The following is a 57,671-nucleotide window of genomic DNA, read 5'->3' as shown; positions in this document are numbered from 1 at the left end:
TCGATCCTCAGACTGGGATCCGCCAGGTGGCGACAGTCCAATGGCTGCAGAGCGCCATCGCTTTCGGGGACTTCCAAGTCATCCGCAACGCAGACGGAACGCCCCACGAGACCAAGCGCGCCCCGTGCGCCGAGATGGACCGCGAGGAAATCCTCAAAACTGACGCGTTCGCCGAGGCGCGCCAGACGCTCCTGCAGAGGCTCTACGCTGCCGGCGCCACCCGCAACGATCCGAACCTCTCGTCCGCCATCGACAGCGCGTGGGCCGAGCTCGATGAGAGGTTTGGCAAGCGTCCCGCGACGAGCACCGTTCGTGAGTGGATGACGTGGACCGACCCGGAGCTGCCGTCGCTGTCGCAGCTCGTGAGCAACGCCGGTCGGGTGCCGCGCGCCAAACGTTTGGATTCGCTTGTCCGCGAAGTCATCGAGCAACGGGCGGACTGGTATTGGGCCGATCACGGGCGGCAGATCAAGGATGCGGAAGCTGCCGGACACGCCGACATCGTGAAGATTAACGTCGAGCGTCGTGAAGAAGGTCTGCCGCCCCTGAAGCAGCCCTCGCGCGAGGCATATCGGCGTGCGGTCCGCGCGTCGGAGTCAAAGGAGAACTACGAGCGCAAACACGGTAAAACGGCCGCTGAGCGTTACTGGCGACCGTCGATGGGCGGCAACTTAGCAAAACACGCGCTCGAACTCGTCTTCATGGACGACACGCCGCTCGACGTCGTCGCGTGCGTCCAGTCGCGCGCCGGCCAGCGGTTCCCAGCCGGGAGACCCTACCTATGCGTGGCGCTCGATCTCGCCACGAGGTGCGTGGTCGGGTTTGTCCTCAGCTTCAAACCGCCTACCACCCACACCGCTGCAGAGTGCCTGAAGCGTGTCGGCCGAGAGAAGATGCACCTCACGCAGGACTGGACGAGCCGCTACCCGGTGCTCAGGCAGGTCGCCGGGAAGCCGCAGAAGCTCTACTGCGACAACGGTGCGAACTACGTCTCGGGCGCGCTTCAGGACGCCTGCGCCGAGGCGGGCATCACCCTAGTCTTCGCGCCGGTCGACGCACCGAAGGCCAAGGCCGCCATGGAGCGGTTCTTCCGCACGCTGAAGACGTGGCTCCTTGCGAAGCTCCCAGGTCACACGCTGGACCCTCGGGCTCTGCGTGAGATGGGCATCAATCCCGAGGCCAGGGCAGTGCTTCTGGTGGAGGAACTGGAAGAACTCATCCAGGAGTTTATCAACACTTATCACATTTCGATTCACTGCGGCTTGAACGAACAGCCCGCCGCAGCCTGGCTCCGCTCGATCGAGTCCCGCCCGCGCTCCATCCTCGATGAACGCGCGTTGGACATGATGACCCTCCTGACGGTCCACGGCCGTCGCCTGACGACGAATGGAGTGCGCTGGCAGCACCTGAGCTATCGCGGTGAAAACCTGGAGCAGCTGCTCGCCTCCAACCTGCCGCGCGAGAAGATGTCAGGGCGGCTCAAGGCTACCGCCGCGGCGACGGTGAAGATCAAGATCGATCCCGAGAACGTCGGGCACATCTTTGTCTTCGATCCCGAGACCAGAACCTACCGGGAGCTGTTCGCCACGCAGCAAGACTATGCTGCCGGCCTGACGCTCGACCAGCACGAGCAGGCATTGGCCTGGGCGAAGCGTCGCAATCTCGCATTCAATTCCGAGGAGGAGCGCATGGCCGCGCTGAACAACCTCAACGAGTTCATCCAAAAACGGATGCCCTCGCTGGCAACGCGCGAACGTCGTGTGCTCGCTCGCACTACCGAAGGTCCGATCGCCCGAGACGAGGTCGACGTGCCCATCGGATACGCCGACCCGCGTCACGACGGCTTTGGCGAGACGATCGAACACGCCTCCACGGACAACGACCGAATCGATTGGGATCAGAAGCCGAGCCGACCGGCGAAGGGCAAGGTCGCCGACGGCGGCAGCCACGACGCCGATGGCCGGGAGGACTGGGATCAGAGCGAGTTCGACCCCGCCACCGGCCTCTTCCTCTCTCCGGCCGACGAGGACGAGCTCTTCGAGGAGGAATATGCCTGATGTTGAGGAAGTCGCCCAAGGCCAAGGTCATCCCGACCTTCGCCAACCAGGAGCTGATCCCCTCGACCGGTTCGCCAGTCGAGGACCTCAGCCTCGCCACAGCGCGGGTCACCGCCGCCAAGATCGTCGATTTCGACCAGATCTATCTGCAGCACCCCGCTCACAGGCGCCTGTTCGCGCAGTTCGACTATCTGCGGCAGGTGTGCAAGGCGCCCGGCCCCAAGCGGGCCATCAGGGTCGTCGGTCCGAGCAGCGCAGGCAAGTCGACGGCGATCGGCGAATACCAGCAGATCGTCGCGAGGCGTGGCGACGCGGAGCAAGGTGCCGTTCCGCTCCTCAGCGTCAAGCTCGATCGCGCCTGCACCACCAAGCGCCTCATGACCTCCATCCTCGACGAATATGGTGACGAGTATTCGGAGGCATCCGTGGAAAGCACGCTACGCAAGCGCGTCTACCTCTGCATCGAGCGACTCAAGACCGAGCTCATCTTCGTCGACGAGGTCCAGCACCTGAACTTCCGCGCCTCCGAACGCTCCGATCCCACCGACACCCTCAAGCGCATGCTGGATGACGGTGTCGTCGGTCTGGTGTTCGCGGGCGATCCGACCGCGCTCCCGCTGCTCAGTCGCAACATCCAGCTCGCCAACCGCATGATCGCACCCTGCGATCTGATGCCACTCGAGTTCGGAAAGCCGGAGGACAATGCCACGTTCAAGTCATTCGTTCAGCGCCTCGACGCCGCCATGGTCGAGCGCCGCATCACCGCACGCTCCTCAGGCTTTGACGATCCCCGCACGCTGCGCTGCATGTTCATCGTCTCGGCGGGGCTGCTGGGTCGGGTCGTGAACCTCGTCCGGGCGGCGCTCGAGGTTTCCACTCGGCGAGGCGCTGACTTCGTCGAACCCCACGACCTCTCTCGCGCCGTGCGCGATTGGGCGATGCCCCAGCTGATCTGCAAATACGATCCGTTCTCGGCGGGCGTGGTCGGTGGCTGAATTCGCTCCTTGGACGCGTCCCGAGCCTGGCTCGGGACGCGTGCTCTTCCCGCCGGAGGTAGACCCGCGCGAGAGCCTCATGGGTCTCGTCTTCAAGACCGCGAGCGACAACCACCACACCAACGTGTCCGCATTGCTGGAAGCAGCGGGCTATCCGCACGCCCGGGTCTTCGATCTGTCGATCAGACGCCATGAGCAGCGTGCGGGCCTGGCCCGAGTGCTCGGCACGTCCGAGCAGACGGTCCGCGCACTCGCTCATACCGAGATCAGATCCACGCGCGCCCTTCGGACCGTGCGCTTCCTCGATGCGGAGGTGCCCGACTACGATCTCACGTTCCGATGGCGCCGCATCTCGCCCGCGACCTTGCAAGCGGAGCCCTTCCACCGCGCGGCCTGGACGCACCGGCTCCTGCCGTTCTGTCCCCATTCGCTCGAGCTGCTCCTCGACACGTGCCCGGCATGCGGCGCCAAGCTCGACTGGTTCCGCGCCGAGGGTCTGACGCGCTGCGGGCGGAAAGGATGCGACGCCAGGCTCGACGGCGATTCCCAGCTCTGCCTTGAGGAGAACATCGACGCATATCGCAGAATGGCAGCGCTTGCCGCGCCCCGCGACGCGGCACGGGTCGCGTCGGAGCAGGTCGGCGAGCTGAAGCGCTGCGAGCCCGGCGCGATGTTCGAACTGGGCTGGCGGCTCGCTCGCATCGTCAATCTCGACCTCACGCCACGCAACGAGGGCGGCAAGCTCTCGCCGCAACGGATCGTCGCCACCCTCGCTACCGCCGACGATCTGCTGACCGGATGGCCGTCGCGCCTGCCCGCGCTCCTGCGGGATCGTCTGGGCCGCGACGGCACCTCGGTCAGTCTCGCGCAGCTCAAGGAACTGAGGCGAATGGTCAGCGCGATCGGCAGCTGGCCGCAGATCGCCGAAGTCATCCGGACCACATATCCCGAGCTCGTGGCAACCGGACGGCAGGCACTGCGACACCTCGCACCCAACATCATGACCGGATCACAGGCCGCGAAAGTCGCCCGGATCACGCCGCGCCTCTTCGCTCAAGTGAAGCGAGCCGGCCCGCTCGCCACCGTGACGCTGTCCGGCACCGAGCGCGCGTTCGCCGACTTCGAGCAGTCCGTTGTCGCTGAACTCGAAGCGGCGAAGCGCGGAAGCGTCCCGATCAACGCAGTCGTGGAAGAGCTCGGCATCGCCCAGCATGGCATCGAGCAGCTGATCGTCGGCGGTCTGCTGGAGCAGGAGCGCAATACGGTGCTGCGCGCGCTCTATCCTCAGATGCGGGTCACCTCCTCATCGGTTGATGCTCTTATCGCCGAACTGAATGCTCGCGGCAGCGCGCAGTCATCAGGTGAGGAGGTCCCGCTCAAACACGCCGTCAAGGCGCTCGCCGGCGAGAAGCCATGGGGTGCGATCATCGCCTCGATGCTGGATGGCGCGATCCGTTACCGCATCGCGCCCGGGACCGGCCGCCTTCTTCATCGCGTCCGGATCGATGTCGCATCGGTGCCGAACCTCGCTCGACTGAGCTTCGACCGGGCCGATCATCCCGAATTCGAGTTCGCAGGTCACATGACAAAGCGAGACGCAGAGGAAGCGCTCAACCTGGTTTCTGGCATCCTGCCGATGGCGCTCAGAGAGGAGCTCGGCAGGCGCGAGACCAGCCCGCTTCAGGTCACGGACATTCAGCGGATTGCCCGGATCCGGATCTCGCCTGCCGAGATCTGCGCCCGCACTGCGCTTGGTGCGAGGAAGCTCCCCGAGTTCCTCAAGCGATCGGATTTCCGCCGCGTCGGCGCAGCCGGTTGGGTCCGCAGCGAAATCGAACCGCTGCTCCGCGCCAAGCCGCCTCCTTGATCCGTGCGCCTGACGCCGACCTTATCGCAACACATGAAGGACATGGACGATGAACAAGACGCTCCACGAACTCCGCCACATCGAGCGCCTCTCCCGCTCGCTTTATTCCATCCTCGGCGACGAGCTCGGCGCACCCGTGCCACTAAAGGTCTGCTGCGCCACCGTGGCCGCCGGTCTGGCTCTCCAGCAGGATCGGCGCATCCTTCCGAAGGGCTATTGGTTCGGGCTCCCCTGGAACACGAACGCGGCCCTCTACTTCCTCGCGGGCCGCGGGTTCGTCTTCGACCCGCCGCTCGCGCTCGAGGCGCTCGAGCGCCTCGAGGAGCGGCACATCATCGACAGGCGGCGCATGCGCTGGGTCTCGAGGGACGAGAACTCCCTGCTGCATAACCAGCGCTTGGTCGAGACGTCGCGCTGATTAACTTCATCGGCTTGATGCCGAGCCCGGCCCCGGCGATCTAGTATCGCTTGCTGCGCCGAGTTGGCGCTGACTTACCTAAGGATATCTTTTATCGAGGCCGGTGACGCTAGTGCGTCGCCGGCCCTTTTTCTGGGCTTTTTCGGTGTTAGTTGTTCGTAAGCGTGTCCAACGAGCAAAAAGAAGTTCGTTAGCGTGTTCATCTTAGCTTGCACCGGTGTGCTTGTCAGAGGATCAAGGGGGGTCTGTAAACGTGCGCGATCAATTCGACAGCCATTGCCCATCGGCCGTTTCCGTTGGCCGAAAGAGGCGCGCCCGCGCATGTGATGCATTTTTGGCGCAGCACAGGCTTTGGCGCAGCACAGGCACGTTTACGCCGACCCGTGCGATTTGCTTGACAGTGAAGATATTTCGCCGCAATCCCCGCCTGGGAGAGGGTGCATGGGCAAAGCAAGCGTCCGTTGCGGTCTAATTATGGTAACGTTGTCATTCGCGGCAGCTGCGGCTTTTGCGAAGGACGAAGCCGCGCCTGCGGCGCGCGTCGATGTGCCGGCGTTCAGCCTTCCCTTTTCGGAATTCGCGTCGCCCAGCGCCCGTGAATGGTTCGTGCGCCGTGTGCTGGGGGACGGTCCCAAGCTCGGCCCGGATATCGCCCGGGTTCGCAAGGAGAATGAGGCGGTCGATATGGACCGCGTCGCGCGGATGCGGGCGCTGTTCGACGTGCGGATCGAGCGCAAGACGATCGCGGGCGTCCCGGTCCAGATCGTATCGCCGGCGCGCAAGGGCGATGCCACCCGCACGCTCGTCAATCTTCATGGCGGCGGTTTTCTGTGGGGCAGCGGCCCCGGCGCGCTGGTCGAATCGATCCCGATCGCGGCGGAATCGGGCATCACCGTGGTCGCGATCGATTACCGCATGGCCCCCGAAGCGCGTTACCCGGCGGCGAGCGAGGATGTGGCCGCGGTGTATCGCGCACTGCTGAAGGCACGGCCGGCCGGATCGATCGGTATCTATGGCTGTTCGGCCGGCGCGATGCTGACCGCCGAATCGATGGTCTGGTTTCAGCGGCATCGCCTGCCGGCGCCCGGTGCGATCGGCATGTTCTGCATGGGCGCGACGATGCCGGGCGGGGACAGTGCCTATCTGTCCACCGGCGCGTCGAACGGCACCCCGGGCAAGGGGTTCGATTTCAGCGCGCATCCGTATTTCGCCGGGGCCGATTTTCGCGATGCCGGGGTCGTCCCGGCCAGTTCCGATGCCGTCATGGCGGCGTTTCCGCCGACGCTGCTGATCAGCGGGACGCGCGACGGCGGGCTGAGTTCGGTACTTGCCACCCAATCCGCGCTGACCCGCAATGGGGTCGAGGCGCGGCTGCATGTCTGGGACGGCATGTGGCACTCGTTCATGTCCGACCCTGAACCGCGCGAAAGTCGCGAGGCGTATCGGGTCGTCGCCGAATTTTTCAAAGCGCACCTGAGACCGGCCAGCGCCGGCGGAAAACGGGGCGCCATCTCAAGGGGAGAGTGAGAATGAAGCGTGCAATCTATCTGGCGTCGAGCGCGGTCGTGCTGACGCTGTCGGCGACGCCGGCACTGGCACAGGACGCAGGCGCCGCTGCGGCTCCGGCGCCCGTTCAGGGTGACGAGATCGTCGTGATCGGTACGCCGGGCGGCAGCGGGACGAGCAAGCAGAAAGCGTCCTACGCGGTCACCACGATCAGCCCCGACACGCTGGAACTCGCCGCGCCCAAGAGTACGGCGGAGGTCTTCACCCTCGTCCCGGGCGTCTGGGCGGAAAGTTCGGGCGGTGTCGCCGGCGCGAATATCGACGTGCGCGGCCTGCCCGGTGGCGGCGACGCGCCGTGGGTGACGTTCCAGATCAACGGCGCGCCGATCTATGGCACCCAGTCGCTGTCGTTCCTGGAACAGAGCTCGATCTTCCGCGTCGATGAGACGATCGCTTCGACCGAAGCGGCGCATGGCGGCCCGAACGCGGTGTTCTCGAACGGCGAAGTCGGCGTCACGATGAACTTCAACCTGAAGAAGGGCGGCGATCGTACCACCGGTCGGGTGAAGCTGGGCGCCACCGACTATGGCCAGTATCGCGCCGACGCGGTGATCTCCGGACCGCTCGGCGAAGGCTTCTACTATATGCTGGGCGGCTATGTTTCGCGCTCGCCGGGTATTCGCGATGCGCAGTTCACCTCTGAAAAGGGGCAGCAGATCACTGCGCAGCTGACCAAGAAGCTCGACAATGGCGAGATCAATCTGTGGACCCGCTGGACCGACGATCACGGCCAGTGGTATCTGCCGATGGCGCTGGGTACGGGCAACAATCTCGGCACCTTCTCCCAGCTCGGCAATGCGACGCGCTATGAATCGCTGCGCATCGACCAGAACGGGACGACGGAAACCTTTGACTTCGCGCGCGGCCGCGGATGGAAGGGCAGCGTTTCCGGATTGAACCTCAATTTCGATCTGGGCGGCGGGTTCTCGGTCCGCAACAACCTGTCCTTCACCAAGGGGAGCGCCGACACGCTCGGCTTCGTGCCGGACGGCGCGCCGGTCACCGTGGCCCAGCTCAAGGCGGCGAACGGCCTGACCTCGGTCACCACGGCGGGCGGTGCCACGCTCGGCAACGCGGCCTATGTCCAGAATTACGGCCACTGGGTGGTGACGAAGGACATTCAGTCGCTGACCAACGACATCAGCATCAACCTGTCCTCCGGCGGCAACGATCTGACCGTTGGCTTCTATCATGCCGGCTGGTCGTCGGACGATTTCTGGACGCTGGGCAATTTCCGTCCGGTACAGAATGTCGCCAACGGCGACTGGCTGCGTAACGGCATCACCTGTGGCATGCTGCAAAATGCAGGTTCGGGTTCGGGCTGCTGGGCCTATGGCATCCGCTCGTCGGGCGATGCGACCAACAACGCGATCTACCTGGCCGACAGCTATGAGATCAACGATGCGCTGCGCATCGATATCGGCCTGCGGCAGAGCTGGCTCGACATCAACTATCTGCTCGACAGCGGGCCGGGTTATCCCGACGGCACCACCGATCTGAACGTCGATCGCAAGGCGAGCAAATTCTCCTACTCGGGCGCGGTCAATTACACCGTCAATTCCAATCTCGGCTTCTTCGCCCGCTATTCGAAGGGCTTCCGCCTCTTCAACTTCGACGATCTGCGCAACGGCGGCGGCGTCGCCCAGGTGTACAGCGTCGATCAGATCGAGAGCGGGATCAAATATCGCGGCGACATCTTCTCCGCCTATCTGACCGGGTTCCTCAACCATAATGACAGCTTTGACTCGGTGGTCGGCGGGGTGAGCAATGGCGCGTTCCGCACCCGCGCCTATGGTCTTGAGGTCGATGCCGCGATCCACACCGGCGGCTTCTCGTTCGGTGCGCTTGCGACCTTGCAGAACGCAAAGGTCACGGCGGCCACCAACACCGCGATCGTCGGCAACGAAGTGTTCCGCCAGCCCAGCTTCCAGATGCGCCTCTCGCCCAGCTATGAGGCCGATCTGGGTGGCGCGAAGGTGACGATCTATGGCGCGGCGCAGTTCGTCGGCGAGCGCTGGAGCGATCTGGCGAACACGGTCAAGCTGCCCGGCTACACCAAGCTGGACGCGGGGATCGAGGCGAAGTTCAACTCGGGCCTGTTCTTCCGCGTGGCCGCCGACAATCTGAACAACAGCCATGGCCTGACCGAAGGTGATCCGCGCGCTGCCGGATCGAACAACGGACGTCCGATCCTCGGTCGCTCGTTCACCTTCAACGTCGGGTTCGACTTCTAGGGGGCGGCGGGGCGGCCCATGGGCCGGGCGTGGCGCGTCGGCGTCCCGCCCCGGATCCCGGCGCCCCTACGCATCAGGATCCTCCGGACTGGCCGGCAGCTTCGGTTGCCGGCCATTTTTTGTCCGGTTGTCCGGCAGTTCCCCGGCCAGCATGCCGGTCGCCAGCACGGACGCATCGCGATATGCGGTCAGAAACCGGACCACCGTCGTCAGATCCGCGTCCGAAAAGCGCTCGACGATCTGCTGACCGCCCGCGATCGTCGTGGCATAGGCGGCAAGAAACTCGTCGACCCGATCGGCACGCACCGAAATGCGCACGCGCCTGCGGTCATTCTCATCGACCTGGCGATCGACCAGCCCACGCTTCAGCAATCGGTTGACCAGCGCGGTGACCGATCCGCTGGTCAGCGCCAGGCTGCGGCCCAATTCGCCGGAGGTCATGGACCCGCTCAGATAGAGCTGCTCGACCGCACGTACCTCGGTCACACCGATGTCGAGATGGCGCGCGGTGATGACCGCACGTTCAAGCAGGTGCGAAGCCAGTTCACGCGTCAGGCGCGCTACCTGAAGATGTGCATCGAGCAATAAGATACCCCTGGGGCGCGCAGCGCGCTGCAAAGCCCAGGGGCATTAGGCGAAACCGCCGCCCGAATAAAGTCAGGCGACCTTAAGGCGTTGATGGGGCAGGGGCGGCGGCCGGGCGATCCAGGTCGGGATATCGCGCGAGCAGGGCGCTGGCGATCCCATTGGTCCAGCCGAACCCGTCCTGAAGCGGATATTCGCCACCGCCGCCGGGCTTGCGCTCCTCGACGTCATATTTCTCAAGCATCTTGCCGGTTTCGGCATAGGTGCGCGCCACCGTGTCGAGCCAGCGCGCGGCGACGTCGTGCGCCAGATCCTTATGGCCGTAGCGGGCAAGGCCATCGATCGCGATCCATTGCAGCGGCGCCCAGCCATTGGGCGTATCCCATTGCTGGCCGGTGGCATTGCGGGTGGTGCGCAGCCCGCCCTGTGCGACCAGATCGCGCGTCGTCAGGGCCGCGACCGCATCAGCCTGTTTCGCGGAGGCCATGCCGACGAACAGCGGGTAGAGCGTCGCCGCCGACAGCACCGGGGTCGGCGCGCGCGTGACGCGGTTCCAGTCGGCATAGCGCCCGCCGCTCGACACCCACAGATAACGGTCCACCGCCCGCCGCCGCCGTTCGGCGCGCCCGGCAAAGTCCGCCGCGCAGCGCACGTCGCCCGCCGCGGCGCAGCCGGCGCCGATCCGCTTCTCCACGGCATAGAGCAACGCGTTGAGATCGATCGGTACGATATCGGTGGTGTGGATCGTCGCCAGCGTCGCGCCATCGGCGAACCAGCGCGAACTGAAGTCCCAGCCGCTTTCGGCCGCGGCGCGCAGATCGCGCCATACCGCCGGGGCCGGGCGTCCCTTCACCTGCGCGGCGGTGGCGCGATCCTCTGCGAAGGATTCATCGCGCGGCGTGTCGCGGCCGTCCCAATAGCGGTTGAGCAGGCTGCCATCCGGCATCGCCACCACGCGCTCGCACGCGCCGGTTCTGGCGACGCAGCCGCTTCCCGCCATCCAGAATCCATATTCGGTGCGCAACGCGGCCAGGCGCCGTGCCTTCATCGCCTTGTCCCCGGTGCGGCCAAGGTCCAGCATCAGTCCGAAAAAGGGCGGTTGCGACCGGCTGAGATAATAGGTGCGGGTGCCGTTCGGGATATGGCCGTATCGTTCGACCAGGCTGACGAAATCGTCGAGCATCGATTCGACCAGATCCTGTCGCCCATCGACCTGAAGGCCCAGCATCGTGAAATAGCTGTCCCAGTAATAGATTTCGCGGAACCGCCCGCCCGGCACGACATAGGGGGCGGGCAGCGGGATTTTCGATCCGCCGGCGACGGCGGGCTCGGGTTGGCGCACGAGTTCGGGCCACAGCGCGCGAACATGCGCACGCAGCGGCAGGCGCGGGTTCTCTTCCACACCGGGAACCGCGAAGTTTTCGAGGACGAAGCTGCGCAGCGCCTGGGCGTCGGCCGGGGGGCTTCGACGGTAATCGGCCATGATCGCGTCTGGCGCGCGCCGCGGAATCGCATCGACGAACGTCTTGTTGTCCCCGAACAACCGCCCTTCCTGCACGCGCACGAACAACTCGCCATACAGGTCGGAGGGGGAGGGCGGCGTCGGCGTCGGCGGTGCCGACTGGGCGGTCAGCGCCAGCGCGGCGATCACGGCGAACGCCGTTCGGAGCGAGAGTCGGACTCTGTTGCTCGGGGCCATCGGGTGGTTCCTCTTCTCTCTATTTTGCTGGCGGATTTTGGTTGGATAATCTTGACAGTCAAGATGAAGGGCGGCTCATCCCACGGCGAGTTTGATCGATGATCCCCCGTCCACGGGCAGGATCGCGCCGGTGATGAAGCCGGCCTCGTCGCTGGCGCGGAACAGGGCGGCGAAGGCGGTATCGGCGCCGCTTCCCATCCGCCCGATCGGCACGTTCTTCGCCCGCTTTTCGTGGATGACGATCTCGCGCTGGCGGCTGGTCAGGCTGTTCGCGCGTGAGAGGATGTAGCCGCCCCAGCTGCCGAATGGCGCCATCGCCGGCTGGTTGTGCAGCATCGTGCGGAACATGGCGTAATCGCGATCCCGCTCTGCATAGGGCGCGATCAGCGCGCGCTGATCCGCGTCCAGTTCGTCGTCCGTCAGGGGCGCAAGTACGACGTTGCTCATCGGACGTTGTTCCTGCCCTGTGAAGACGGGAACCCCGCACCGTCGCGGCGCTTTCGGATTGCTTTGACAGCCGGAGCCGCCGCGTTATGCGATTGCGGCCAAGAGACATGAAATCCGCAGATTCCGAGGGCGCCCCGAAACGCATCACGTTGAGCGACGTCGCGCGCGCTGTGGGGGTTTCGAAAATCACCGTTTCGCGGGCGATGCGCGACAGCCCGCTGGTGCGTGCGGACGTGCGGCAAAAGGTCCGCGAGACGGCCGAGGCGCTGGGCTACCGCGTCAATCTGGCGGCGCGCGACCTGCGCCTGCAACAGCGGCGGCGGATCGCCGTGATCGTCGAGATGAAGGTCAGCGAAGAGCGACCGATGTACGATCCCTTCCCCCTCGCACTGCTGGGCGGGATCGTGCAGCAGTGTGCAGCGGCGGGATTTGCCGTCGTGCTTGCCACCGGCGATCCCGAAATGGCCGCCGAAGCGCGGGACGCGAGCGGCATCGTCGTGCTGGGGCAGGGCGCAAACCACCAGATGGTGCGCTCGCTCGCCGCGCTCGAACTGCCGCTGGTCGTGTGGGGTGCGGATGATGGCACCGAAACGACGATGGGCGTGGCGGTCGTGGGCAGCGACAATCGCGAGGGCGGGCGACTGGCCGCCGCGCACCTGCTCGCGCGGGGGGCGCGGCTGATATTTCTCGGCGATACGTCGCACGCCGAAGTGGCCGATCGCCTTGCCGGTTTTCGAGAGTCGATCGATGGCAAACGGGGCGCCGCACTCGTCGATGTGCGAAGCTGTGACTTCACCCGCGAAGGCGGCCGATCGGCGATGGAGGCGGTGCTGGCGGGCGGCGCGGCGTTCGATGGAATCTTCGCGCAGAGCGACCTGGTCGCGATCGGCGCGATGGACGCGCTGAATGCCGCGGGGATAGCTTGGCGCGACCGGATCGCGGTCGTCGGCTACGACGATTCGCCGGCGGCGGCGGCGCATCGGCCGCAATTGACCAGCATCCGGCAGGACTGGACCGCCGGTGGCCGCTTGCTGGCATCGGCGATGCTCGCGCAACTCCATCCCGCCCGGCATCGCTCCCCCGAATCCCATATCCTGCCGGTATCCCTCACCCGTCGCGAAACGTGAAGTGGAAAATGACAACGATATCATTTTTCTGTGGCAACGGCTGGCGATCACTGATACCCGGAGCGTTCGCGCACCTGCAAACATGCAAGGGCGACGGGGAGGGGAAATTCCGATGTCTGGCGGTCTTCGAGCGTTGGGCGAGCGCGAGTCTTGCGCCCTCTGAGGTTGATGCCGACGCGATCCTGCGCGGTTTCCCCCAGTTCTGATCCCCGGTTCCCGCCGCACGTTCGGGCAGGGGGCGTCGCATGAGCGCGACGCTCCCGCGTCGGGAACGGCGCTGGCCGCTGGTGGCTGCACTGGCGCTGACCTATGTCACCTTCGCGATCCTGCTGAACAGTGTCGGCGCGGTCATCCTCCAGTCGGTCGCCACCTTCGGCATCGACAATGGCCGAGCCGCCGCGCTTGAGGCGTTCAAGGACCTGCCGATCGCCGTCATCTCGTGCATCGCGGCGGCGGCGCTCCCGCGGATCGGCTATCGGCGCGGCATGATGCTCGCGCTCGCGCTGGTGATCGCGGGGACGGCGGCGATGCCGCTTCTACCGTCCTTCGCGACGGTGAAACTGTTGTTCGTGCTCACCGGCATCGGGTTCGCCCTGGTCAAGACATCGACCTATGCGACGATCGGGCTGATCACGCCCGATGCCCGGTCCCACGCTTCGCTGACCAACGCGATCGAGGGGATCTTCATGGTCGGCGTGCTTGCAGGCTATTGGCTGTTCGCCGCCTTTATCGACCCGCGCAATCCGGCGTCGCCCGGCTGGCTCAACGTCTATTGGGTGCTGGCGGGGCTGGCGGCCGTCAATTTGATGCTGATCCTCAGCAACCCGTTCGACGAGAGCGATGCAATCGATCCGAACTCGACCGGCATTCGCGGCGATATGCGCGCGATGGCGGGCCTGCTGGGTCGGCCGTTGATTCAGGTGTTCGCGCTGTCCGCCTTTCTCTACGTTCTGATCGAACAGGGCGTGGGCAGCTGGCTCCCGACCTTCAATGCCGAGGTGCTGCACCTGCCGCCGGCGATGAGCGTGCAGGCGGCCAGCCTGTTCGCCGGGGCGCTCGCGGTCGGGCGGCTGGGCGCGGGGGGGCTGATCCGGCTGGTCGGATGGTTCCCGGTCCTTGCCGGGTGCCTGTGCGGGGTAGCGCTAGTCATCCTGCTGGTGGTGCCGCTCGCTGGCGCCGCGCCGCCCCAGGCGCAGATGAGCTGGGCGACGGCGCCGGTGTCGATCCTGGTGATGCCGATGATCGGCCTGTGCCTGGCACCGATCTACCCGACGCTCAATTCCGCCATTCTCTCGTCGCTGCCGCGCGCGCGCCATGCGGCGATGACCGGCCTCATCATCGTGTTTTCAGCGCTTGGGGGCGCGACCGGTTCCTTCCTGACCGGAAAGGTCTTCGCCCTGCTGGGCGGGGTCAGCGCCTTTCGGCTGGTGCTGATTCCGACCGTTTCGGTCCTGTTGCTGTTGCCAGTGCTGCGTATCCTGTTGGGCAGGGATCAAATGCCCGTTCAATCCGAATGATGTTGGCTTTGGGCTTCGCCAATCGCGGCGACCCGGGAAAAGGAACGACCACATGAACATGCTGACACGCTTCAAGACGACGGCTTCGGCGCTCTCGCTTGCACTGGTTCTGATTCCCGCGACGGCATTCGCCGCCGGCCCCGGCACGGCCGGCGAAGCCGATCCGGCCGCGCCGGCGCAGGACGGCACCGCGCCGGCCGATACTTCTTCAGGCTCGAATGATATCGTTGTCACCGGGACCGCGTCGAAGGGCCTCAAGCGGCTGGATGCCGGCTTTTCGATCACCACGGTCGATGCCGAGACGATCCAGCGCACGACGCCGCTGAGCACCGCGGACGTGCTGAAGACGGTGCCGGGTACTTACATCGAATCCTCCGGCGGCGTCGCGGGTCTGCGTGTCGGCGTGCGCGGCTTTCCGATGAATGGCGGCGGCCAGTTTTCGACCGTGCAGATCGACGGAACGACGCTGCTGCCGCCCAATACGCTGAGCTTTATCGAGAGCTTCAGCATGTTCCGCATCGACGATACCGTCGAACGCGTCGAGGTGCTGCGCGGCGGTCCCAGCCCGATCTTCTCGAATGGACAGCCGGGTATCACGCTCAACTTCATCCAGAAAACCGGAAAGGATACGCCGGAGGGCAGCGCGCGGGTGACCGTCGGGGCCGAGGGGCTCTACCGGTTCGACGGGTTCGTGGGGGGCAAGATCGGCGAGGGCTGGTACGCGACGGTCGGCGGCTTCTACCGGGTCAGCGACGGCGTGCGCGACCCGCAGTACAAGGCGGACCAGGGCGGCCAGATCAGCGGCACGCTCACCCGCCGGTTCGACACCGGCGAAATCACCTTCTGGGCGCGGCGGGTAAAGGATTCGAACATCTTCTTCACCGGCGCGCCGCTGCTGGTCGGCACCGACGGCAAGCTGCGGCCCTATTCCTATTTCGATCAGCGCAAGGACACGCTGGCGGGTGAGGATACGCGGCTGCTCACCTTCGAAACCTCGGCCGGGACCACGCCCGGTACGACCGGCTTCGACTTTTCCGACGGGCGCACGATCGACCTGACCCAGTTCGGCGGCAATTTCGAATTCACCCCCGGCGACTGGCGGATTTCGGGTAAGGTCGGCTATCTGACCGGAACCACCGATACGCGGGCGATCTTCACCAGCGCGGTGCCGACCACGATCAGCGCCTATATCGCGGGGCGCGTGACCGCGATCAACGCGACGCCGTCGATCGTCGCCGCCGGGGGCGTCGCGACCGGCGGCACCGCCAAATTCTCGTCCTCCGGCGCGACGATCACCGACGGCAACCAGCCGGTGATCGTCGCCGGCTTCTGGGCGGTGGACAAGAGCGTCGAAACCTTCACAACCGATCTGCGGGTCAGCCGCGATCTGGGCGATCATGCGATCACGCTGGGTTCCTATTTCGCCAGCCACCGGATCGGCGACCTGTGGTATCAGGGGAACAACGCGCTGCTGGCGTTCGAGCCGAATGCGCGGCGGATCGACGTGACGCTGAACAACGGGGCGCAGATCACCAAGAACGGCTTCACCGGCTTTGCCACCAACAATTTCAGCGACAGCTTCAGCGGCACCAACATCGCCGGCTTCCTGGCCGACGAGTGGACGGTGAACGACCGGCTGCGCATCGATGGCGGCCTCCGACTTGAACATTACAAGGTGAGCGGCAGCGTCGGGCTGGCGTCGAACAGCAATCTCGATGGCAACGTCCTGACGGTGTACAATAACAGCGTTTCGGTCCTGAACGGCCAGACCCGCAGCGCCGACTATTCGAAGACCCAGCTGTCCTACACCGCCGGTGCGAACTATTATATCACGCCGCGGGTCACCAGCTTCCTGCGCATCAATTCGGGCTTCCGCTTCCCGACCTTCGACGAGGTGCAGGGCGGGTTCCGTACCGTGCAGAAGATCAAGCAATATGAACTGGGCTTCAAGACGGCGAGCCGGTTCCTCGATGCGTCGCTGACCTTCTTCCGCAACGACTTTGTCGGGCAGACCTATTCGCAGCAGATCGTCAATCCGACGACCAATGCGATCACCACGGTCATCGCCGTCGCCGGATCGCGGACCTGGGGCGCGGAGCTGGAGGGGGCGATCCGGCCGGTGCAGAACCTGTCGATCGGGTTCAACGCCACCGCCTTCCGCGCGCGGTTCCGCGACATCGATTCGGGCGTCGCGAGCGGCGTGCAGAATGGCTACAAGGTTCCGCGCCAGCCCGATTTCCAGGCGCGGATCAGCCCCAGCTACACGGTGCCGTTCGATGGCGGCGACTTCACCCTGTTCGGCGCATATACCCATTCCGGGTCCCGCTTCTCCGACATCCAGAACCTCCAGAAGCTCCCGGCCTATGACACGCTCGACCTGGGTGCGGCGGTGAAGTTCGACAAGGTCGAGCTTCAGCTGACGGCCACCAACCTGACCAACACGCTGGCCCTGACCGAGGGCAATGCGCGCATCGTCGGCACGACCGGCGGATCGGTGATCGCGCGGTCGAATTTCGGCCGCTCGTTCCAGGCGACCGCCGTCTATCGCTTCTGACGCCCGGGGCCCCGCAGGGCAGGGATGTGCTGCGGGGCCGTGATCGCTAGGGTGCGGGCCAAGGAGCGGGAGGCGGATCCATGGGGAGTAGATCGATGAGAGAAGATAGCGGCGTTCGCCGCGCGGGGGCGCGCACGATGCTGGCCGCCCTGCTCGCCTGTATCGCGTCCGCCGCGCCCGCGCAGCAGGCGGCGGTGGTCGATGTGCCGGCGTTCGCGCTACCCGTCTCCAATCAGTTGAGCGCGGAGGCGCGGGCCGTGCTCGCCCGGATGAAGGGTGCCGCCGCGCCGGCAGAGATCGCCGGCGACGTCGCGAAACAGCGCGCCTTCTACCAGAGCTACAATGACGACCGGCTGGCAGAGATGCGGCGGCATTTTCGCACTCGGGAACGCCGGGAGAAGATGGGCGGCGTGACGGTGGACATTGTCGATCCCGCCGCCGGCATCGCGCCGCGAAACCGGGGCCGGGTGCTGATCAACATTCATGGCGGCGCGTTCATGTGGGGATCGGGAAGCGGTGCGTTGGTCGAGGCGATCCCGATCGCGGCGACGATGGGCGTGCGGGTGATCACCGTCGATTACCGGCTCGCCCCGGAACATCGCTATCCCGCCGCGTCGGAGGATGTGACCGCCGTATACCGCACCCTGCTCAAGCGGTACCGGGCGGCGAATATCGGCATCTATGGCTGCTCCGCTGGCGGCGTCATCACGGCCCAGGCAACGGCGTGGATTCGCAGCATCGGCCTGCCGCGCCCCGGCGCGATCGGAACCTTTTGCGGCACCGGCTCGCCCTATTCGGGCGATTCGCCCTATCTGGCCGGGCCGACGACCGGTGGCGCGCCGCTGGCCGCGCCGCGCCTGCCGGACACGCTGCCGACCGCCTATCTTGCCGGTGTGCCGGCCGCGGATGACCGTGCCTATCCCCTGCTGTCCGACGCACAGACGCGCGCGATGCCGCCGACCCTGATGCTCGCCGGCAGCCGCGACTTCGCGGTGAGCGCGCTGACGCTGGCGCACCGGCGGCTGTCGCGGATGGGCGTGGACAGCGATCTCTATCTGTTCGACGGCCTGCCCCACGCCTTTTTCGTGTGGCCCGACATGCCCGAATCGATGGAAGCCTATGCGGTGATCGCCCGCTTCTTCGACCAACATCTCGGCACACCGCGCCGATAGAAGGAAGCGCGTCTCCAGCGCTGGCGGAGGGCGGCGCGGGGCCGCCTGCGCGTCAACCGTGGCGACACCGGGTCAGCGCCATCGCAGGTTGCCCCGGCCGAGTTCATCGACGGATCGTTTCCCCATCAATTTCATGTCGCGCACCAGCTCGGCACGCAGGTTCGCGATCGCGCGCTCCACACCGGCCTGACCCGCTGCGGCGAGCGCATAAAGATAGAGCCGACCGCCGGAGCACGCCTTTGCGCCTACGCTGAGCGCCTTGAGCACATGCGTGCCGCGACGGATGCCGCCATCGCAGATCACGTCGATCCGATCACCGACCGCATCGACGATCTCGGCTAACTGGTCGAACGGGGCGCGGCTGCCGTCGAGCTGGCGACCGCCATGGTTGGAAACCATGATCGCCGTCGCGCCGATATCGACCGCACGCCGCGCATCATCGACCGACATCACGCCCTTCAGACAGAATTGTCCGCCCCATTCGGCGCGAATCCGCTCGGCGGTCGCCCAGTCCATCGACTGGTCGAGCATCGTGCTGAAATAGTCGGAGACCGAAAGGGCGATATTGGATCCTTCGCTCACATGATCCTTCAGGTTCGACAGTTCGAACCGCTCGCGCAGGAAGTAATTGGCGGCCCAGGCAGGATGCGCCGCGAAACTGGCTATCGATGCCAATGTCAGCTTCGGAGGCGAGGTGAAGCCGGTACGCAGGCACCGCTCGCGATTGCCGCCCACGATGGTATCGACGGTCAGGGCGATCGCGTCGAACTTCGCCGCCTTGCACGCGTCGATCATCGCCTGGTTCAACCCCTGATCCTTATGCACGTAGAGCTGGAACATCTTGGGGGTAGAGATGGTCCGGCCGATTTCCTCGATACCGACCGTCGCCAGGGACGAAATGCCGAACCAGGTGTCTGCTGCCTGGGCAGCGCACCCGACCGCCCGCTCTCCCTGCCAGTGGAACAGGCGCTGGAGCGCCGTCGGCGAGAGCATCAGCGGCATCGAAATCCGCTTGCCCATCACCGTGGTGCCGAGATCGATCTGCTCGACGCCGGCAAGGACATTGGGGACCAGGTCGCAACGGTCGAACGATTCGGTATTGCGCCGGCGCGTCACCTCGTCGTCGGCGGCGCCGTCGATATAGTGGAAGATCGGACCGGGCAGGCGACGTTTCGCCAGTCGCCGGAAGTCCTCGACATTATGGCAGTCGCTCAGTCGCATGCGATCCCCCTATCCCAAGTGAGAGCAAAGGTCGAGATAGTACGTGTGCGAACTTTCTCGACGGCGTTGCACCGAGTGGCTAGAGCGGATCCGTTGAACGCGGAAGGAATAGGATATGGCAGGCAGTGTGACCCTGGATCAGGCGGTGGCGATGATCGGAGCGGCGCTCGATGAGGCCGCTCGCCTGAAGCTGAACCCGGTGACCGTCGCCGTTCTGGATAGCGGCGGCCACCTGGTCGGTCTGCGGCGACAGGACGGCAGTGCGAACCTGCGCCCGCAGATTGCGATCGGCAAGGCGTCGGGGGCGCTCGCGCTTGGTGTCTCGTCGCGACGGATCGGAGAGATGGCGGCCGAGCGACCGAGCTTCATCGCGTCGGTTGCGGGTCTCGCCGCTGACGGCATCGTACCGGCGGCAGGCGGGGTGGTGGTCGAAGACGCCGCCGGCACGACGATCGGTGCCATCGGGGTGACGGGCGACACGTCCGACAATGACGAGGCGTGCGCGCATGCCGGCATTGCCGCAGCCGGACTTATCGCGCGCGCATGATGCCATCGTCCAAGGATGCGCTCGCGCGGCATCGGGCGGCAACGCCTGACAAGCTGGCGGTGCTCATGGCTGATGGCAGCGCGGCATTGACCTATGAGCAGCTTGACGCGGAGGCCTGGAGGATCGCGCACGCCCTGCGCGACCGGAACCTTCGCGACGGTGCGACGATCGCGCTCCTGCTCGACAATCACAGCCGGGTGCTGACCTGGTGGTGGGGCGCCCGGCGTGCCGGCCTTTACTATATCCCGTTGAGCACGAAGCTGACTCCGGCCGAGATCGCCTATATCCTCGACGACGCCGGGGTGAAGCTGTTGATCGCCGACGACGCCAATTCTTGTCTGGCGCGGGATGCAGCCGCCGCGGCGCGGGACACCGCGCACGTAGTTGAGGTCGATGCCGTCAGCTTGACGGGTCTCGGCGATTTCGGCGCTCTGGCTGCCGCGATGACCGGGCGCGAACTGATCTATTCTTCGGGTACAACCGGCCGGCCCCGGGGGATCAGGCGGCCGCTGGCTCCTGCGGTCGATGATGCGCCACTTCCTGCTCTGGAGCGCAGGATGCGTGCGCTGTTCGAAATCGATGCGCGGACCATCTATCTCTCGGTCGCGCCACTCTATCACGCGACCGGCCGCTTTCTGAACCGCGTCGTTGAAGAAGGCGGCACGGCGGTGATCCTGCCCATGTTCGACGCGCGCGATGCCCTGGCGGCCGTCGCGCGCCATCGGGTAACCCACACTCAATGGGTGCCGACGATGTTCGTTCGCCTGCTCGCGCTCGATGAGCCGGTGCGACACGGGTACGATCTGTCCAGCCACCGCGTGGCGCTTCACGCCGCAGCCCCCTGCCCCGAACCGGTCAAGCGCCGGATGATCGAATGGTGGGGACCGATCCTCCACGAATATTATGGCGGATCCGAAAATGCCGGCGTCACCTTCATTCGTGCCGAGGAGTGGCTGGCGCGCCCGGGGTCCGTCGGCCAATCGATCACCGGCGCGATCCACATCCTGGACGAGCGGTCGCGCCAGCCATTGCCACCGGGCGAGACTGGCGAAATCCTGTTCGAAGGAGGCGTCCCCTTCACATATCTAGGCGAAGAGCGTGGAACGTCCGACCTGCCCAATGGGCTTGCGGGATATGGCGACCTGGGCTGGGTGGATGCGGACGGCTATCTCTACATTAGCGATCGGCGGTCCGACCTCATCATCACCGGTGGTGTGAATGTCTACCCAAGCGAGGTCGAGTCCGTCCTCGACGCGGATCTTGAGGTGGCGGAATCCGCCGTGGTCGGTTTGTCGGACCCCGAATATGGTCAGCGCGTCGTCGCGTTTGTCGTACCGATGCGATCCCTGGCGGCTCGGCAGCCGCTGGCCGCGGCGCTTTTGGGCCGGTGTCGGGCGCAGCTGTCGGGGATCAAATGCCCGCGTGAGATTCGTTTCGTCGATCAGCTTCCGCGCAACGAAAACGGGAAGGTCCTGAAGCGTGTGCTTCGAGACCTTCCCGAATAGCGGCGAAGCGCCGCCGCGCCGGACAGGCGACAAGGCCGCCTGTCCGTCCCCCGGTTAGAAACGATAGCCTGCGGTCAGGCCATAGGTCCGCGGCGGAATGAGGACGCCGTTGACGATGCCGCCCAGGGCGTTCGATTGAAGCGAACGCTGACTGGCGGCATAGGTGTTGCCGATATTCCGGACGAACGCCGTGAACCGCCAGTGATCGCCGGTTTCGAGCGTCACGTTGGCGCCGAACACGTCATAGGCCGGCTGTACCATCGGCGCGTTGTTGTAGATGTCGAAATAGGTTTTGCCGGTCCGGCGCCAGTCACCGCGCACGGTTACCCGGTTGCCGTCGAGGTCCCACCCATATTCCGCGCCGAGATAGAAGGAGTAGAGCGGCGCCTGCGGCACCTTGTTCCCGCCGATATCGATCAGGCCGAGCGCGGACCGGTTGGGATCGATGGTCAGATAGGGCGAGAATTTGCTGTCGAGGATCGAGCCGTTGCCATCGACCCGGAAGCCGCCGAGCTTAAGCTCGAACTCAAGTTCGATGCCCTGGATCCGTGCGTCGCCGGTGTTGAGCACGAACGTCCCTGGCGTGGGCGCGCCGAGCTGAACGGTCTGCTGAAGCCGTGAATAGTCGTAGCGGAAGATTGCGCTTCGCAACGTCAACGCGCCGTTCATCGTCCGCGCGCGTAGCCCGGCCTCGTAGTTGGCGATCGTCTCGGGTCCATAGGGGGCCTGCACGGTGCCATAATTGTATCCGCCGCTCTTGAAACCCTGCACATAGGTCGCATAGGCGCTGACATAGGGGCTGAATTCGTAGTTGATCGCGAATTTCGGCGTCCAGGAGTCGAAGTTCTGCGAGCGGTTGAGCGGATAGCCCGCCCGCAGCGTCGTCGGAATGAAGCCGAAGTTCGACATATTCGCCGCCGGCCATGGCGTGGTCAGATCGATCGCCGAAATTTCATTGAGCGACCGCTTCGTTTCCCAGCTGTAGCGTACGCCCGCCGTGACCGAGAGCTGATCGGTGATGTTGAACGTTCCCTCGGCGAACAGCGCCCACGCGTCGGCGACGAGGTTCGCCTGCGACCATGTACCCTGAACCGGGAATGGCGAGCTGGTCACCCCGAACAGGCTGCCCTTGATCGCCGAGCGCAGCGACGGGGTCTGCGATTCGTAGAAATGCGTGGCGCCGACGATCCAGTCGAAGACCTTGCCGTCTCCTGCGAGCTGGAACTCCGCATTGTACGATCGTGAATTCTCGCGGAACAGGCTGCGCGCGCAGAAGGTTCCGCAACCCACGCCATCGACCAGCAGGGTCCCGTCTGCATGGCGATAGCCGCCGATCACGGTCGCGGTCAGATAATCGTTCGGGCTGTAGGTGGCGACGATCGAAACGCCGGTCGTATCGAGCTTGTTGATCGGGTCGGACGGCTGCGAAACATCGCGCGATCCGAACAGGAAGGGGATCGTCGGCACGACAAATCCCGGCTGGATGGGATTGACGACATAGTTGCGGTCGTCGGCCTTGTAATGTTCCGCGCTGAACCGCAGCGAGAATGCGTCGCTGGGCTTCCATAGCAGCGTCGCGCGGACGGCCGCAGTCGCCCGGTTGCCGTTCCGCGAACCGGTCTGGAAGTTATAGGCATAGCCGTCGTGATTGACCGTCTGGACGGCGATCCGCCCCGATAGTGTATCGGTGATCGGACCGGAGAGCGCGCCATCGACCTGGATGTGCTGATAATTGCCGATCGTGACATTGAGATAGCCAGACGGATCGGGCGTGGGATTGCCGGTCGTGATCAGCAACGCGCCGCCGGTCGCGTTGCGGCCGTACAATGTTCCCTGCGGCCCGCGCAGAACTTCGATCCGGTCGATGTCGAACAGGCTTGCCAGCTGTGCCGACGGGCGCGCGACATAGACCTGATCGACATAATAGGCGACACGGCCTTCATCGCCCGGACGGATCGGGTTGAAGCCGATGCCGCGGATCGAGATACGGCTACCGCCGAAGTTGGACCCGATGAGAAGGCCCGGGACGCGACCGCTGAGCGACGTCACTTCGGTGATGTTGTCGCGGGCGAGTATGTTCGAATCGACCACCGAGATGGCGACCGGCGCCTCGTCGAGCAGGACATTGCGGCGCAGCGCGGTAACGGTGATCTCGTTTTCGTTCTGGACGGGCGGTTTGGTCCCCGTCTGCGCCTCACTCGGTGTCGGCTCGGCCGCCGCCGGACTTTCTGCCGAAGCGGGTTCGGCCACGGCTGCATCGGCAGCCCGTTCCGCGGCGGATGCGGCTCCCGCATGCATCAGTACGACCGCCAGCAATGCCGATCCACCGGCCCGGCTCGTAAGCGAATTCAAGAAGCGAGCTTTCATGTCTACCTCCCCGTCGTGCGGCTTGCGCGTTCCGATTGCTGTTATGGTATGCTTCGCAACCGTATGGTACATATGCGTACTACTTACTGCGGGCGTGTCAAGGCATACGCCACGTAGGGGGAACGAGAGGAGGCAGATCGTTGCGAAACGACAACATTGCGCACAAAGATATGTGTGCGACGCCGGCATCGATAGCGACAAGCCCGGCTTCCCCCCGGGGCAACCCCGGCCCGCTCGCCTCTGGACACTGGCATGCGCGACTCGATCCGTCGCTGATCGACACGACGATCGGCGCGATGCTTCGCGATGCGGCGCTCCACGCGCCCGACGCCGTCGCGCTTGTAGAGGGTGATGCCGCGGGGCGCCGCCGCCGCTGGACCTATCGCGAACTCCTTGCCGATGCGGAGCGAGTCGCGGGCGGATTGCTGCGGCATTTCGCGCCGGGCGAGCATGTCGCGGTGTGGAGCCCGAACCGGCCGGAATGGGTGATCCTGGAATATGCCGCCGCGCTTGCCGGACTGGTGCTGGTCACGGTCAATCCCGGCCTGCACGGGAACGAGCTGTCGCATGTGCTGCGTCAGTCGCGGGCGGCGGGTCTCGTCTACGCGCATGCTCTCGGGCATGAATCGGGCGTGGTTGATCGCGTGGCGGCGCAAAATCCGCACATTCGGACGCGATTGCCGCTCGATACCTGGCGGGAATGGGCGACGGCGGCGCCCGCTTCGCTGCCCGCCGTCTCTCCTCAGGATATCGCGTGCATCATTTTCACCTCCGGAACCACCGGGCGGCCGAAAGGGGCGATGCTGCGGCATCATGGCCTGGTGAACAATTATCGGTTCCATGTCGCGCGGCTCGGTATGATGGCGGACGACGTGCTGCTGTCACCGATCCCGCTTTTCCATGTCGGTGGTGCATGCATGGCGGTCCTGTCTGCATTGTGCGCGCGCGCAACCCTGGTCGTCGCGGAGCGGCCTGCGCCCGACCTGCTGCTCGATCTGTGCCGAAGCGAAGGCGTGACGGCGATGATCGGCGTGCCGACGATGTTTCTCGACATGCTGGCGCGTGTCGATGCGGCGGCAACACCACCCTCTCTGGCGCGGATCATGATCGGGGGCAGCTCGGTTCCGCCGCTGCTGATCCGCGAGCTTGAACAGCGCCTCGGCGCGAGCGTCCACAACGCCTATGGGCAGACCGAAAGCGGCTCGATCATCTGCGCGACCGAGCCGGGCGACACGCCGGCGACGATCGGCGAGACGGTGGGCCGCCCATTTCCCCATGCCGAGATACGGATCGTCGCGCCCGATGGGGCGACGCAGGCGATCGGCGAGCCGGGCGAACTCCGCCTGCGGGGCTATCAGGTGATGGCGGGCTATGTCGATATGCCGGAGGAGACGGCGACCGCGCTCGACGCTGAGGGCTGGTTGCACACCGGCGACATCTGCACGATGGATGCCGAAGGGCGCGTGCGTGTCGTGGGCCGGCTCAAGGAAATGGTCATCCGCGGCGGCGAGAATCTGTTCCCCGCCGAAATCGAGGAAGCGATCCGCAGCCATCCGGACGTGATCGACGTCGCCGTGGTCGGCGTGCCTGACGCGCGGCTGGGCGAGCAGGCCGCCGCCTTTGTCAGGGCCGGAGATCCCGCGCTCTCGGGCGACCAGCTCGTCGGCTATCTGAGCGGTCGGCTGTCGCGCGAGAAAATCCCGGCCCACTGGCGGTTCGTCGATGCTTTTCCGCTCACCGGAAGCGGCAAGATTTTCAAGCCGGCTTTGCGTGAGATGTTCGTCGTCCACCCCTGAGGCGCGACCATGCCATTGCATAAAGTACGTATGCGTACTATCTGCCATTTGGAGATGAAGCGGGGGCCGGGACGACCAGATGAGTGAATTCGGGATTCTGAAGGCAGGGGCCTATGTTCCGCGACTGCGCCTCGATCGTGCGGCGATCGCGGCGATGCACGGATGGATGGCGCCGGCGCTGCGCAGCCTGGCCAAGGGCGAGCGTGCCTTTTGCAGCTGGGACGAAGATGCGGTCACCATGGCGGTCGAGGCGGCTCGCGATTGTCTGGACGGCGACGCCTCGGGCATTGCTGCACTCGCACTTGCATCTACCAGCTTTCCTTATGCGGACCTCCAGCATGGCGCGCTGATCGGTGCGGCTCTGGGCCTGGCGCCGGGCCATGCGGCGATCGATATCGGCCATTCGCAACGTGCCGGAACCACCGCGCTGGCGCAGGCGCTGAAGGCGGGGGAGGAGGCGCTTGTCGTCGCCAGCGATCGCCCGGTCGCCAGGCCGGCCAGCACGCAGGAAATGCTTTATGGAGCGGGAGCTGCCGCATTCCGCATCGGCACCGGCGAGATCATTGCCCGGCTGATTGCCGCGTCATCGGTGGCCGAGCCGTTTATCGATCATTTTCGTTCCTCCGGCGCCCGTTACGATTACTTCTGGGAAGAGCGCTGGATTCGCGATGAGGGCTATCTGAAGATCGCACCGCAGGCGGCCGGAGCGGTGCTCGACAAGGCCGGTCTGGAGATCGGCGACATCGCCCACCTGGTCATGGCATTGCCGATGCGCGGTGCGGTGGACGCCGTGGCACGCAAGATCGACTTTTCCGGAACTGTTGCCGACTCGCTGGACGGTCGCAGCGGCTATGCCGGTTGCGCGCATGCGCTGCTGATGCTGGCGGGCGTTCTCGAAACTGCACGGGCGGGCGAGCGCATCCTGGTCATCGGCTTTGGTCAGGGCGCGGACGCAATCGTGCTTGAAGTGACCGGCGCATCGGATGGTCGAACCGGGCGAAACGGCTTGTCGGGGGCGCTTGCCGAGCGTGTTCCGACGGACAGCTATGGCCGCATGCTTTCCTTTTATGACGGGATCGACCTCGACTGGGGCATGCGCGCGGAGAAGAGCGCGAAGACGATCCTGACCGAACAATATCGCGCGTCGGACCAGATCATGAACTTCGTCGCCGGCCGTTGTGGCGAATGCGGCGCGATCCAGTTTCCCCAGCTCCATTATTGCGTGTCGCCGGGATGCCAGGCGCCCGCAGCGCAGTTCGCGCAGGTCTCGCTCGCCGACGCACCGTTCGAGGTGATGACCTTTACCGCCGACTGGTTGTCCTATCATCCTGCGCCGCCACTCCATGTCGGCTTCGTCCAGTTCGAAAACGGGGCGCGGCTGATGATGGAAATGGTCGATATCGGTCCCGACGGCATCGATGTCGGCACGCCGCTCCGCGCGGTCTTCCGGATTCAGGCCCGCGATCGCGAGCGCGGGTACAATCGCTACTTCTGGAAGGCGACGCCGGTGCCGGCGGCGCGAGGGGACGTTTAACATGGCTACCGGTATCAAGGACAAGGTCGCGATCCTGGGGATGGGCTGTTCGCGGTTCGGCGAACGATGGGATGCGGATTCGGCCGGTTTGATGGCCGAGGCGTTTGACGAAGCACTGGCCGATGCCGGAATCGAGCGCGGTCAGATCGATGCAGCCTGGTTCGGATCCTGTTACGATGCGATCAATGTCGGCAATTCTGCGATCCCGGCATCGTCGGCGCTGCGACTTGACGGCATCCCGTTCAGCCGCATGGAGAATATGTGTGCAACCGGCACCGAGGCGCTTCGCGGGGCGGCCTATGCCGTCGCCTCCGGCGCGGTCGATATCGCGCTCGCTATCGGCGCGGAGAAATTGAAGGACACCGGCTATGGTGGCCTGCCGCCGCCCTTCAAGGGGACGTTCAACGACCAGTGGCTGCCGATGGGATCGGCCCCGGCGGGCTTCGCCCAGCTTGCCGGCGGCTATCGCGCGAAACATGGCGTCTCGAAGGAAGACCTGAAGCGCGGCATGGCGCACATCTCTTGGAAGAGCCATCAGAACGGCGTGCTCAGTCCCAAGGCGCATCTGCGCAAGCCGGTGTCGATGGACACGATCCTCAACGCCCCGATGATCGCCGAGCCGCTTGGCCTGTTCGATTGCTGTGGCGTGTCGGACGGCGCGGCCTGCGCGATCGTGACCACGCCTGAAATCGCACGCGCGCTCGGCAAGCGCGATCTGGTCACCATCAAGGCGATCCAGCTGTCGATCAGTTCGGGCATCGAAACGACGACCGACACATGGGACGGCAGCCATGTGCGCAACACGCGCAACGCCGCGTCGCGGGCCTATCGGGAAGCGGGAATCGACGATCCGCGTGCGCAGATCGATCTTATGGAGGTTCATGACTGCTTCTCGATCACCGAACTGGTGACGATGGAGGACCTGTTCGTTTCGCCCGACGGACGGGCGGTCGCCGATATTCTGGACGGCTTTTATGACCGCGATGGCGGCGGTGTCCCGTGCCAGGTCGATGGCGGGCTGAAATGCTTCGGCCATCCGATCGGTGCGTCGGGCCTGCGGATGGCGTATGAAATCTATACCCAGCTGCTGGAACGGGCGGGCGAACGCCAGATCAGCCGACCATCGATCGGCCTGACCCATAATCTGGGCGGCGTACCCTATCTCGGCATCGCGGCAATTTCGATCCTCGGGCTGCACGACGCGGGACGGGCATGAGCGAGCCGTCCTATCTGCGCGACGACGGGTTCGCCGCGCCGCGCGCGCTCTTCTCGGAGGAGCATGAGATGTTCCGCCAGACGGTCCGCAAGTTCGTCGAGGACGAACTGGTGCCGCACCATGGGGCGTGGGAAGGTGCGGGGGTCGTCCCGCGCGAGGCGTGGCGGCGTGCGGGCGAGATCGGTCTGCTCTGCCCCAATGTGCCGACCGAATATGGCGGGATGGGCGTCGACTGGCTCTTCAACGTCGTCGCGATCGAGGAACTGGCGCGTGCCGGGATCACCGGCCCGGGCTTCATGGTCCATTCCGAAATGGTCGCCCCCTACATCCTCGGCTTCGCGAGCGAGGATACCAAGCGGCGCTGGCTTCCCAGGATGGTGACCGGAGAGGCGATCGGTGCGCTCGCGATCACGGAGCCGGGTGCCGGGAGCGACGCCAAGAACGTCCGTACGCGCGCCGTGCGCGAAGGCGACGATTACGTAATCGATGGACAGAAGGTCTATATTTCGAACGGCCAGCTTGCCGATGTGATGGTGCTCGCTTGCAGGACTGACCCTGGCAGCGGCGCGCGGGGTGTTAGCCTGATCGCGCTCGATACCAACCAGCCCGGGCTCAAGCGCGGACGCAATCTCGACAAGATCGGGATGAAGGCGCAGGATACCTCCGAGATTTTCCTCGAAGGCGCGCGTGCGCCGGCCTCGGCGCGCCTTGGCGAGGAGGGCGGCGGCTTCGCGATCATGATGACGAAGCTGGCGCAGGAACGGCTGACCCAGGCGGTGCGCAGCATCTGCGTCTGCGAGGCTGCGCTGCGCTGGACGGTCGCCTATACCGCCGAGCGCAAGGCGTTCGAAGGCACGATCGGCGACTTCCAGAATACCCGCTTCGTCCTTGCCGATCTGGCCGCCGAGACACTGTCCGCGCGCGTCTTCACCGATTGGTGCATCGCCCGCTTCATGGCCGGCGAACTGACCCCGGTCGAGGCCGCAAAGGTCAAGCTGGTGGTTACCAACCTGCATGTGAAGGTCGTCGATCAGTGCCTCCAGTTCTTTGGCGGCTATGGCTATATGACCGAATATCCGATCGCGCGCGCCTATATCGATGCGCGTGTCACGCGGATCGCCGGCGGCGCGGCGGAAGTGATGAAGCAGATCATCGGTCGCGACCTGTTCGGCGGCTGACCCCGGCGGCGCTCAGGGGTCCAGCCAGCTGTTCCGGTCGATCCCCGCATTGTTGCGCGCATGGCGGACGATCTCGGTGATGCGTGGGCCAAGGTCGGCCGGGTCCTTCGCTGGTTCGGTCGTCGGGCCGTGCTGCCAGCTTTCGATCACCGAATAACCATAGCCCCAGGCTTCGAAGATCCGCCCGCTTACATCCTTCGATTCCGGACTTGCGAGCCAGGTGACGAGCGCGGCGATCCATTCGGGATTACGGCGCTCGAGCTGTTCGTCGTCATAGTCGCGCAGGCCCTCGGTCATGCGGGTGTTGGCGCGCGGCGCGATTGCATTGACGGTGACGCCGTAGCGTTTGAGTTCGCGCGCGGCGAGTTGGGTCAACGTCGCGATCCCCCCCTTGGCCGCCGCGTAATTGGCCTGGCCGATATTGGCGAAGAGCGCCGAATGCGACGTGGTGTTGATGACGCGCGCATCGACCGGCCGGCCCGCTTTCTGTTCGAGGCGCCAGTGGTTGGCGGCGTGGTGGAGCGGCGCGAACGTACCCTTGAGATGCACCCGCACCACCATATCCCACTCTTCCTCGCTCATGTTGACGAGCATGCGGTCGCGCAGGATGCCGGCGTTGTTGATGAGGACATCCAGACGGCCGAACGTATCGACCGCCTGTGCCACCATTGCCTGCGCGCCCTGCCAGTCCGAGACGTCGGATCCGTTAACCGCAGCCTCGCCGCCCGCCGCGCGGATCATCTCCACGACTTCCTCGGCAGGGCTCTGGTCGCTGCCGACGCCCGATGCCGACGAGCCGAGGTCGTTGACGATCACCTTGGCGCCCTGAGCGGCGAGCATCAGCGCATAGGCGCGTCCGACCCCACGGCCGCCTCCGGTAACGATGGCGACCCGCCCTTCGCAAATTCCCATGCATCCTACCCCGTTGTGGTTCCAGTGTAGGATGGTACATATGCATGTCGTATGCAAGAGTACTATATAGCACAACGCGCTGCTGCGGTTTTGGGGAGGACGATCGGATGACGATGGATCTGGCGGCGATCCAGGCGCTGCGCTTTGACGACGTGCAACAGCATTATGCGGCGCGTGATTCGATCCTATATGCCCTGGGACTGGGCTATGGCGACGACCCGCTGGACGAACGGCAGCTGCGCTATGTCTATGAGGACGGGCTTCGGACGGTTCCGTCGATGTGCTCGACCCTGTGCCAACCCGGCTTCTGGGCGCGCGATCCGCGTTTCGGGATCGACTGGGTCAAGGTGCTCCACGCGGAACAGGCGTTCGAACTCATGACCCTGATCCCGCCTGCGGGATCGATGCACGCGGACATCCGGATCGCCGGTCTGGAAGACAAGGGAGCGGACAAGGGGGCGATGGTCCATCAGATCAAGGAATTGCGCCTGGCGGACGGATCGCCGGTCGCGCGCGTCAGAACGACGCTGTTCCTGCGCGGAAATGGTGGCGAGGGCGGGTTCGGTGCCACGGTCGAGCCGGCCATCGCTCTGCCTGACCGCGAACCCGATCGCCGCGTTAGCATCCCGACGTCCCCGCGCTCCGCGCTGATCTATCGACTGAGCGGCGATTGGAATCCGCTTCACGCCGACCCCGCGATCGCCCGCAAGGCCGGTTTCGAGCGGCCCATCTCGCATGGCCTCGGCACGCTTGGGGTGGCGACGCGCGCGGTTCTCACGGCCTATTGCGATGACGAGCCGGCGCGTCTCAAGGCACTTTTCGTCCGGTTCAGCCGGCCGGTGTTCCCGGGAGAGACGATCCAGATCGACTTTTTCGAAGAACCCGATGGCGTGCGCTTTCGCGCCATGTCGAAGGAACGGAACATCGTCGTGCTCGACCGATGCCACGCGCGGATTGGCGCATGATCCGCTGCGGAACCGGCTGGTTTTCTTGCTCACATACGTACAATACGGCAGAATCGCATGCGGATCATATGCATGCGTTATAAGGGGATATCGCCGATGCCGAAGACCAAGGGGAAGCCGCCGAAAAAGCGGATTTCCGCGACCAAGTTCCGGTTCGGCTATCTTGTCCACGACGTGTCGCGCACACGCCGCACGCTGATGGACCAATATATGCGCCCGCTGGGCATCACGCGTTCCCAATGGACGGTGATGAGCGCGTTGTCGCGCGGTGACGAAACCGGGCTGATGCAGGTCGATCTCGCGCGGCTGCTGGATGTCGGCAAGGTGACTGTTGGCGGCCTGATCGATCGGCTCGAAAACACCGGGCATGTCGAACGGCGGCCTGATCCAGGCGGCGACCGGCGGGTGAAGCGCGTGTTCATCACCGAACAGGGGTACGAGATTCTCGACAAGATGATCGACGTGTCCGAGGACCTGAACCAGCGCATTCTCGACGGGATCACCCCGGAGGAACTCGCGATCACCGAGGACGTGCTGATGCGGGTCAAGGAGAATATCAGGAAGGAGACCATGGCCGCCGCGCATCGACCGAGCAATGACGACGGCTGACGGCACATGCTTGCGAAAGGTTCGCTAGCGTACTATTATTCGCCCTGTTGCAGGAACGGGCGGGGCCGATGAATTTCGAATTTGACGACAATCAGCGCGCGATCGTCGATGGCGTAGCGAAGGTGTGCGCCCGGTTTGATGACGATTACTGGACCGAATGCGACCGCACGCCGCGCTTTCCGCATGAATTCCATCGCGCCATGGCCGAGGGCGGATGGCTGGGGCTGACCATGCCCGAAGAGGTGGGTGGCGCAGATCTGGGCGTGCTTGAGGCGGCGCTGATGATGCACACGGTCACCTCATCCGGGGGTGGTTTTTCGGCGGCGTCGGCCATTCATATCAACCTGTTCGGCCCGCATGCGATCGTGGTCCATGGCACGCCCGAGCAGAAGCAACGCTGGCTCAAGCCGCTGGTCGCCGGCGAGCAGAAGGCGTGTTTCGGCGTCACCGAACCCGATGCGGGGCTCGATACGACGAGCCTCAAGACCTTTGCTGCAAAGGTACCCGGCGGGTATCGCGTGAGCGGTCGCAAGATGTGGACCTCCACCGGGCAAGAGGCCGACAAGATCGTCCTGCTGGCCCGCACCACCCGGAAGGAGGACGCCAAACGCCCGACCGATGGCATTTCGCTATTCTACACCGATCTCGACCGGTCGAGGGTCGAGGTGCGTCGCATCGCGAAAATGGGGCGCAACGCGGTCGATTCGAACGCGGTGTTCATCGATGATCTCTTCGTTCCCGACGAGGATCTGATCGGCGAGGAAGGCCGCGGCTTCACCTATATACTCGACAGTCTGAACCCGGAGCGGGTGCTGGTCGCGATCGAGGCGATCGGACTGGCGCGTGATGCGCTTCGGCGTGGCGCGGACTATGCGCGCGATCGCGTGGTGTTTGGACGGCCGATCGGACAGAATCAGGGCATCCAGCATCCGCTCGCCGAACGCTGGATCCAGATCGAGGCGGCCTATTGGCAGTGCATCCGGGCCGCCTGGCTCTATGACCACGGAAAATCCTGTGGCGCGGAGGCGAATGCGGCGAAGTTCCTTGGCGCGCGCGCGGCGTTCGACAGCGCCACGACGGCGGTGCTGACCCACGGTGGCATGGGCTATGCGACCGAGTATCAGGTGGAGCGGCTGTTCCGCGAATCGATCCTGACGCGTATCGCCCCGGTGACCGAGCAGATGATGCTGTCGTTCATCGCCGAACGCGTGCTCGATCTGCCCAAATCATATTGAGCGCGTTCGCTAGAAGGTCGGATCGCGCCAATGCGGAAACACGTCCGGCAGGTCTCCGGACACGGTTTCGGGGAAATGCGCGGGGCGTTTCTCGATGAACGCCTGAATGCCCTCGCGCGCATCGGCCGACTTGCCGCGCGCCACCATTGCCCTGCTGTCGATACGGTGCGCCTCCATCGGATGGCCGGCGGTCAGCATCCGCCACATCATCTGCCGGGTCAGCGCGACCGAAACCGGGGCGCTGTCGCCGGTCAGGCTGATCGCCAGTTCATGGGCGGCGTCCAGCAGCCGCTCGGGGGGGTGAAGATCACGGACCAGGCCGCGCGCCAACGCTTCGTCGGCGGACACCATCCGTCCCGAATAGCACCAGTCGAGGGCGGTAGAGATGCCGACCAGCCGGGGCAGGAACCAGCTTGAAGCGGCTTCGGGGACGATCCCCCGGCGCGCGAATACGAAGCCGAAGCGCGCGTCGGTGGATGCGATGCGAATGTCCATCGGCAACTGCATGGTGGCGCCGATCCCGGCAGCCGCGCCGTTGACCGCCGCGATCACCGGTTTCAGGAAGTCGAACAGGCGCAGTGTCAGCAGCCCACCCCGATCGCGATCGGGATCGTCGGCCCCGTCGAAGCCGGCGCCGTTGCGCCTTTCATAGTCAAAGGTTCCCGAACCGGAACCCAGGTCGGCGCCGGCGCAGAACGCCCGACCGGCGCCGGTGAAGATCACGGCGCGAACCGCATCATCGGCCTCCAGCCGGTCGAGTGCGTCGATGATCGCGGCCACCATCGGTCGGGTCAGGGCGTTCATCCTGTCCGGCCGGTTCAGGCGGATCGTCGCAATCCCTTCGCGAACCGTTACTTCGACGTGCTGCGTCGCCTCGTCCATCCCGTCGATCCTATATAATTCGCTTCCGTATCGATTGCGTACGTACTAGTTGGAGTCAACAGACTCAAGCGATAGCGGAGAGGGCAGACCATGCGAAAAGCGAACAAGGTGATCATCACCTGTGCGGTGACGGGGTCGATCCATACCCCGTCAATGTCGCCGCACCTACCGATCACGGCGGATGAGATTGCGCGCGAAGCGATCGCTGCGGCCGAGGCGGGAGCGGCGATGCTTCATCTGCATGCGCGCGATCCCGAAACCGGCCGCCCCGATCAGTCGCCGCACTTGTTCCAGGCGTTCCTGCCGCGGATCAAGCAATCCTGCGACGCGATCGTCAATATCACGACCGGCGGTGGGCTTGGGATGAGCATGGACGAGCGGCTCGCCGCCGCGAAATCGGCGAAACCCGAAGTCGCGTCGATGAACATGGGGTCGATCAACTTCAACATTTCGGGCGCCGGAGCAAAGGTTGGGACCTGGCTTCATGACTGGGAAAAACCCTATCTCGAAATGACCAGGGACTTCATCCTGTCCAACACCTTCGCACAGATCGAGCGCGGCATGCGCGAATTGGGCGAACAGGGTACCCGTTTCGAGTTCGAATGCTATGACATGGCGCATCTTTATAATCTCGCGCATTTTGCCGACCGGGGCCTGGTCGAACCGCCCTTCTTCGTCCAGGGAGTATTCGGCATCCTTGGCGGGATCGGGCCGGAGCCGGAAAATGTGATGGCGATGAAAGCCGCCGCCGACCGGTTGTTCGGTGGCGACTATCTCTTTTCCGCGCTGGCTGCCGGGCGCCACCAGCTGCCGCTGGTCACGCTGTCCGCATTGCTGGGCGGATCCGTGCGGGTGGGGCTGGAGGACAGCCTGTTCGCCGGTCCCGGGAAGATGGCCACGTCCAATGCCGAGCAGGTGGCAAAGATCCGGCGGATCGTCGAGGATATCGGACTGACGGTTGCGACGCCCGAGGAAGCGCGCGCCATGCTGAAGACCAAGGGTGCAGACGCGGTTGGGTTCTGATCGTCAGCCGGAGGTCGCGTCCGCCGACCTCGCATAGCGATCGCGGAGCACATGCTTGGCGATCTTCCCCAACTCGTTGCGCGGCAGCGATTCGACAAACTCGATCGCGCGCGGGCATTTGATCGGGCTGAGCCGCGTCCGGCAAAAGGCGGTGATCTCAGCCGCCAGCGATTGTGCGTCGGCGGGCATCGCGAACGGCTCGACGATCGCCTTGACCCGTTCTCCATATTCGGCATCGGGTATGCCGATGACGGCGGCGTCCGAAATGCCCGGATGGCACAGGAGCACCTCTTCGGTCTCCTGTGGATATATGTTGACACCACCCGAAATGATCATGTGCGAGGCGCGGTCCGTGAGGAAGAGATAGCCGTCTCGATCGATCCGGCCGATATCGCCATAGGTGGCGAAGCCATCCGGACACACCGCTTCGGTCGTCTTCCCGGCATCCTTGAAATATGAGAAGCGCGCCGCGTTGCGAAAGAATATCCGGCCGGTCTCGCCCGGGGGCAGCGACTGGCCCGTCGCGTCGCGAATCTCGATCTCGCATCCCGGCGGACAGCGTCCGACCGATCCGGGATGCGCGAGCCATTCCTGGGGACCGATGATGGTGTGACCGATACCTTCGGTGCCGCCATATATCTCGTGGATCACAGGTCCCCACCATTGGAGCATGCGACGTTTGACGTCGGCCGGGCAGGGTGCGGCGCTATGCACGACGACCCGCAGCGACCCGAGCGAATAGCGCGCGCGCACCGACTCGGGCAGGCGCAGCAGGCGGACGAACATGATCGGCACCAGCGATGCGTGCGTGGCGCGATAACGGTCGATGGCGTCGAGCACCGCCTCCGGTTCGAAGCGCGGGAAGATGATCGCGGTTCCGCCCAGCCGCTGCACCGCCATCATCATCCTGAGCGGTGCGACATGGTAGAGCGGCGCCGGATTGACGAAGACCATCCCCGGGCCGAAGCCGAACGCATCGACCAGCATGGCCTGACGGCGCGGCGGCGCTTCCGGCGCTACATCCTCGATCGCCATCCGCACGCCCTTGGGCCGGCCAGTCGTGCCGGAGGAATAGAGCATCGATGCGCCGCGCCGCGCGCCGGGAATCGGTGTCGCGGGCTGTTCGGCCAACGCCGCCGCGTAATCGCGCGCGCGACCAGCGTCGCCATCGATCGACACCTGTGCAATGGCCGGGTCGATGCCCTCCACCAGTTCGGCCAGTTTCCGTGAGGTGACGATCAGCCGCGCCTCGCTGTTGTCGATGATATAGGCGACTTCATTTGCGGTCAGATGCGTGGCGATGCAGACATAATAGAGCCCAGAATTCTTGGCGGCCCAGCATAGTTCGGCCATCCGGACGCTGTTCTCGATCAGAAACGCCACGGTCTCGCCAGGCCCGACGCCAAGTGCGCGAAACAGCTGCGCCGTCTGGTCCGCCCGGCGTACGAGTTCGGCATAGGACAGGCTCTCGCCACCCGCCATCACGACGGCGGCACGGTCGGGATGGCGCTTGGCGACGTGGCGGGGATGGGTGAACGTTGCGGTCATCAGATCTGCGTCACGCCCCCATCGACGAACAGTTCGATACCGGTGATGAAGCTGGCGTCGTCGGACGCCAGAAAGGCGACCGCAGCGGCGACCTCGTCCGGCGTTCCGATCTCGCCGCGCGGGATCATCGCGGTGAAATAGCGCATGCCGCGCGCATCGAGTCCGGCGATCGCATCGGTATCGATCGTCCCCGGGCTGACCGCGTTCACGCGAATTCGGCGCTTCTTCAGATCGACGGTCCACGATCGGGCGAAGGAACGCACCGCCGCCTTGCTGGCATTGTAGACGCTTGAATGGGCAAATCCCTTCACGCTCACCATCGACGCGTTCAGGACGATCGCGCCACCGTCCGAAAAGAGGGGCAGGGCCTTTTGCACGGTGAAGAAGGTGCCGCGGACGTTAAGGCCGATCACCTCGTCGAACTGCATATCGGTGACGCTGTCGATCGGACCCAGCGTGCCGCCGGTCCCGGCGCTGGCGAACAGGATATCGATGCGGCCCGGTCCGCGCGCGACCGCATCATAGAGCCGGTCGAGATCGTCGAGCTTCGCTACATCGCAGACCACCCCGGTCGCGGCGGGACCGATCGCGGCGACGGCGGCGTCGAGCCGCCTGGCGTCGCGCGCGGCGATCACCACCGTCGCTCCTTCGGCGACGAAGCGGCGCGCGGTCGCGAGGCCGATCCCCGAGCTTGCGCCGGTGACGATCGCCACCTTGCCGTCAAATCGCTTCATCCGCCCCTCCCATGGATGCCTTGCATAAAGTAAGCATACGTACTACTGCAAATGCAAGGACGCACATATGACGGATCGCCTGCGGCTCAGCCCGCCCGACGAGTATTTCAACCATCAGTTCGCGCTGCCGCATCAGGTGGTTGCGAGCAGCGATCCGAACTGGCGCGAGCGCTACTGGATCTCGATCTTCGACACGGTCGGTCGCGACACGGTGCTGAGCATCGGCTTCGGCAAATATCCCAACCGCGACACAATGGACGGGTTCGCGATCCTCTCGCGTGGGGGGAAGCAGACCAATTTGCGCCTGTCGCGCGCGTTGTTGCCGCATGCCGACCGGATCGCCGTCGGTCCGTTGTCCGCCGAGATCGTCGCGCCGCTCGAGACGCTTTGCTTGCGACTCGACGAGAACCCAGCCGCGATCGGCTTTCACCTGACCTGGCGCGCGGCTGTCGCGCCAGCACTGGAAGGGCGCCATTTCGAGGTTCATCGCGCGCGGGTCGCGCACGATCTTTCGCGATATGTGCAGACGGGGCGCATCGAGGGACAATTGACCATCGGGGGCGAGACGATGACCCTCGAACCCGATCGCTGGTGGGGCGTCCGCGACCATAGCTGGGGTATCCGGCCGATGGCGCCGGTTCCGGGCGATCCCCCGCAGGTTTCGGTCCGCTGGAACTTCCTCGCCTTTTGCCCGATCCAATTCCCGGATTTCTCGCTCCATATCTATCTGTTCGAATCGCAGCCCGGGCGCCCCACCCACCTCACCGCCACGATCCTGCGGCCGCCGGGCGCAGCGGAGCGGGACGATGAAATCCGGTCGGTCGCGCATGATTTCATCTGGGAAGAGGGGGCGCCGACCCCTTCGCTCAGGGGTGGGTCACTGCGGATCGAATTCTACAACGACACCTGCTGGACGATCGACCTGGAGGCGTGTCCGGGTAGGGCGTATCTTTCCGGCGGCGGTTATGGAACGATCCAGGGTCAGTGGCGGGGTGAGAGCCATATCGAACACGATGTCTATGACTTGACCGATCCGTCGCGGCTTCGCGCCTGGGCGAGCCATTCGAGTGACCATCTGATTGAGGCGAGATGCGGCGACCAGCGGGGATTCGGGATCATCGAATATATGGTCCGGCGCGGATACGGGAAATATCAGGAAGCCCGTGTCCGGCGCTGACGATGCGGCGATCGCCGCGCTGGTGCGGCACTGGCGCCCCGACACGGAGGTGACGCGGATCGAGCGGCACTTCGCGGGAGCCTCTTCCGACATCTGGATGGTCGATGCGGTCGTGAGCGGCGCCGAATGGCCGCTGGTCGTGCGCATGCCGGCACTCACGCTCGCGGATGGCGGCCTCGCGCGCGAATTCGATCTGTTGCGGGTGCTCGCCGATACCGTCGTACCCGTGCCAGAGGCGTATCTGATCGACGCGTCCGGCCGGTTTCTCGGTCGTCCGGCCATGCTGATCGAGCGCGTTGCGGGCGTGGCCGATCGGAAGGTGCATGGCACCGGAGCGTCGCGTCCGAGCGATCCGACCCTATCGCTGGCGCGCGCGCGGGCGGTGGCGAACGCATTGGCGGACATCCATCATGTCGATCCCACGACCCTGCCGCTCCCGCCGGCAGATGCCGATCCCGCGCGGTCGGCGATCGACGCGATCGACGCCCAGATCCGGCGGCACGAGCGGGAGGCGATGCCGGAGCTACGCCTGGCGATGCTGTGGCTGCGGGAGAACGCGCCGCCGGCTCCGGAGCGGCGCGCGCTGGTCCATGGCGATTTCCGCCCTGCCAATCTGATGATCGACGGCAGCAGGATCACCGCCGTGCTGGATTGGGAGTTTTCCCATATCGGCGATCCCGCCGCCGATATCGGCTGGTATCTCACCCCCTATTATCGCGCGGATCATTTGATCGCGGGGGCCTGGGAAGCGGAGGACTTCCTGTCCTGCTACGAGGCGCGCCTCGGGGCGTTCGCGGACCGCGCGGCGATCCGTTTCTGGTCGATCCATGCGATGGTCAGGCTGGCCGCGATCGCCCTCGCCTCGCTCGACGCGTTCCGGGCGGGGGAGTCGATGCGGATCATGCCGTCGGCGGAGTTCGTGGTCGGCCCCCTGCTCGCGACATTGGCCGAGGAGGCGGCATGAAGCCCACGCCGGACGAACTGATCCGGGGCGTTCGCGATCTCCTGCGCCAGATCGGCCCCGAGCTTGTCTCGGCGGAGGCGAAGGCGGCGCTGAAACGTGCGATGTATGTCCTTCGCGAGACCGCATGGGAGGACGAGGGCTTCGCGCTGATGCGGGAAAATGTCGTGTTGGCCGCGATGATCGACCGGGTGCGCGCGTGGCACGGTGAGGGGGCGGCACCGACTCGGATCGAGACGCCGACGAGCTTTGGCGATGCCCGCGGGACGAATATGTACTTGCGGTGCGACCTTGCCCGCCTGCTGGACGAACTGGCCGCGCAGCCGCTGGATGCGAGCGCGGCATTGCGCGGCGAATTGGCGCGGTCGCTGGCTGCGCTCCGCGCTAGCGACCCTTGAACACGCCTTCGCGTTTCTCCTTGAATGCGGCCACCGCCTCCAGCAGGTCGTCGGATCCGAAGGACAGCGCCTCAAGATAGAAGGACAGATCCATCACTTCGTCGGCGCGGGCCATCATCGCCTTGGCCAGCGCGCGCTTCGTCATCTGCACCGCGACCGGAGGAAGCTTCGCGATCCGCGTCGCGAGCGCCCTGGCGGCCGGAACGATTTCCTCGACCGTATCGACCAGATCGGTGACGACGCCCAGCCGCCAGGCTTCTTCGCCCGACATCGGATCGCCGGTCAGCAAATGGCGCTTGGCGCGGATCATCCCCATCGCGGTCGGCCACGCAGTGGTGCCGCCGTCGCCCGCGACCAGGCCCATATGCACATGTGGGTCGGAAAATTCGATCGTGCGCGTCGTCACGATCGCGTCGCCCAGCAGGATGATCGAGGTGCCGAGGCCGTAGGAATTGCCGGTCAGCGCGACGATCAGCGGTTTCGGGAAATCGGCGACGGCGCGAAACAGCTGTCGCCCCTCGTCGATCATCGCCATGCGGTGGCCAAGATTTCCCGCCGCCTCGATCATCACCTTCGTATCGCCGCCGGCCGAGAAGACGCGTCCCGTGGACGACAGCACGACTGAAAGCACGTCGGGATCGGCTGCGAGCGCGCCGAACAATTCGGTCAGTTCGCGGTGAAGCTGCATGTCGAACCGGTTGAGCAGATCGGGCCGGTTCAGGCGGATCTCCGCGACGCCGCCTTCTCGTTCGAGGTCTAGGGTTTGCCAGTCGCTCATCGCGATCCTCCGCTTGGGGCCTGCGCGTCGCCGCGCGGAACGTGAATGGTGGGAAGCAGCGCCGATCGCGGTTCGTCGGGATAGTAGCCGAGCACATCGGGGACCGGCTGAGCCGCCGCCAGAAGGGCGGGCAGCTCCGCATCGAGCTGATCGACCGTCCAGAGTCCTTCCTTGTCGATCGCGGGACCGGTGTGCCAGCGATCGACGACCGAGACATGGCCGCCACCGATGTTGAAGACCCGCCCGGTACATGCGTCGGCCCGGTCGCTGGCCAGCCAGCAGACCAGTTGGGCCGCATGGTCGGGCGTATGGGTTTCGGGCGCGATGCCCTCGCTCATCCGGGTGAGTGCGACCGGGGCGATGGCATTGGCGGTGACGCCGTATCCTGCCAGCTCCGTCGCGGCGACCGCAGTGAGTGCGGCAATACCGGCCTTGGCCGCAGCATAGTTCGCCTGGGCAAAGCCGAACAGGCCCGCCGCCGATGTCGTGTTGATCAGCCGACCGCCGCGAACGCCGTCGGACTTGAATCGCTCACGCCAGTGCATCGCGGCGAAATGGGTGGTCGCGAACGTTCCCATCAGGTGTACGCGAATCACCGATGCCGCGTCGATCTCGCTCATGCCGACCAGTGTCCGGGGACGCAGGATCCCGGCATTGTTGACGAGGATGTCCAGCCTGCCGAACCGGCGGATCGCGGTCGCGATCATCGCTTCGGCATCGGCCCAATTGCCGACATCGCCGGTATCTGCGACCGCCTCGCCGCCGGCTGCGACGATTTCGTCAGCAACCTTGGCGCTCGCACCGGCATCGGCGCCCGCACCATCGATCGTCGGACCATAATCGTTGACGACGAGCCTGGCGCCGTGCCGCGCGAGCGCCAGGGCGTGCGCCCGCCCGAGTCCGCCCCCCGCACCGGTAACCAGCGCGACCCGACCGTCGAGCAGCCGCGTGCCGGTCATGCGCCGATCGTCCTCAACTCCACCCCGGTCATCGCCCCCGACGCGCGCCAGTCCTCCAGCATCTTCAGGAACCGGATCGACCCGCCGCCATAGGCGCCGGCGAGGAAACCGAACGGGTCGTCCGGCCGCCCCTCGCTGTTGTAATAGCCCGGCGTGCAGCTTTCGTAGAATGCGCGGCCCAGATGCGCCTTGCTTTTCATCTCGGCGACCCAGCCATCCTCGGCCTCGCGCGTCGCCTCGACGATGTCGGCACCGCGATCGCGGGTTTCCTGCATGATGTAGGCGGCATGCTTGGCCTGTTCGTTGAGCGAGTGGGGAACCAGGAAGGTGAAAGCCGTCTGGGTGAAGCCGAGCACGAAGCAATTGGGAAAGCCGTGCATTTGCAGCCCGTGAAAGGTGTGCAGCTCGTGCGCCCAATGTTCAGACAGTTGCCGGCCGTCGCGTCCGAACAGGTTGGTGCCGGCGCGCAGTCCGTAGCCCGATCCCACCTCGAACCCGGTGGCGAAGATCAGGCAATCGACTTCATACTCCCGCCCCGCGACGACGAGGCCATGTTCGGTTAGCCGTTCGATCCCCCGGCCATCGGTATCGACCAGCGTGACGCCGGGGCGGTTGAAGGTCTGCAAATATTCGTCGTTGAAGCACGGTCGCTTGCAGAACAGGCGATACCATGGTTTCAGCTCCTCTGCCGTCGCGGGATCGTTGACGATCGCCGCGATCCGCGCGCGGTTCTGGTTCATCTTCTTGAAGTCGGCGAGCTCCATGAGTTGCCCCTTTTCCTCGGGCGTCAGCGGGCGCCCGAGCGAGGCGGCGCGGCGCTTGGCCGCCGGGCCGGTGATCTCGCGAAAGATGTCGGTCCAGCCATCGGCGACGAGATCGGCCTCTTCCTCGCCGCCCTGCACCAGCGATACGAAATTGTTCATTCGCTCCTGCTGCCAGCCCGGCTCGAGCGACCTGAACCAATCGACATCGGTCGGCCGGTTGTTGCGCACATCGACCGATGAAGGCGTGCGCTGGAACACATAGGTTTCCTTGGCCGACGCGCCGATATGAGGAATGCATTGAATGCCGGTCGCACCCGTGCCGATGATGCCGACGCGCTTGTCGGCAAGTCCGGTCAGATTCCCTTGCGGCGACCCTCCGGTATAGCCGTAGTCCCACCGGCTGGTGTGGAAGGTATATGACTTGAAATCGTTGACCCCCGGAATGCCGGGCAATTTGGGCCGGTCGAAAGGACTGCTCGTCAGCACCAGGAACTGCGTACGCATCGCGTCGCCCCGATCGGTGCGCACGGTCCAGCGCGCGGACCGCTCATCCCATTCGGCGCCGATGACCTTGGTCTGGAAACATGTGTCGCGATACAGGTCGAAATGCCGCGCCAGCGTCTGGCAATATTCGAGTATCTCCGGCGCGTAGGAATATTTGTGCCGGGGAACGAAGCCCGTTTCCTCGAGCAGCGGCAGATAGACATAGGATTCGATGTCGCAACACGCGCCGGGGTAGCGATTCCAGTACCAGGTGCCACCGAAATCGCCCGCCTTGTCGATCATGCGAATGCGGTCGAAACCCGCCTGACGCAGCCTGGCGCCCATCAGCAGGCCGCTGAAGCCGCCACCAACCACGATTACCTCGACCTCGTCAGTCAGCTGTGCGCGCGTGAACCCCGGATCGACATACGGGTCCTCGACATAGTTCGAGAATTCGGCGGTCACGTCGATATATTGCGCCTCGCCGTCCTTGCGCAGCCGTTTGGCCCGCTCGACGCGATATTTCTCGCGCAGCGCATCTGGATCGAAATCGATGTCGCCGGCTAGAGCGATCATTGCGGGGTCGAAATCGGACATCATGAACCTTTCCTCACCACGGATCGACGAAGGGCATCGCCTTGCCGTCGGAGAATTTGCGTTGGGTGTGCGTCGCGATCGCCATTTCGATCCAGCGGCGCGTGTCGGCCGGATCGATGACATGATCGACCTCGTTATGGGTCGCCACCGCGAGGGCGCGACCGGTCTGTAGCATCTCGGCGACCAAGGTTTCGAAACGGGCCTGACGTTCGGCCGGATCGGTGATCGCCTGAAGCTCGGCAGCATGGGCCAGCTTCACATTGCCCTCGATATTCATGCCGCCGAATTCGCCCGTCGGCCAGCTCACGACGAAGCGCGGCGCCTTGAACCAGCCGCCCGCCATCAGGATGCCGCCAATGCCATATGCCTTGCGCAACACGATGGTGAAAAACGGGACGGTCAGGTTCGCGCCGGTCACGAACATGCGACCCATCTTGCGCACCGTCGCGGTCGTCTCCGCTTCCGGGCCGACCATCATGCCGGGGGTGTCGCACAGCATCAGGAGCGGCAGGCCGAACGCCTCGCACAATTTCATGAAGCGGCACGCCTTGTCCGCGCCATCGGCATCGACCGCGCCGCCCAGATGATTGGGATTGTTCGCGACGATCCCGATCGGCCGCCCGCCGACGCGCGCCAGAGCGGTAACGATACCGACCCCGAAATCGCGGCGCAGCTCTAGCACTGATCCGGTGTCTGCGAGCAGGTCGATCGCCGCGCGGATGTCGTAGGCGCGCAACCGGTTCTCCGGCACGACGAAACGCAGCCGGCGCTGGTCGGCCATTTCGAAGGTATCGACCGGTCCCTGGAAGTAGGAGAGGTAGCGCCTGGCGACCGCCACCGCTTCGGCTTCATCCGCGACCAGGATGTCGATGACGCCGCTGGTGGTCTGGACGGCCGACGGGCCGATCTCTTCCGGGGTAAAGCTGCCGAGTCGTCCGCCCTCGATCATCGACGGACCGCCGACGCCGATATTCGATTCGCGCGTCGCGATGATGACGTCGCAACAGCTGAGCATCCCGGCATTCGCCGCGAAACATCGCCCGCTGGTGACGCCTACCAGCGGCGCGGTTCCGCTTAACCGGCTCAGCTGGAAATAGGAACTGACATCCATCGTCCAGCCGGTAACGGCCACGCGAAGGTCGGTATCGCCGGCGCGGCCGCCGCCGCCTTCGGCGAACAGGACGACCGGGCGCGATGCCTGCCGCGCAACTTCCAGGCAATGTTTCAGCTTCTCGCGCGCCAGTTCGCCCATCGTGCCGGCCAGCACGGTTTCGTCGAACGCGATGACGAGCGACTGGGACGCTGCTTTGGGGAACAACGTGCCGTTGACGTCGCCAAAGCCGACGACGACCCCGTCGCCGGGTGTCTTGCGGAGCAACTCCTCCATCGACCGCCGGGCGCGCTGGCCGGCGACGACGAGCGAGCCATATTCGACGAAACTGTCCGGGTCGCAGAGCGCCTCGACATTCTCGCGCGCGGTCCGCTGACCCTTGCTGCGCCGCCTGGCGACCGCGTCGGGCCGACCGGCATCGAGCACGGCGTCGTGGCGCGCGATCGCTTCGGCGACATCAGCGCGCACGTCATCAAGGTCGATCGCCTCGTCGGCCGGCCCGATTGCCGTGAGCGCGTCATCGACGCGGATCGTCAGCAGCCGCTGACCGTGCGACACCGAATCGCCGGGACCGGTGAGCAGCGCGATGACCTCGCCGCCGCGATCTGCAAGCGCGACATGCTCCATCTTCATCGATTCCACGATCGCCACCGGTTCGCCGATACGCACCGTCGCCCCGGGCGCGACGAGCATCGACACGACGACGCCGGTAAGCGGTGCGCAAACCGGTGCTACACCGTCCGGAAGTGGCTCATCGACCCCCGTCGCCGCCACGACCGCCTCGCTCGCCGCCGGGACTGGAGCCGGTTCGAGCGCCTCTGCCCGCGCGAGAAGATCGGGCAGCTTTGAATCCAGGAGCCGAGTCGAGACGCGATCCGCCTGCACGTCCGGATCGGTCAGCAGCGCGCGGAGCAGCGCGATGTTGGTGGCGACGCCGGCGACCGTGAACTCGCCCAGCGCGCGTTCGGTCCGCGCCAGCGCGGCGGGATAGTCGCCACGCGACCGCACGATCAGCTTGGCAAGTAGCGAGTCGAATCCCGCTGAGGTTCGGTATCCGCGATAGCCGAAGCCATCGACGCGGATGCCCGGTCCGGTCGGCGGCTCATAGGCGGAGATCGTTCCGGCATCCATGACCGGGTTCCCGTCCGGTTGCAGCCGCTCCATGTTGACGCGCGCCTGAATGACATAGCCCGTGCGGGGCGAGGCCCGGTCTAGCGCCAGATCGCCAAGCACAGCGCCCCCGGCTATTTCGAGCTGAAGCCGGACGAGATCGACATCCCAAAGCTCCTCGGTGATCGTATGTTCGACCTGAATGCGTGGATTGGCCTCCAGGAAGTAGAAGGCTGGATCGGGCGAGTCGGCCTCGACCAGGAATTCGAACGTGCCGAGGCTACGATAATCGACCGCGCGGGCCATGTTCATTGCCGCGTCGTACAGCGCCTCACGCGTCCGTTCCGTCAGGGCCGGGCTGGGCGTAATCTCGAGCAGCTTCTGGTGCCGGCGTTGGAGGCTACAGTCGCGCTCGCCGAAATGGCGCACGTTGCCACGGCCGTCGCCGAGCAGCTGGACCTCGACATGGCGTGCCGGGACCAGCGCCTGTTCGGCATAGACACGTGCGTCGCCGAACGCGCGCTCCGCTTCGGACGCGCAACGGTCATAGGCTTCGGGGAGGTCGGTGATGTCGCGGACCAGCCGGATCCCGCGACCGCCCCCGCCGGCGACGGCCTTTAGCATCACCGGCATGCCGAGATCCGCCATCAACGCCGCGATCGCATCCACGCTGGCGCCCGCCTGCGTTCCGGCGAGTACGGGTACGCCGCATGCCTGTGCCAGCGCGCGCGCGCTCGCCTTGTCCCCCAGTTTCGAAAGCTGTTCGGGTGTCGGCCCGACAAAGGCGATTCCCGCCTCACCGCACGCGGCGGCGAAATCGGCATTTTCGCTCAGGAAACCATAGCCCGGATGGATGGCGTCGCACCCCGCGGCGCGGGCAGTGGCAAGGATGGCGTCAATGTCTAGATAGGCGGCCACCCCGCGACCGGGCAGAATGGCATGCTGTTCGGCGCGCAGCATGTGCAGCGATGCGGCGTCGTCCTGCGGCGCGACCGCGAGCGTGGCGATACCGAGATCGCGCGCACTGCGCATGACCCGCAACGCGATTTCGCCCCGGTTTGCGATCAGGAGAGTCCGGATCATGGCTCAGCGCGTCCCCGCCCGTTCATCGCCGAGGCGCATCCGCTGCTTGCCGATCATGTCCATGTGGCGCCGCTCCGCCTCTCGTCATCGTCTCCGAAGGCCGCATCTTCGCGCGGCGCTCCGCCCTGTGTCGAGCGAAACCGCCCGACCACGCCGTTTTCCCGACCGGACGCGATGATGTCAACTAGTTTATCGTACGTATGCGTACTTAATTACGACCAGCGATAGCTGCCCGTATTTGAACGGACGTAGCCGATGTGGCGACCGTTTCTAACGCCGTCGCGGTAGCGGACGAGCACGACGTCGCAGGCGGGGTCGGCGTCGATGCCGCCCTCATCACCACGCCCTTCATTTGCCCATATGCGATAGGCGTCCGGCAGTTCGATGCCGAGGCGATAGAGCGTCCGCCCTTCGCTCATGCGCGCGAGCAGGTCGTCAAGCCGGGCGCGGGCTTCCGCGTTCCAATAATAAAGGCACGCGGAATGAAACACGCACAATGGTCCCGCAGTCGAAGCGATCGCATCGGGGAGCGTTTCGAGCGCGTCGCCCGCCACGCGGTCGAGATCGAGTTGGGCCACATTGTCGAGCGCGATCGCCAGGCGCGCCTGCGCCTCCCTGAATTCCGGAAAGGAGAGGGCGAGGATCCAGTCGCGGGCATCGGGGTCGCGGGCATCCACCGGTTGCAGGTCGAGGCCGATCCGGCGCCCGATCACGGGGAGGCGATCCGGCACCGGCCCGTCGCCCGAAACATCGCAGGCGAGGGTTAGCGGCGCGTCGTTCGGCCCGATGATGCGCCCGTTCGGCAGGCGATAGCGATAGCAATCGAAACTCAGCAGGATGCCCGCGCTACACCCGATCTCGATCAGGTCGAGCGGCTCGCCCGCCAGGTTGGCGACGTGTGACAGGCCGGGCAACAGGCCGCCGCAACGCTCGACATAGGTCGTCTGGACGGTGCGTGTGGCGAGGATCCGCTTGATCGCGGGCGCATGGCGAAGGCAAAAGCGTCGAAAGGCCGGATAGGCCTGTTCGGTCGGTGCAGGCACGGGCGTGAGCGTCGCGAAGAAGCCCGCGAGCGGGTCGTCGCGATGCGTCATCAGCAGATAATGAACCGCCGTGAGCATTTGCAGCGCGGGCTGGGCGCCGGCCTGGCCGCTCCCGGCGAGGGCGAGGATTTCCGGATCATCCGCGACGCGCAAGGCGAGCGCGTGGTAGAGCGGTGATCCCTTTGCGCCATAAATGGCCGCGTTGGCGCGAAACACCTGGGCGAGCCGGTCGAGCGCGATCACCACAAGGTGCCTTGGACCGCGCTCATGCTACGGACGGCGGAATGGCGAGGAATCGTGCGAGCAGCGCCTGCTTGTCGATCTTTCCGGTCGGTAGCGTGGGCAGCGGATCGGTCTGGACGGCCCATCGCGAAGGCACCGCGAAATAGGCGAGCTTTTCACGCGCGAACGCCACCAGCGCCGCTTCGGGCAACTGCACACCCGGCCGCGGCGCGATGAACGCCACCAGCGCCTCGCCGAGGTCGGGATCCGGCACCCCGGTAACCGCGACCTCCAGAATATCGGGATGTTCCTGAAGCGCGGCCTCGACATGGGGGCAGGAGATATTCTCGCCGCCGCGGATCACCATGTCCTTGGCCCGTCCGGTAATGAACAGGAAGCCATCCGCGTCGAGCCGCCCGACATCGCCGGTGTGATACCAGCCATCGGCATCGATCGGTTGTACCGGTGCGTCGAGATAGCCATGCATCAACGCCCCCGACCGCGCGAGTATTTCGCCGTTCCCGTCCGCATCCGGATTGGCGATCGCCACTTCCACGCCCAACACCGCCTGACCGACCGTCCCCGGACGCGCGCGAAGCTGAGCGGCGGTCGCCATCGAGACGAAGGACATTTCGGTCATGCCATAGGCAACCGACAGATTGTCGCGAGCATGGGGAAGTGCGGCGGAAATCTCGTCGATCAGCGTCGCTTCGACCATCGTCCCGCCGGTGGAGGGCGCGATCAGGCTGGACAGGTCACGCTGCCCGAAGCCGCTATCGCGCATCAGGCGACGGAACATCGTCGGCACCGCGAGCCAGGAAGTGATCCGCTCCCGCTCGATCAGATCCAGCACCTCTTGCGTCGCGAACTTGCCTTTGAGCGCCACCATACGGTTGCCATCGACCAGCGACAGCACGCCAGACACGATCGCGCCGTTGTGAAACATCGGGGTGGTGATCAGCGCCACCTTTTGCGCGGCGGCATCGGCCGGCTCCGGCGGGCGACCACCCTGCATCACATGCAACGTCTGCATCGTCCAGATCAGGTTGCGGTGCATGAGGCCGACGCCCTTTGGCCCCCCGGTGCTGCCCGCCGTATAAACGATCAGGCACACGTCGCTCTCATCGGCTCGCGCACGCGGATCTGCGATCGGCGTGGAGGCCGGCGGCGCGCGCCACCATCGCTCGATCTCTTCGGGCCTCAGCAGCGTACGGCGACCGCGTGTCGCGTTATCGACGGTCATGTCGGTCACGATCGCGGCCGGCCCCGTGGCGGCAACGATCGCCGCAAGTTCCGCTTCGCTCCACCAGCGATTGCCGAAAACCGGCACCGCGCCGAGCCGCCACGCCGCCCATTGGACGAGCGGGACCTCGCAGCGATTGTGGAGAACGATCAGGACGCGGTCCCCCGGCCGGACCCCAGCGTCACGAAGCGCGTGCGCGCCGACCTCGATCGCGTGGTGGAAGTCGGCGAAGCTGAAGCGGCGCTCTGCCTGGACGAGATAGTCGAGGTCGTCGCGACGACAGGCAAGGTCGAGCAGATCGAGAATGTGGCGCGGCCGTTCCCGCCACAACCGCGCCGGGCGCCCGTCCACCGTGTCTGCCACCAGGTCGCGCCATGCCGGGGTCGCGAGATAACTGCCGGCGTTCATGCAGCCTCCGGGGCGAAGCCGTCGCGCGACCAGCGCGGATCGGCCGTCGTCGCGCGGCGGATTGCATCAATCGCTTCCGCCTGCGCGCGCCGTCCGTCCGCCAGGAAGCGCGTCATCGCGTAAAAGCCGTGGATCTGGCCGGGATAGCTGCTGAGTGTGGTCGGCACCCCCGCCGCGATCAGCTTCATCGCATAAGCGACACCTTCGTCATGGAGCGGGTCGAAGCCGGCGACGATGATATGCGCCGGCGCCGCGCCCATATGGTCCGAGGCCAGGAGCGGCGACGCGCGCCAGTCGCCGCGCGCCTCGACCGGGCAGTAATGATCGTAGAACCACATCATCATCTTGCGGGTCAGGCCGTACCCATCGGCATTGCGCGCCATCGATGGCGTGTCGGCATCGATCTGAACGATCGGATAGATGAGCAGTTGAAGCGCGATCGGCAGATGATCGTCGCGTGCGCCGAGCGCGAGTGCGGCTGCCAGATTGCCGCCCGCCGAATCCCCGGCCAGCACGAGCGATTCGCCCTGGCCGATCTTCGAGGCCGCCCAGTCCAGAACGGCGCGACAGTCGTCATAGGCCGCAGGAAACGGATGTTCCGGCGCGAGTCGGTAATCGATCGCGATCACCGTGCAACCGGCGCCCGCACACAGTCGGCGACAGGCGTTGTCGTGGCTTCCAATGCCACCGATGACCCAGCCGCCGCCATGGAAGTAGAGGGTCGTGGCGGCGCATTCGCGGGTTACGGGCCGATAGATCCGGATCGGCACCGGGCCGGCCGGGCCGGGAATCGTCCGGTCTTCGACCTGGCCGACCTGCGCATAATGGCCGGGATCGCCCTGCGCATCGATCTGCGCGCGTGCCGCATCGACGCCGAGTTCGTCATAGGGCGGACCGCCCTGCGCCATTCTGGCGAGCAGGCGCTCCACCTCGGGATCGGGTTTGCGCACCGCCGGTTCGTTTCTGTTCCCGTCGTTCACTCGCGCAATTCCACGCCCGGCAGGCCGCCATCGTCGCGCCATTCCTTCAACACCTTCTGGAATGCGATCGGACCGGCGCCGTACATCGCCATATACCAGCCGTGCGGGTTATAGATGTCGCCTTCGCTGTTGTAATAGCCCGGCGTGCATTCGGTATAGAATTTCACTCCGCGGCGCGCCTTGGCGCGCATTTCCTCGCACCATCCTTCCTCGCCCTCCGGGGTCGTCTCGATGATCCGCTTTCCGCGATCGCGCGCCGCGCTGATGATCCACGCGATCTGCTTCGCCTGTACGTCGAGCGAATAGGGAACGAGGAAGGTGAAGGCGGTCTGGGTAAAGCCCATCACGAACATGTTGGGAAAGCCGTTGGTCTGAAGCCCGTGAAGCGTCTTCAGTCCGTCCGCCCATTTGTCGGCGAGCCGCAGCCCGTCGCGCCCGACCACCTCGACGCCCGAGCGCCGCGAATCCTTGACGCCGACTTCGAACCCCGTCGCGAAGATGAGGCAATCGACCTCGAATTCCCGGCCGTCGGCGATCACCCCGTGTTCGGTCATTCCTTCGACGCCGCGACCGCCGGTATCGACCAGCGTCACATTGTCGCGGTTGAACGCCGGATAATAATAGTCGTTGAAACAGGGCCGCTTGCAGAACAGCCGATACCATGGCTTCAGCTTGTCGGCGGTTTCCGGGTCCTCGACCAGCATATCGACGCGGGCGCGCAAGCCCTCCATCTTCTTCGCGTCGGCATATTCCATCAGCATTTCGCGCTCACGCGTTTCGATCGGCCGCCCGCGCTTTTCCGCCTTTTCGCGTACCGCGATGCTGGTGATCGACTGGTAGATGTCGGTCCAGCCATCGTTGACGAGATCCTCGTCCTGCTCGCCGGTATGGACGATGGCGATGAAATTATCCATCCGCCGCTGCTGCCAGCCGGGTTGGAGCGACTTTACCCAGTCGGGATCGGTCTCGCGATTGTTGCGCGCATCGACCGAAGAGGGGGTGCGCTGGAAAACATACAGGTGCTCGGCGGCTTCGGCGAGGTGCGGGATGCACTGGATCGCGGTTGCGCCGGTGCCGATGATGCCGACGCGCTTGTCCTTCAGCCGGTCGAGTCCGCCCGCGCTGTCGCCGCCGGTATAGTCATAGTCCCACCGGCTGGTGTGGAAAGTGTGGCCGGTGAACGTGTCGATCCCGAAAATACCGGGCAGCTTGGGTTCGTTGAGGGGACCGCCCGACAGGACCACGTGGCGGGCTTTCATGCGGTCGCCACGATCGGTTTCGACGATCCAGACAGCGCCTTCCTCATCCCACGTCATCCGCGTGACCCGGGTCTGAAAGAGTGCATCGTCGTAAAGCCCGAAATGCCGGCCGAGCAGCTTGCTGTATTCCAGGATCTCCGGCCCAAAGGAATATTTGTGCTTCGGGATGTAGCCGGTTTCCTCCAGCAGCGGAAAATAGACATAGGATTCAATGTCGCATGCCGCCCCCGGATATCGGTTCCAGTACCAGGTGCCGCCGAAATCGCCGGCCTTGTCGATCACCCGGATCCTTTCGAGGCCAGCCTGGCGCAGCCGGGCGCCCATCATCAACCCGCCAAACCCGCCGCCCAGAATGACTGCATCCACCATATCCTCGACCGGATCTCGGGTGAAGCCCGGCGCGACATAGGGGTCGTCCATATAGTGAGAGAATTGCGCGGTCGTGCCGACATACTGGCTGTTGCCGTCATCACGCAGCCTGCGGTCGCGCTCATACAGATAGCGTTCACGGATCGCGGCAAGGTCGAAATCGACCGGCCCGATCAGCGTTTTGAGCTCTGGGTCCAGATCGTCCAACGCACCTCTCCTGCATGTGGCGACGCCGCCCACTTCACCTCAGGCTAGAGCGCAAGTGATGCGCATGTCAACAATACGTATGCGTACTACTATCGGGGATGATGCACCTTGAGAAACGCGAGGACGCCGTCGTTGAACGCATCGTTGCGGTCGCCAACCACCATATGACCGGCCCCGCTGACCTCCAGGATATCGGTTTGCGGCACGTGGCGTTTCATTTCCGCAACGCTCGCGTCGCTCACCACATCGCTGTCGGTTCCGCGCACCAGCAGTGTCGGCGCGGTCACGGCGGGACTGACTGCGGCCAGCAACTCGAACCTTTGATCGAGTGCGGCGCGCGTTCCGCCTTCCAGCAAACGCGGATCCCAATGCCAGTAATAGCGACCATCGTCACGCCGGCGCAGATTTTTGCGAAGCCGCGCTTCGGCGCCGGCGCGCGGGCGTGACGGGTTGTAGCCCGCGACCGCATCGGCCGCCTCCTCGATCGTGGCGAACCCCCCGGCGTGCGCGGCCATGAAGCTGCCGATCCGGTCCGCACCTTGCTGGGCGGAACGGAGCGCCAGATCGACCATCACGATCGCGGCGATCCCGCGCGATTCGAGCAGGCCCGCCGTGTAGAACGCCGCCGCCCCTCCCAGCGAGGCGCCAACCAGCGCGGCCGGCCGATCAAAGCGGGCAAGCACGGCGCGCAGATCCTCGGCCAGTGCGACGATCGAATAATCGCCATCCGGATCCCATTCGCTGTCGCCATGGCCGCGCATGTCAAGATTGACGACGCGATATCCTTCGTCAGCTAGCCGGGCCGTCGCCCGCGACCAGCTATGGCGTGTCTGTCCACCGCCGTGGAGCAACAGGACAAGAGGGCCATCCTGCGGTCCCGCCAGATCGCCCGCGAGTGCAAGGCCGTTGCCTCCGACAAGGGCAATGCGGTTGTCCGTCGCCACGTTCGCGCTCCCGGAGTCGATAAAGTTCGCATGTGTACTAACTGCGACATGGCGCGCTTGGCAATGGGCGGGTCGGGCCGTTGATCGCGAACACCTTTGGATGCTGGCCTCATCTATCGTTCGGGGATATTAATCGCGCATGCTCGACATCCGCCAGATGCGCTATTTCATCGCCGTGGCGGAGGAACTCAGCTTCTCCAGGGCTGCCCGCCGGCTGGGGATGTCGCAGCCACCGCTCAGCCAGCAGATTCAAGCGATCGAAACCGCATTGGGGGTTCGGCTGTTAGACCGGACGACGCGGAGCGTCCGGCTGACCCATGCGGGGTCCGTGCTGCTCGACGAAGCACGCAAGCTGGTAGACCAGGCCGCGCGATCGGCCGACCGGATCGACCGCGTGCGTCGCGGCGAACTCGGCCAGTTGCGCATCGGCACCCTTTCTTCGGCCTGTTTTCAGATTTTGCCGACCTTTCTCGCGCAACTGAAGCGCGACCGCCCCGATATCGCGATTGCGCTGCGCGAGCGCGATACCGCCCATGCGCTCGCCGAACTGAGCGAGCGCCGGCTTGATCTCGCATTCGTCCGCATCGAGATGGTCGAGGCGCCGCTCCGCATTCGTCCGATCCTGTCGGATCGGTTCATCCTGGCCCTTCCCGAATCGCACCGGCTGGCGAGCCATAAGACCGTGTCGCTGGCATCTTTGGCCGGCGAACCGCTGGTGATGGTCGCGCGCGAGGTGTCACCGCGCTTCTTCGACGCGATCATCGCCGCCTTTGCGAGCCAGGGTGTCACGCCTGTCGCCGCGCACGAATGCGGATCATTGCAGAGTCAGGTCAGCTTCGTTTCGAGCGGAAGCTGCTGCGCGCTGGTCCCGGAGAGCAATCGGCATGTGCGGATGCCCGGGGTCATCTATCGTCCGCTCACGGATCCGGTGCGCCTCGACGGAATTGCACTCGCGTGGCTTTCGCCTCCCGAAAATGCGGTCGTGGCGGCCGCGATCGATGCGGCCGACGCCGTATTCGGATCAAATAATATATAGCTCCATGATATAAATCATGGTCAAAATTCATATTTGATCGACCCAAAGCGATGCCATATTTAAATGGTTCGCACGCGAACTAGATTCCGGCGACACGCATCGCGGATCGGCGTGGAGAGGATCGGGTATGGCCAAATATGACATCGTCATTCGTAACGGGACCATCCATGACGGCGAGGGCGGCGCGCCGCGTGTCGCCGATGTCGCGATCGAGGGTCAGGTGATCGCGGCGATCGGGCGGATCGATGGCTCCGGGCGCGAAGAGATCGACGCGACGGGCATGCTGGTGACGCCCGGTTTCGTCGATGTGCATACCCATTATGATGGCCAGGCAAGCTGGAGCGACCGGCTCGGCCCCACCTCGCTGCACGGTGTCACCACCGTCGTCATGGGCAATTGCGGGGTCGGCTTCGCCCCGTGCCGTCCGCATCAGCGCGACATTCTGGTCGAAGTGATGGAGGGTGTCGAGGACGTTCCCGAAGTCGTGATGATCCAGGGTGTTCCCTGGAACTGGGAAACCTTCCCTGACTATCTCGACGCGATGGCCGAACGCCGGCTCGACGTCGATTTCGCCGCGCAGCTGCCGCATTCGGCGCTGCGCGTCTATGTGATGGGCGAGCGCGCCGCGAGTTTCGATCCGCCCACCGCCGACGATCTTGCCCGAATGCGCGAATTGACCGCCGAGGCGATCCGGGCGGGCGCGGTCGGGATATCCACCTCTCGCAACATGCTCCACCGGACGACCCAAGGCGCGCCGATCCCCAGCCTGTTTTCCGAAGAGGTCGAACTCAACGCGCTGGCCGCAGGCCTGTGCGATGCGGGTGCGGGCGTCTTTCAGCTGATCCCGAACGTCGATAATCCGCCCGCCGAAGAATTTCGCCTGATGCGCCGGATCGCGGAAGTCGCGCGGCGTCCGCTTTCCTATTCGCTGATGCAGCTGCCTTCGGGCGATCCCGAGGCGTGGCGCGATTCGATCGACCTGATGGCCCAGGCTGTCGCCGATGGCCTGCCGATCCGCGCGCAGGTGGCGCCGCGTGGCGTCGGGACGCTCTACGGGCTCGACCTCAGCTTCAATCCGTTCATGCTGCATCCGAGTTTCAGGGCGATCGCGCAGTTGCCGTTGGCGGAAAAGGTGGCGCGGATGCGCGATCCGGCGTTCCGCGCACAGCTGTTGTCGGAACAGGCCGATGAATCGGATCCGATGACCTTGCGTCGCATCGCCGGTGCGCGCGAGTCCTACCCGCTCGGCGATCCACCCAATTATGAACCCGATCCTTCGGAGCGGGTCGATCGCAAGGCGGCGGCGCTCGGTAAATCCTATGAGGAGCATGTCTACGACCTGCTGCTCGAGCGCGACGGCAGGGCGCTTTTGTTCTGGCCGGTCGCGAATTACCGCCACGGCGATTCGCGCGCGGTGCGCGAGATGCTCGGCGATCCCAATACCGTCATGGCGCTTGCCGATGGCGGTGCGCATTACGGACTTGTCTGCGATTCGAGCTTTCCGACCTATTTCCTCACCCGCTGGGTCCGCGACGCCAGCGGGGACGAGCGTTTCGATCTTGCCGACGGAATCGCGCAACTGACCGGCAAGCCGGCCGACCTGGTCGGCTTTGGCGATCGCGGCCGATTGAAGCCGGGGTACAAGGCAGATGTGAACGTCATCGATTTCGATCGCCTGACGCTCAGCGCTCCCGAGATGCGGCATGATCTGCCCGCCGGCGGCAAGCGGCTCGATCAAGGGGCCGAGGGCTATGTCGCGACGATCGTGTCGGGCGAGATCACCTATCGGAACGGCGCGCCGACCGGGGCGCTGCCGGGACGGCTGGTACGCGGTCAGCAATCGGCCCCGGCGCCTCGCGCGTTTGCACGTGCCGGCGCATGACCGGCGCGGTCGCGACACCTGAGACGACGATCGTCGCGGATCGCCGGGGCGATGGACTGCGGGGCGGTCTGCTGATCTTCATGGCCGCGTTCGGTCAGTTTCTCGGCGTCGTTCACACGTTTTCGATCGGCACTTTTCTCGGTCCGATCGCGCGGGACACCGGATGGAGTTCGGCCGGTATACTTGGCACGCTGACGATCGTCGGGGTCATCGTCTTTTTCCTCTCGCCGTTGATCGGCATCATCGTCGATCGGGTCGGGTCGCGTCTCGTTGGCCTTTGGGGCCTTGGTCTGTTCGCCGCCGCGCTCGCGGCGCTATCCCTCGCTTCCGGATCGATCTGGAGCTGGTGGGCGGCGTCGATCCTGGTCGGCGTCGCCGCACTCGTCACCAAACCGACCGTGTGGGCCGCCGGCGTCGTCACGCGGTTCACCCGATATCGCGGTATCGCGCTGAGCCTGGCGTTGTGCGGGTCGAGCTTCGCTTCCGCCCTCTGGCCGCTCGTCTCGCATCAGCTGATCGAGGCGTTGGGCTGGCGCGGCGCATACCGGTTGCTTGCGCTGGTATTCGCCATCGGCGCCCTCCCGTTCTTCTGGCTGGCGTTTCGGCCAGGGCGCCCGCCTTCGACCGTCGCGGCACCGGTCGGGCGCAAACCGCTGCTATCGCCGGACGTCCGTGCATTGCTGATGACGGGCCGCTTCGTCCGGCTGGGTGCCGCCGCCTGTCTGGTCACCGGCGCGACGACCGCGTCGGTCGTCAATTTCGTGCCGCTGCTGGGGTCCAAGGGGATCGACAGCGGCGAGGCGGCGTCGATCGCGGTATTCATCGGAATCGCATCGCTGGTCGGACGCGTCTCGACCGGCTTCCTGCTGGACCGCGTCGAGGGTCGGATCGTCGGCCCGATCAGCTTCATTGTGCCGGTGATCGGATGCGTGGCGTTGCTGGCGCGTGATCAGCTTTCTGCGGTCGAGGCCGCAGTCGCCGCGCTGGCTTTCGGCTTCTCGCTCGGTGCCGAACTCGACGTCATCGCCTATCTGATCTCGCGCTATTTCGGCTCGCGCAATTTCGCGACTTTTTTCGGGGTGTTCGCGGGGTTGATGCTGTTGTTCACCGGTCTGGGTCCCCAGGCGACCGCGCTCATCCACGACAT

Annotated in this window: 44 protein-coding genes (2 of these 44 cut by a window edge); 26 read left to right on the top strand and 18 right to left on the bottom strand. The window is 65.2% G+C overall.

The genetic code is table 11. The features are described 5' to 3' along the window. The 6 genes from KF783_RS11400 to KF783_RS11375 form a co-directional block, all read left to right on the top strand. On the top strand, positions 1–2,057 hold the 3' portion of the coding sequence (locus tag KF783_RS11400) for a DDE-type integrase/transposase/recombinase (protein WP_294079400.1). It extends 163 nt beyond the left edge of the window; only the last 2,057 of its 2,220 coding nucleotides appear in the window; its start codon lies beyond the left edge, outside the window; its stop codon occupies positions 2,055–2,057. Then, entirely contained in the window at positions 2,057–3,052 is a 996-nt protein-coding gene (locus tag KF783_RS11395) for a TniB family NTP-binding protein (RefSeq protein ID WP_294079398.1), read from the top strand. The genes KF783_RS11400 and KF783_RS11395 overlap by 1 nt, the downstream gene beginning before the upstream one ends. Positions 3,053–3,131: 79 nt before the next feature. Beyond that, complete coding sequence (locus KF783_RS11390; protein ID WP_294079396.1) at positions 3,132–4,919, top strand: hypothetical protein; 1,788 nt, start codon at positions 3,132–3,134, stop codon at positions 4,917–4,919. A gap of 49 nt (positions 4,920–4,968) precedes the next feature. Beyond that, complete coding sequence (locus KF783_RS11385; RefSeq protein WP_294079394.1) at positions 4,969–5,337, top strand: hypothetical protein; 369 nt, start codon at positions 4,969–4,971, stop codon at positions 5,335–5,337. 474 nt (positions 5,338–5,811) lie between these two features. Next, on the top strand, positions 5,812–6,864 hold the full coding sequence (locus KF783_RS11380; protein WP_294079392.1) for an alpha/beta hydrolase: 1,053 nt from the start codon (positions 5,812–5,814) through the stop codon (positions 6,862–6,864). Between the two features lie 2 nt (positions 6,865–6,866). Next, positions 6,867–9,137: a TonB-dependent receptor gene (locus KF783_RS11375; RefSeq protein ID WP_294079390.1), complete on the top strand. Its 2,271-nt coding sequence runs from the start codon at positions 6,867–6,869 to the stop codon at positions 9,135–9,137. A 66-nt stretch (positions 9,138–9,203) separates the two neighbouring features. On the opposite strand, the gene KF783_RS11370 is transcribed toward KF783_RS11375, so the two are convergent. From KF783_RS11370 to KF783_RS11360, 3 genes are all read right to left on the bottom strand, one after another. Then, on the bottom strand, positions 9,204–9,722 hold the full coding sequence (locus KF783_RS11370; protein ID WP_294079387.1) for a MarR family transcriptional regulator: 519 nt from the start codon (positions 9,720–9,722) through the stop codon (positions 9,204–9,206). A gap of 82 nt (positions 9,723–9,804) precedes the next feature. Beyond that, positions 9,805–11,421 carry an alpha,alpha-trehalase TreF gene (treF, locus tag KF783_RS11365; protein ID WP_294079385.1) on the bottom strand — a complete coding sequence of 539 codons (1,617 nt, stop codon included), beginning with the start codon at positions 11,419–11,421 and terminating at the stop codon, positions 9,805–9,807. A 75-nt stretch (positions 11,422–11,496) separates the two neighbouring features. Next, complete coding sequence (locus KF783_RS11360; RefSeq protein ID WP_294079383.1) at positions 11,497–11,868, bottom strand: SDR family oxidoreductase; 372 nt, start codon at positions 11,866–11,868, stop codon at positions 11,497–11,499. A 107-nt stretch (positions 11,869–11,975) separates the two neighbouring features. On the opposite strand from KF783_RS11360, the gene KF783_RS11355 reads away from it, so the two are divergent. From KF783_RS11355 to KF783_RS11340, 4 genes are all read left to right on the top strand, one after another. After that, positions 11,976–12,995: a substrate-binding domain-containing protein gene (locus tag KF783_RS11355; RefSeq protein ID WP_294079382.1), complete on the top strand. Its 1,020-nt coding sequence runs from the start codon at positions 11,976–11,978 to the stop codon at positions 12,993–12,995. Between the two features lie 245 nt (positions 12,996–13,240). Next, positions 13,241–14,512: an MFS transporter gene (locus tag KF783_RS11350; RefSeq protein WP_294079380.1), complete on the top strand. Its 1,272-nt coding sequence runs from the start codon at positions 13,241–13,243 to the stop codon at positions 14,510–14,512. Between the two features lie 52 nt (positions 14,513–14,564). Continuing rightward, positions 14,565–17,066, top strand: coding sequence for a TonB-dependent receptor (locus KF783_RS11345; protein ID WP_294079378.1), 2,502 nt, complete (start codon positions 14,565–14,567; stop codon positions 17,064–17,066). Between the two features lie 95 nt (positions 17,067–17,161). Then, a complete protein-coding gene (locus KF783_RS11340) occupies positions 17,162–18,238 on the top strand; it encodes an alpha/beta hydrolase fold domain-containing protein (RefSeq protein WP_294079376.1) in 1,077 nt (358 codons plus the stop codon). Positions 18,239–18,310: 72 nt separating this feature from the next. On the opposite strand, the gene KF783_RS11335 is transcribed toward KF783_RS11340, so the two are convergent. Then, the gene (locus tag KF783_RS11335; protein ID WP_294079374.1) at positions 18,311–19,459 is read right to left on the bottom strand and encodes an alpha-hydroxy acid oxidase; all 1,149 of its coding nucleotides are present in this window, start codon (positions 19,457–19,459) and stop codon (positions 18,311–18,313) included. Positions 19,460–19,574: 115 nt separating this feature from the next. Between KF783_RS11335 and KF783_RS11330 the strand changes: the two genes are divergently transcribed. Together KF783_RS11330 and KF783_RS11325 are read left to right on the top strand one after the other, a co-directional pair. Beyond that, entirely contained in the window at positions 19,575–20,006 is a 432-nt protein-coding gene (locus tag KF783_RS11330) for a heme-binding protein (RefSeq protein WP_294079372.1), read from the top strand. Further along, positions 20,003–21,511, top strand: a complete 1,509-nt coding sequence (locus KF783_RS11325; protein ID WP_366511735.1) for an AMP-binding protein — start codon at positions 20,003–20,005, stop codon at positions 21,509–21,511. Before KF783_RS11330 ends, KF783_RS11325 begins: the two co-directional genes overlap by 4 nt. Before the next feature lie 54 nt (positions 21,512–21,565). On the opposite strand, the gene KF783_RS11320 is transcribed toward KF783_RS11325, so the two are convergent. Then, complete coding sequence (locus KF783_RS11320) at positions 21,566–23,761, bottom strand: TonB-dependent receptor (protein ID WP_294079370.1); 2,196 nt, start codon at positions 23,759–23,761, stop codon at positions 21,566–21,568. A 287-nt stretch (positions 23,762–24,048) separates the two neighbouring features. Between KF783_RS11320 and KF783_RS11315 the strand changes: the two genes are divergently transcribed. The 4 genes from KF783_RS11315 to KF783_RS11300 all read left to right on the top strand — a co-directional run bounded on the left by KF783_RS11315 (position 24,049) and on the right by KF783_RS11300 (position 29,602). After that, positions 24,049–25,674 carry an AMP-binding protein gene (locus KF783_RS11315; protein WP_294079368.1) on the top strand — a complete coding sequence of 542 codons (1,626 nt, stop codon included), beginning with the start codon at positions 24,049–24,051 and terminating at the stop codon, positions 25,672–25,674. A gap of 79 nt (positions 25,675–25,753) precedes the next feature. Beyond that, a complete protein-coding gene (locus KF783_RS11310; RefSeq protein ID WP_294079366.1) occupies positions 25,754–27,208 on the top strand; it encodes a 3-hydroxy-3-methylglutaryl CoA synthase in 1,455 nt (484 codons plus the stop codon). A 1-nt stretch (position 27,209) separates the two neighbouring features. Then, positions 27,210–28,424, top strand: coding sequence for an acetyl-CoA acetyltransferase (locus KF783_RS11305; protein WP_294079364.1), 1,215 nt, complete (start codon positions 27,210–27,212; stop codon positions 28,422–28,424). After that, on the top strand, positions 28,421–29,602 hold the full coding sequence (locus KF783_RS11300; RefSeq protein ID WP_294079362.1) for an acyl-CoA dehydrogenase family protein: 1,182 nt from the start codon (positions 28,421–28,423) through the stop codon (positions 29,600–29,602). Before KF783_RS11305 ends, KF783_RS11300 begins: the two co-directional genes overlap by 4 nt. A 12-nt stretch (positions 29,603–29,614) precedes the next feature. Here the strand turns inward: KF783_RS11300 and KF783_RS11295 are convergent, their stop codons facing one another. Continuing rightward, positions 29,615–30,514 (bottom strand): SDR family oxidoreductase, encoded by a 900-nt coding sequence (locus KF783_RS11295; protein ID WP_294079360.1) that lies wholly within the window; start codon positions 30,512–30,514, stop codon positions 29,615–29,617. A 107-nt stretch (positions 30,515–30,621) separates the two neighbouring features. Here KF783_RS11295 and KF783_RS11290 point away from each other — a divergent pair, with 107 nt between their 5' ends. From KF783_RS11290 to KF783_RS11280, 3 genes are all read left to right on the top strand, one after another. Then, positions 30,622–31,479 (top strand): MaoC/PaaZ C-terminal domain-containing protein, encoded by an 858-nt coding sequence (locus KF783_RS11290; RefSeq protein ID WP_294079359.1) that lies wholly within the window; start codon positions 30,622–30,624, stop codon positions 31,477–31,479. A gap of 96 nt (positions 31,480–31,575) precedes the next feature. Continuing rightward, on the top strand, positions 31,576–32,088 hold the full coding sequence (locus KF783_RS11285; RefSeq protein WP_294079357.1) for a MarR family transcriptional regulator: 513 nt from the start codon (positions 31,576–31,578) through the stop codon (positions 32,086–32,088). 68 nt (positions 32,089–32,156) lie between these two features. After that, positions 32,157–33,323, top strand: a complete 1,167-nt coding sequence (locus KF783_RS11280) for an acyl-CoA dehydrogenase family protein (protein ID WP_294079355.1) — start codon at positions 32,157–32,159, stop codon at positions 33,321–33,323. A 9-nt stretch (positions 33,324–33,332) separates the two neighbouring features. Here the strand turns inward: KF783_RS11280 and KF783_RS11275 are convergent, their stop codons facing one another. Further along, entirely contained in the window at positions 33,333–34,205 is an 873-nt protein-coding gene (locus tag KF783_RS11275) for a crotonase/enoyl-CoA hydratase family protein (protein WP_294079353.1), read from the bottom strand. Positions 34,206–34,295: 90 nt separating this feature from the next. Here KF783_RS11275 and KF783_RS11270 point away from each other — a divergent pair, with 90 nt between their 5' ends. After that, a complete protein-coding gene (locus tag KF783_RS11270) occupies positions 34,296–35,228 on the top strand; it encodes a 3-keto-5-aminohexanoate cleavage protein (RefSeq protein ID WP_294079351.1) in 933 nt (310 codons plus the stop codon). Positions 35,229–35,231: 3 nt separating this feature from the next. Here KF783_RS11270 and KF783_RS11265 read toward each other — a convergent pair whose 3' ends face one another. Together KF783_RS11265 and KF783_RS11260 are read right to left on the bottom strand one after the other, a co-directional pair. Then, positions 35,232–36,776, bottom strand: a complete 1,545-nt coding sequence (locus tag KF783_RS11265; protein WP_294079348.1) for an AMP-binding protein — start codon at positions 36,774–36,776, stop codon at positions 35,232–35,234. After that, complete coding sequence (locus tag KF783_RS11260; RefSeq protein ID WP_294079347.1) at positions 36,776–37,510, bottom strand: SDR family oxidoreductase; 735 nt, start codon at positions 37,508–37,510, stop codon at positions 36,776–36,778. Before KF783_RS11260 ends, KF783_RS11265 begins: the two co-directional genes overlap by 1 nt. A gap of 67 nt (positions 37,511–37,577) precedes the next feature. Between KF783_RS11260 and KF783_RS11255 the strand changes: the two genes are divergently transcribed. The 3 genes from KF783_RS11255 to KF783_RS11245 are packed head-to-tail and all read left to right on the top strand — an operon-like array spanning position 37,578 to position 40,046. Beyond that, a complete protein-coding gene (locus tag KF783_RS11255; RefSeq protein WP_294079345.1) occupies positions 37,578–38,687 on the top strand; it encodes a hypothetical protein in 1,110 nt (369 codons plus the stop codon). Then, positions 38,674–39,651, top strand: coding sequence for a phosphotransferase family protein (locus tag KF783_RS11250; protein ID WP_294079343.1), 978 nt, complete (start codon positions 38,674–38,676; stop codon positions 39,649–39,651). Before KF783_RS11255 ends, KF783_RS11250 begins: the two co-directional genes overlap by 14 nt. Then, positions 39,648–40,046 (top strand): hypothetical protein, encoded by a 399-nt coding sequence (locus tag KF783_RS11245; protein WP_294079341.1) that lies wholly within the window; start codon positions 39,648–39,650, stop codon positions 40,044–40,046. The genes KF783_RS11250 and KF783_RS11245 overlap by 4 nt, the downstream gene beginning before the upstream one ends. Here KF783_RS11245 and KF783_RS11240 read toward each other — a convergent pair. The 9 genes from KF783_RS11240 to KF783_RS11200 all read right to left on the bottom strand — a co-directional run bounded on the left by KF783_RS11240 (position 40,033) and on the right by KF783_RS11200 (position 53,606). After that, entirely contained in the window at positions 40,033–40,824 is a 792-nt protein-coding gene (locus KF783_RS11240; RefSeq protein ID WP_294079340.1) for an enoyl-CoA hydratase/isomerase family protein, read from the bottom strand. The two genes, KF783_RS11245 and KF783_RS11240, sit on opposite strands and share 14 nt — an antisense overlap. Then, a complete protein-coding gene (locus KF783_RS11235; protein WP_294079338.1) occupies positions 40,821–41,783 on the bottom strand; it encodes an SDR family NAD(P)-dependent oxidoreductase in 963 nt (320 codons plus the stop codon). Before KF783_RS11235 ends, KF783_RS11240 begins: the two co-directional genes overlap by 4 nt. After that, positions 41,780–43,627 (bottom strand): NAD(P)/FAD-dependent oxidoreductase, encoded by a 1,848-nt coding sequence (locus tag KF783_RS11230; RefSeq protein WP_294079336.1) that lies wholly within the window; start codon positions 43,625–43,627, stop codon positions 41,780–41,782. Before KF783_RS11230 ends, KF783_RS11235 begins: the two co-directional genes overlap by 4 nt. A 13-nt stretch (positions 43,628–43,640) precedes the next feature. Next, the gene (locus tag KF783_RS11225; protein WP_294079334.1) at positions 43,641–46,931 is read right to left on the bottom strand and encodes a carboxyl transferase domain-containing protein; all 3,291 of its coding nucleotides are present in this window, start codon (positions 46,929–46,931) and stop codon (positions 43,641–43,643) included. Positions 46,932–47,143: 212 nt separating this feature from the next. Then, complete coding sequence (locus tag KF783_RS11220) at positions 47,144–48,217, bottom strand: DUF2332 domain-containing protein (protein WP_294079332.1); 1,074 nt, start codon at positions 48,215–48,217, stop codon at positions 47,144–47,146. Positions 48,218–48,239: 22 nt separating this feature from the next. Further along, entirely contained in the window at positions 48,240–49,847 is a 1,608-nt protein-coding gene (locus tag KF783_RS11215; protein WP_294079330.1) for a class I adenylate-forming enzyme family protein, read from the bottom strand. Beyond that, positions 49,844–50,827, bottom strand: coding sequence for an alpha/beta hydrolase (locus KF783_RS11210; RefSeq protein WP_294079328.1), 984 nt, complete (start codon positions 50,825–50,827; stop codon positions 49,844–49,846). The genes KF783_RS11215 and KF783_RS11210 overlap by 4 nt, the downstream gene beginning before the upstream one ends. Continuing rightward, entirely contained in the window at positions 50,824–52,662 is a 1,839-nt protein-coding gene (locus tag KF783_RS11205; protein ID WP_366511734.1) for an NAD(P)/FAD-dependent oxidoreductase, read from the bottom strand. The genes KF783_RS11210 and KF783_RS11205 overlap by 4 nt, the downstream gene beginning before the upstream one ends. An 89-nt stretch (positions 52,663–52,751) precedes the next feature. Beyond that, complete coding sequence (locus KF783_RS11200; protein ID WP_294079326.1) at positions 52,752–53,606, bottom strand: alpha/beta hydrolase; 855 nt, start codon at positions 53,604–53,606, stop codon at positions 52,752–52,754. A gap of 139 nt (positions 53,607–53,745) precedes the next feature. Here KF783_RS11200 and KF783_RS11195 point away from each other — a divergent pair, with 139 nt between their 5' ends. The 3 genes from KF783_RS11195 to KF783_RS11185 form a co-directional block, all read left to right on the top strand. Beyond that, complete coding sequence (locus KF783_RS11195; protein WP_294079324.1) at positions 53,746–54,642, top strand: LysR substrate-binding domain-containing protein; 897 nt, start codon at positions 53,746–53,748, stop codon at positions 54,640–54,642. Between the two features lie 127 nt (positions 54,643–54,769). Further along, complete coding sequence (locus KF783_RS11190; RefSeq protein ID WP_294079322.1) at positions 54,770–56,524, top strand: amidohydrolase family protein; 1,755 nt, start codon at positions 54,770–54,772, stop codon at positions 56,522–56,524. Then, a protein-coding gene (locus KF783_RS11185) for an MFS transporter (RefSeq protein ID WP_294079321.1) crosses the window boundary here: on the top strand, positions 56,521–57,671 show its 5' portion. Its footprint extends 127 nt past the window's final position; only the first 1,151 of its 1,278 coding nucleotides appear in the window; the start codon lies at positions 56,521–56,523; its stop codon lies off the right edge, out of view. The genes KF783_RS11190 and KF783_RS11185 overlap by 4 nt, the downstream gene beginning before the upstream one ends.

The sequence above is a fragment of the Sphingomonas sp. genome (assembly GCF_019635455.1).
In the GTDB taxonomy this organism is placed as follows: domain Bacteria; phylum Pseudomonadota; class Alphaproteobacteria; order Sphingomonadales; family Sphingomonadaceae; genus Sphingomonas.
The sequence above is the reverse complement of the archived record's forward strand: the minus strand, read 5'-3'. Positions and strand labels throughout refer to the sequence as shown.

Excerpts from the sequence above, each read along its gene's own strand:
- KF783_RS11260 (WP_294079347.1), bottom strand. The coding sequence starts at position 37,510 with ATGAAGCGATTTGACGGCAAGGTGGCGATCGTCACCGGCGCAAGCTCG.
- KF783_RS11265 (WP_294079348.1), bottom strand. The coding sequence starts at position 36,776 with ATGACCGCAACGTTCACCCATCCCCGCCACGTCGCCAAGCGCCATCCC.
- KF783_RS11335 (WP_294079374.1), bottom strand. The coding sequence starts at position 19,459 with ATGCGACTGAGCGACTGCCATAATGTCGAGGACTTCCGGCGACTGGCG.
- KF783_RS11375 (WP_294079390.1), top strand. The coding sequence starts at position 6,867 with ATGAAGCGTGCAATCTATCTGGCGTCGAGCGCGGTCGTGCTGACGCTG.
- KF783_RS11300 (WP_294079362.1), top strand. The coding sequence starts at position 28,421 with ATGAGCGAGCCGTCCTATCTGCGCGACGACGGGTTCGCCGCGCCGCGC.
- KF783_RS11315 (WP_294079368.1), top strand. The coding sequence starts at position 24,049 with ATGTGTGCGACGCCGGCATCGATAGCGACAAGCCCGGCTTCCCCCCGG.
- KF783_RS11325 (WP_366511735.1), top strand. The coding sequence starts at position 20,003 with ATGATGCCATCGTCCAAGGATGCGCTCGCGCGGCATCGGGCGGCAACG.
- KF783_RS11255 (WP_294079345.1), top strand. The coding sequence starts at position 37,578 with ATGACGGATCGCCTGCGGCTCAGCCCGCCCGACGAGTATTTCAACCAT.
- KF783_RS11240 (WP_294079340.1), bottom strand. The coding sequence starts at position 40,824 with ATGAGCGACTGGCAAACCCTAGACCTCGAACGAGAAGGCGGCGTCGCG.
- KF783_RS11350 (WP_294079380.1), top strand. The coding sequence starts at position 13,241 with ATGAGCGCGACGCTCCCGCGTCGGGAACGGCGCTGGCCGCTGGTGGCT.
- KF783_RS11360 (WP_294079383.1), bottom strand. The coding sequence starts at position 11,868 with ATGAGCAACGTCGTACTTGCGCCCCTGACGGACGACGAACTGGACGCG.
- KF783_RS11330 (WP_294079372.1), top strand. The coding sequence starts at position 19,575 with ATGGCAGGCAGTGTGACCCTGGATCAGGCGGTGGCGATGATCGGAGCG.
- KF783_RS11215 (WP_294079330.1), bottom strand. The coding sequence starts at position 49,847 with ATGAACGCCGGCAGTTATCTCGCGACCCCGGCATGGCGCGACCTGGTG.
- KF783_RS11355 (WP_294079382.1), top strand. The coding sequence starts at position 11,976 with ATGAAATCCGCAGATTCCGAGGGCGCCCCGAAACGCATCACGTTGAGC.
- KF783_RS11275 (WP_294079353.1), bottom strand. The coding sequence starts at position 34,205 with ATGGACGAGGCGACGCAGCACGTCGAAGTAACGGTTCGCGAAGGGATT.
- KF783_RS11395 (WP_294079398.1), top strand. The coding sequence starts at position 2,057 with ATGTTGAGGAAGTCGCCCAAGGCCAAGGTCATCCCGACCTTCGCCAAC.
- KF783_RS11290 (WP_294079359.1), top strand. The coding sequence starts at position 30,622 with ATGACGATGGATCTGGCGGCGATCCAGGCGCTGCGCTTTGACGACGTG.
- KF783_RS11245 (WP_294079341.1), top strand. The coding sequence starts at position 39,648 with ATGAAGCCCACGCCGGACGAACTGATCCGGGGCGTTCGCGATCTCCTG.
- KF783_RS11295 (WP_294079360.1), bottom strand. The coding sequence starts at position 30,514 with ATGGGAATTTGCGAAGGGCGGGTCGCCATCGTTACCGGAGGCGGCCGT.
- KF783_RS11310 (WP_294079366.1), top strand. The coding sequence starts at position 25,754 with ATGAGTGAATTCGGGATTCTGAAGGCAGGGGCCTATGTTCCGCGACTG.
- KF783_RS11385 (WP_294079394.1), top strand. The coding sequence starts at position 4,969 with ATGAACAAGACGCTCCACGAACTCCGCCACATCGAGCGCCTCTCCCGC.
- KF783_RS11235 (WP_294079338.1), bottom strand. The coding sequence starts at position 41,783 with ATGACCGGCACGCGGCTGCTCGACGGTCGGGTCGCGCTGGTTACCGGT.
- KF783_RS11345 (WP_294079378.1), top strand. The coding sequence starts at position 14,565 with ATGAACATGCTGACACGCTTCAAGACGACGGCTTCGGCGCTCTCGCTT.
- KF783_RS11195 (WP_294079324.1), top strand. The coding sequence starts at position 53,746 with ATGCTCGACATCCGCCAGATGCGCTATTTCATCGCCGTGGCGGAGGAA.
- KF783_RS11230 (WP_294079336.1), bottom strand. The coding sequence starts at position 43,627 with ATGTCCGATTTCGACCCCGCAATGATCGCTCTAGCCGGCGACATCGAT.
- KF783_RS11285 (WP_294079357.1), top strand. The coding sequence starts at position 31,576 with ATGCCGAAGACCAAGGGGAAGCCGCCGAAAAAGCGGATTTCCGCGACC.
- KF783_RS11270 (WP_294079351.1), top strand. The coding sequence starts at position 34,296 with ATGCGAAAAGCGAACAAGGTGATCATCACCTGTGCGGTGACGGGGTCG.
- KF783_RS11305 (WP_294079364.1), top strand. The coding sequence starts at position 27,210 with ATGGCTACCGGTATCAAGGACAAGGTCGCGATCCTGGGGATGGGCTGT.
- KF783_RS11190 (WP_294079322.1), top strand. The coding sequence starts at position 54,770 with ATGGCCAAATATGACATCGTCATTCGTAACGGGACCATCCATGACGGC.
- KF783_RS11225 (WP_294079334.1), bottom strand. The coding sequence starts at position 46,931 with ATGATCCGGACTCTCCTGATCGCAAACCGGGGCGAAATCGCGTTGCGG.
- KF783_RS11280 (WP_294079355.1), top strand. The coding sequence starts at position 32,157 with ATGAATTTCGAATTTGACGACAATCAGCGCGCGATCGTCGATGGCGTA.
- treF (WP_294079385.1), bottom strand. The coding sequence starts at position 11,421 with ATGGCCCCGAGCAACAGAGTCCGACTCTCGCTCCGAACGGCGTTCGCC.
- KF783_RS11340 (WP_294079376.1), top strand. The coding sequence starts at position 17,162 with ATGAGAGAAGATAGCGGCGTTCGCCGCGCGGGGGCGCGCACGATGCTG.
- KF783_RS11390 (WP_294079396.1), top strand. The coding sequence starts at position 3,132 with ATGGGTCTCGTCTTCAAGACCGCGAGCGACAACCACCACACCAACGTG.
- KF783_RS11380 (WP_294079392.1), top strand. The coding sequence starts at position 5,812 with ATGGTAACGTTGTCATTCGCGGCAGCTGCGGCTTTTGCGAAGGACGAA.